The sequence below is a fragment of the Psychrobacter sp. Arc9 genome (genome assembly GCF_041431295.1).
Classification (GTDB): Bacteria; Pseudomonadota; Gammaproteobacteria; order Pseudomonadales; family Moraxellaceae; genus Psychrobacter.
In genome coordinates this window covers 57,672-115,342 of sequence record NZ_JASMRK010000008.1, presented here as the reverse complement: position 1 = coordinate 115,342, position 57,671 = coordinate 57,672, and the positions used below count along the sequence as shown (strand labels likewise).

Sequence of the window (57,671 nt, the reverse complement as noted above, 5' to 3'; positions counted from 1 at the left end):
TGCCGTACAGTCAGGCTCAAATCAAGAGCTACGCAGCTACCTAGATCAACATCGGTTTGATTTCACCACCATAAATGATCAACAAGGCAATATCTTTGCAGATTGGCAAGGACAAGTCACACCATCCTATGTGGTATTAGAGAATGGTAAGATGACACAAGGACTAACAGGGATTCAGCCATTATGGTCATTGAAACTGCGCTTGTGGTTAGCATCTGTTTTTTAGCACTTGAGTCGTACTTTATGTTTCAATAAATCATTATGTAAGGAGATTATAGCTACGTCCGTGCTGAGGATATACAACACAGATAAACAATTGATATTGGACAAAATTGGGCTGACCTCGCACAGCTCTTTTTACCCTACCCTTTTTGTCATATAATAGCTGCCGATCTAAATATTTTTTTGAATTATTTTTACTAGCATATTTTATGTTGCAATCGTCTCGTTACCATTTATTATTGACGTAACTACTTACCGACTAATGAGCGACAATGGGTATTTATTGAAATGATGGTTGATAAACCGACTATGATGAGCAATATACCTACTATTAGTAATTAAGCATTATCAATACCGCGTGACCTTCAGTACTATATTGAACTACATTGAACATCGAGCCTTGTATCCGGTTTTGAACCGACACACAAACCTACCTTTTAAAAAGATACCTTCTATGACTGATAAAAGCACTGACACACCAAGCCAAGATTACAAAGACACGCTGAACCTTGCGGATACGCCATTTGCGATGCGCGCAAACCTTGCCAAGCGCGAGCCAGATTGGTTGGCTGCTTGGGAAGCGGATGACGTGTACGGTAAAATTCGTCAGGCGCGTGCTGGTGCAACCAAATATATTTTGCACGATGGCCCTCCATACGCCAACGGTCAGATTCACTTGGGTCACGCAGTCAATAAAGTACTAAAAGACATTATTGTAAAATCAAAAACCTTGTCAGGATTTGATGCGCCTTATGTCCCTGGTTGGGATTGTCATGGTCTGCCAATCGAACAAAAAGTCGAAGCCAAGGTCGGTAAAGTTGGTCAAAAAGTGTCTGCGACCGAATTCCGTGGTCTATGCCGCGAATATGCGAGTACTCAGATTGAACTGCAAAAAGCAGATTTCAAGCGTTTAGGTGTGTTTGGTGATTGGGACAACCCTTATCTGACCATGAACTTCCATCAAGAAGCCAACATCGTACGTGCGCTTGCCAAAATCTATGACAATGGTCATGTGACTCGCGGTATGAAGCCGGTCAACTGGTGCTTGGACTGTAGCTCTGCCCTAGCAGAAGCAGAAGTAGAATATCAAGACAAAGTCTCTGACGCGATCTATGTCAGTTTTGATGTACTTGGTACAGATAAAGTAGCTGCATTGGCTGAAATAGCGGGCAATATCGCTGCTGTTATTTGGACCACCACGCCATGGACACTACCTGCCAACCAAGCTATCTCAGTACATCCTGAGCATAACTATAGCGTGGTCGCTACTAAAAAAGGCAATCTGTTACTCGCAGCGGATCTTGTCGAAACTGCGTTAAGTGAGCTAAAACTAGAAAATAACGGCATCCTAGCAACTGTATCAGGCAGCGAGCTTGAAGGCCTACATGCCCAGCATCCACTAATTGCAGACCGTCAAGTGCCACTCATTTTGGGCGATCATGTAACTACTGATAGTGGTACTGGTCTGGTACATACTGCACCTGGTCACGGTTTAGACGATTATATCGTTGGTCTAAAATACAACTTACCAGTGGAAAACCCCGTAAGCGGTACGGGCGTTTATTTAGATAGCGCTGCAGTATTTGCAGGCGAGCACATCTATAAAGCCAATCCAAAAATCATTGCTGCACTACATGAAAATGGTCATCTAATCAGCCATACCAAAATTGAGCATAGCTATCCGCATTGCTGGCGTCATAAGTCGCCAATTATTTTCCGTGCTACGCCTCAGTGGTTTATCAACATGGAAACCAAAGGCTTACGTGCTCGCGCGCTTGCTGATATTCCTACAGTCAACTGGACGCCAGCGTGGGGACAAAACCGTATCGAATCAATGATGACGGGTCGTCCTGATTGGTGTATCTCGCGTCAGCGTACGTGGGGCGTGCCGATTACTTTCTTTACGCACAAAGAAACAGGGGAGCTGCATCCAAACACGCTTGAGCTGATGGAAACTGCAGCTCAAAAAATCAATGAAGGCGGCGTAGAAGCGTGGTTCGATGCTAGCTGTGAAGACTTCTTAGGTAGTGAAGCCGCTGACTATGACAAAGCAACGGACACATTGGACGTTTGGTTTGACTCAGGAACGACGCATTTTGCGGTACTGGATCAGCGTGATGAATTGACCAATCCAGCTGATATGTATCTAGAAGGTTCTGACCAACATCGCGGTTGGTTCCAGACGTCACTACTGACCTCAGAAGCCATGTATGAGCGCCCACCGTTTAAGCAAGTATTGACCCATGGTTTTGTGGTCGATGAAAACGGTCGCAAGATGAGTAAGTCACTTGGCAACATCATCACCCCGCAAGAAGAAATCAATAAAACAGGCGCGGACATGCTGCGTTTATGGATTGCATCGAGCGACTATCGTTATGAGATGAGCGCAGGTAAGACGGTCTTTAAAGGTGCGATCGATATGTATCGCCGTATCCGTAATACATTACGTTTCTTGCTTGCCAATACCGATGACTTCAATCCAGCGACTGATAGCATTGATATCAATGAATTGGTTAGCCTTGATAAATTCATCATTGAGCGCGCACAAACCGTACAAGCGCAAATCATTAGCGCTTACGATGCGATGGACTTTCACCAAGTCACGCAACACGTCACGGCGTTTTGCTCGCAAGACTTGGGTAGCTTCTATCTAGATATCATCAAGGATCGCCAATACACCACGCAGGCAGATGGTCAGCCTCGTCGCTCTGCGCAGACGGCTATCTACCATATCACTCATGCGCTGATTCGCTGGATTACACCAATCCTGTCATTCACGGCGCAAGAGGCTTGGGAAGTATTGAATCAACGTGATGCTGATAAGGGCGGCTATGTGTTTACTCAAGAGTGGTATGAGTTCCCAGCGTTTGAGCTAAGCGCTATCAGCAACGATGACTGGCAGCGCATCATGTTCGCAAAAGACATGGTAAACAAACATATCGAGACTGCACGTGGCGAAAAAATCATCAATGCCAACTTGTCTGCCGACGTGAGTCTATATGCTGACGGTGCTATGTATGAGAGCTTAGCCAAGCTTGATGAAGAGCTACGCTTTGTATTGATTACTAGTAACGCTGCACTAAAGCCAATGAGCGAAGCGCCTGCTGATAGCATCGCACAGACAGAAGAAGCGACCGACACTAATACCGAAGAAGCTGTAGATTTAGTAGTCCAAGTAAGCGCGGCTACTGGTACTAAGTGCGTACGCTGCTGGCACATTCGTGATGACATCGGTACAGATAGCGCACACCCTGAACTATGCGCGCGCTGCGTGACCAACGTCAGTGGTGCTGGCGAGGTACGTCATTATGCCTAACCCAACGGATTCACCTGAAAGCCAGCATGACCAGCAGCCGCAGATTGAGATTGACCATTCGCCTAAGCCTGCTCATGCAACCACAGGCAGCTCGACTACGCCTAGAAGTCGCCTGACCAAGTCAACAAATAGGACACCAAAGCTGGTGGCAAATGGCAGTCGTGCTTTTGTATGGTATGTATTGGCATTGGTTGTTGTCATTATCGATCAGTGGACTAAATGGCTGGCAGAAACTAAGCTGACCTTTCATGATCCAGTGCCGGTGATTGAGCCATTTCTCAATTGGACATTGGCTTACAACTATGGCGCAGCTTTTAGCTTTTTGGCAGATGCTGGCGGTTGGCAGAAGTGGTTTTTTTCAGGACTGGCTTTACTCATGTCGCTGTTTCTAATCATTTATCTGATTAAAGCGCCTCGCAAAGCCACGCTGTTATCTTTTGGCCTAGCCTTAGTATTGGGCGGTGCAGTTGGTAATTTAATCGACCGCTTACTACATGGTCATGTGATTGATTTTATCCATGTGCATTATGCTGATGTTTGGCATTATCCGATTTTTAATATCGCGGATATCGGTATATCTATCGGTGTACTATTGATTGTCATTGATATGCTGTTTTTGGAAAAGAAGCGTGAAATGCCACGGTAATAATTCTAAATACTATTATTAATATCGTTCAGCTTATAAATAAAAAGGTGGGTTACGCAGTCGTAATCCACCTTTTTTATTTACTATTTCTGACGATTGAATATGTATGCTAATTTGACCTATCTGCACAATTTCTATTCATGCACCCAAATACCAGCCTCACCGACAAAGTAAGTATGAGTATCTGCTACCTCAATGTTATATACCGTCATAGTAAGAGAACCTTCGCCCTCTTCCCAATCTATAGTATCAGGATCTTTCCATTCGCCTTGGCGGAAGCCAAAGAACTCAGCATGTTCACGTTCGTCTTCAGGTGTTTGTTCTAATAGGCGTTGCTCCCACTCCTCATCATGCTCATATAACTTGTCTGTCACTGCTTGATAAGTGACGCTATTCTGAAGCTCCTCGCCTGTTGTTAAATCAATTAGACTGCCATATTGAGCAGGAACGTCTTCATCGAATTTTGGTACGAAACCAATATTGGATCTATCCGTTCTATAAATTTGTCTTAATGATGTAGTGTCATAGGGATTATTGCCAGACTCAGCCGAATATTTAATCAAGTCTTTGTTAATTAAAATATCTTGAGATTTTACCTCCTTCGCTTGAGTCCACTTTGAGCCTTCAGTCCATAGCGGGTGGTTTTTTGTTATCAATAATCGAGTTGAGGGTTGATCATCGACTAACCTCTGAAGTTCAATTTGTTCCTTCATTGGTAATGAAGAATCAATTGCAATCGATAATTCTAACAAATTCACCAACACGCTTTGAGTAACCATAGTATTCGTTACTGCTTTATAAACTAGCTCACCTAAGCCATCAGCTGCCTTAGACAACACTTTATCGCCAATTTTTAGTTGTTCTATTGGTACTAAACCTTTTTCAGTATGTACTAATGTGCCACCAACGAAGCCTGACGTATTCATAATCACATTATCCATATGTGTGTCTTAGTTCTCATTTATAGCAACTCTGATAATAAATCAGTCACAGTCTCTAAGCCGCCACCTGCTAATAAAAATAGCAACCCTGCCATATTCACAACGACGGTCAAATAATAAGTCACTCGAAACTCAGACTTTTGTGATTTGTGACGTAAATACGTTTGGGCGAGCAATGCTCCTACCCAACCGCCAAGCGCGCTTAGTATATGTAATGTAGACTCAGGCGTACGCCAGTCGCCACTTTGCGCAGCAGCTTTGTCTTTGGCATACATACCATAAGTAATAATCCCTAGCACGACGTACCAGCCGAACACTAGCCAGCTCAATTTATCTGTCGCTGCTAATAAAGCTAAAACACCATAAAAAGCCAGTCCAAGGAACGAGCGTTTCTTTTGGCCCGCTTCAAACTCTGCCTGATGGCTCCGTTTCTGATTGCGCTGACGGATCTGCTGATTTTTTTGTGCCATTTTTTGCTGCACAAACCCAAGCTCTTGTACTTGCGTGGCTCGCTTGCGTCCCTCCGCATCCTGTCCAATGCTAAAGACCACTACCTCACCGATATCAGGACGGCGCTTAGCCTTAAACTCACTCACATGAAAGAAAACAGACTCGCCTGCTTCAGTTTCAATAAAGCCAAACCCTTTATCGTCCTGCCATTTTTTGACAGTGCCTTGTTGTTTATTCACTACCGACACCTCATATCTTTTAGAATTGCCAATTATAGTACACCATCTGCGTTACATTATTGACGCTTACATCTGGTCTTAGATGGCTTATTATTTCTTACACTATAATACTGCAATTAAAAACACTTTAATCAAACTCATTATTTTCTATTCTAGCAACCGATGGCTTTTTATTATGACTCAATCTCAATTTATTAACCCAAACGAAGACACTCGTATCGCTCATGGTAGCCTTGTGAAGTTGCACTTTGAAGTTTCACTAGAGAACGGCACCATCATCGACTCAACCTTTAATCGTGATGCACCTGTGTCTTTGACCATTGGTGATGAGAGCTTGTTACCTGGTTTTGAGCAAGTACTGATGAATCTACGCGCCGGTGATACCCGTACCGCACACCTTGAGCCAGAGCAAGCTTTTGGTGAGTGGAATCCTGAAAACATCCAACATTTTAGCCGTACTCAGTTTGCGCTAGTCGCTGACAATCCAGAAATCGGCATGATGGTTGAGTTCGAAGATAAAGGTAAAAACACGCTGCCCGGTACGATTAGCGCCATCGATGAAGACCAAGTCGAAGTAGACTTTAACCACCCATTGGCAGGACAAGACGTATTATTCAAAGTGAAAATCTTTAAAGTCACACCACCCGGTGTCACTGGTATCAAATTGATGTAAACATCAATAAATACAACTCATCTAAAAATAAATATTGATAAAAAACAGTTAAAAGGGAGACTTATATGCAGTATCAAACGTTACCGCAACTCGATGAAAAAGTATCTAAAATCTGTCTAGGCACGATGACATGGGGACAGCAAAATACAGAAGTTCAAGCACATGAGCAAATGGACATGGCACTCAGTGAAGGTGTGAACTTTTGGGATACTGCCGAGATGTACCCGTCACCGCCAGATAAAGACAAACAAGGTGATACCGAGCGCTTTATGGGCACTTGGTTTAACAAGACCAAACAGCGTGACAAAGTCATTCTCGCTAGTAAAATATCGCCAATGAACTTTTTGCGTGATGGACAAACGCGCTTTAACGCCGAGCATATTAGTAGCGCTATCGATGGTAATTTGGAACGTCTACAAACAGACTATATCGATATCTATCAGCTGCATTGGCCAGAGCGTCAGGCGAATTTTTTTGGTCAGCGCGGCTATGATGAAGAGATGGCAGCACAGTCATTAGACGATTTAACCCCGTTTTTAGAGACCATTCAGGCCTTAAATGATGAGATCAAAAAAGGTCGTATTCGTGCTTATGGTTTATCGAATGATACCGCGTGGGGACTCATGCGTTATCTATGGGAAGCAGATAAAAACGGCCTAATTCCACCACTTACCGTGCAAAACCCATATAGCCTATTGAACCGTTTATACGAAGTCGGTATGGCTGAGATTGCCCATCGTGAAAACGTTGGTCTACTGGCGTATTCTCCGCTTGGTTTTGGTGTATTGTCTGGTAAATATCTTGATGGTAAACGTCCAACTGGTGCGCGTCTGACTATGTATGATCGTTTCGGTCGTTATGTGAATGAGCAAGCCAAATCAGCCACTGAGCAATATGCCAAGATAGCTGCTGATGCAGGTCTGGACATGGCGCAGATGTCATTGGCTTTTGTAAACTCTCGTCACTTTGTCACCAGCAACATCATTGGAGCGACGACGACCGAGCAACTCAAATCAAACATCGATAGTGTCAATGTGGAGCTAACAGCAGATGTATTAGAAGCGATTGAAGCGGTGCATACACAGCAACCTAATCCATCACCATAGTTGGTATTTTATAGAGACTGGATGTTAATAGAGCCTGCTGGATAAATAATATTAAGTTCGCTCTATTAAATCTCCTATAAGAAAGGGCGCAAATCGTTTCGATTTGCGCCCTTTTATTAACTGGCTGAGATTAGCTGCACTAGTTCAACTCTAACTAGCTCAACTCTAAGTAATCAGTCTTCAACTGGTGCGCTAAGGACTCTTGAGTGCAGCTCAGCCAACCCTTCATTCATGCGTGCTTGCAATAAATTGGTCAGCTCGCTTTTGTTACGACCCTCTGGATCTATAGGCGCGAGTGGCAATACATAAGCGGTCACGTTTTTGCTATCGAGCACTTTTTTCATACTTTCTTTCATCGTCAGCTTACCATAGTATGGCAATGCGTCGCTTAGTGTGCCGTCTTTATTGACATAAGCGATGATGATCGGTCTGATAGGCACATCAGCATCTATCGCTGACTGGAGCAATGTCCCATGAATACGCTTGATTTTTTTGCCACTGGTGGTGGTCGCCTCAGGGAAGAAAATAATCGAAAAACCTTTGGCTAAAAAGTCAGCAATCTGTACCGATACTGAGCTTGCATCACCGGAGCCACGCTCGATGAAAAGCGTCCCTGCGGCATGGGCAAGTTTGCCAAACACAGGCCATTCACCGATTTCAGCCTTAGATAAAAAGAACGCTGGGCTCACAGTACCAACGACAGGAATATCCATCCATGACACGTGATTCGATACCCATAAGCCATGGAACTGCTCTACAGGTTCCACTTCTACCACTTTTACCCCAAAAGAGCCTGCCATCTTGCGGCAGAATGTCTGGATATAGCGTGGTAGGGTTTCGCGTGGTGGCTGCTTAAAGGCACCGATACGCTTCGCCGCGCGTATGCCGCCGACCATAGTCGTGGTCATACCAGCAACCTGTCTACCTCGGCTCAACTGTCGTCTGAGTGAAAAGCTTGATTTAGCTTGGCTCATCTTCGCCCTCATGATTAAATAACGGGTGTTTAATAGTCAAAAAACGAGCCCAGTATAACAAAGTTCGCACACTCAGTGATAGCTTGTTCACTCAGTGAGTGCCGACTTTTATACAAACGGGTAATAAAGCAGATTTATAAAAAATTATCCGCAGCAAACGCTGTAACATAAAACCATCGCTAATTATGCTAATACGCTTTAATATCAAGTGATAAGACCATATATAGATAATCATATGAACGCTACGTCAAAGCTTATTGAGCTGATTATAGCGAGACATTTACTTTATTAAATAGGTGATACTCTTTGGATTATTTTGAAAGACATGAAGGTGGCGAACGCGCCATTTTAGTACATTTAGACATCCGCCAAATTCAAGATCCTGATGATCTTAGTGAATTTGAGCTGTTGGCTGATTCAGCAGGAGCCGATCGTTTGGCATTAGTTACTGGATCACGCTCGCGCCCTGACGCCAAATACTTCGTTGGTAGCGGAAAAGCAGAAGAAATCGCAGAACTAGTGCGCGAACACGAAGCAGATATCGTACTGTTTAACCACAGCCTGTCGCCATCACAAGAGCGTAATATCGAAGCGCTAGTGAAGTGCCGCGTGTTGGATCGTACTGGTTTAATTTTGGATATTTTTGCGCAGCGTGCCCGTACCTACGAAGGTAAGCTGCAAGTAGAGCTGGCTCAGCTTAACCATCTATCAACACGTCTGGTACGTGGTTGGACGCATTTGGAACGTCAAAAAGGTGGTATTGGTCTGCGTGGACCTGGTGAGACCCAGCTTGAGACCGATCGTCGTCTACTACAGACGCGAGTCAATCAGCTAAAGAGCAAACTAGAAAAAGTCCGTCAGACCCGTGCGCAAGGTCGTGCCCGTCGCCAAAAATCAGACGTACCGACCATCTCACTGGTCGGCTATACCAATGCGGGCAAATCTACTTTGTTCAACCGTTTGGTCGATGAAAACATCTACGCTGCTGACAAACTATTTGCGACGCTAGACCCTACTCTACGCCGTCTGGACTGGCAGGGAGTTGGTCGTGTCGTCTTGGTCGATACGGTTGGTTTTGTCCGTCATCTGCCGCATGAGCTGGTTGAGTCTTTTCATGCAACCCTAGAAGAAACGCTAGAAGCAGATTTGTTATTGCACGTCATTGACTCCTCTAGCGAAGACATGCACGAGCAGATTCAGGCGGTCAAAGAGGTATTGGCAGAAATCGATAACGATGTACCTGTGCTCAATGTCTACAACAAGATTGATTTGACTGATGAGCCTGCACATATCGGCTATGCTAGCGAAGGTCAGCCAAACCGCGTCTATGTTTCTTCTAGACAGAATCTCGGTATGGAAGAGCTAACGCTTGCCGTACAGCAACTGTTGACAGGTAAACTGACGACGTTTGATTTGACCTTGCCGTATGATGCTGGACAGTTCAAAAACACTCTATATGAATTAGGTGTTATTGAAGAAGAAAGCTATGACGATACGGGTCGTGAATGTCTGACGATTCGTTTGCCAAGTGACCGTCTAAGACAGCTACTGGGTCAAGCTAACTTGAAACCTATCGATGTGTTGCCGCTTGCACAAGCAACACTACTGATGCCGGTACTCGAAGAGTTTGAAAAAGTTGATGACGTTGAAGAGCCGACTATGACAGAGGCTGAGGAAAAAGCATTTGATGAGTTTGATGCATTACACTCAGAAAAAGCTGATTCAGAAAAATAATGATCATTTCTGCAAAATAAGAACTATTGTTAAAGTGAGTCATTTGCGACAGTAGTTGAATGAACGTTTGATTCATACTGTTAGCCCACAGACCCTTATATAGTACGTTAAAATAGAATAGACGATATCCATTGATATCGTCTATTTTTTTTAGATATGACCAGTCACGGTGCATAGGCTTTATTAGTTGCCCCACTCTCTATATAATCGCCTGTTATACATTCAACAAATATTGATAGATAGCGCTAATCTCTCGAAAGTGAATCATTGCTACCATCAGTATGCATAGCATCATTTTTTACGTTGTGTTCTTGGTGTGATCACATACTTTGTTTGGTACACCATCCATTTATATCTGACTTGGCCAGAATTGCTTATGAAGTCTGCTCACTCTCCCCATCTCCCACTATGGCTTGCGTTAATTCTAACGTTGACCATGGTTATCGTTGTCCGAGAAACAGCGGTTGTTCTCTGTCAAATGGCAGGCATCGAAAAAGCGGCCAATATTGTCGGTTTGGTTGCGATGTTTGTTATTTTGATGGCGTGGCGATTGCTCAAGGGATTACCGATCTGGCTCACACAGGCCAGTAATACTTTACTAGTCGATAGTGGGTTTGCCTTCTTACCCGTTTCTGCTGGTGCAGGCTTGTTGCTATTTGCTCTAGGAGATGAGCTATTGGGTGTGATGATAACGATGATCGTTAGTACGCTCATACCGCTGTGGGGACTAGCATTATTGGCCAATCGTTGGCTCAATCACGCTGCAAACACTGATAGTACGACTACCACTGAGCAAAAGGGACAGCCGTGAGCTGCGGAGAAATATTATGACTTTTGACAGCGTGTTTATGGCAACCCTAGCCGCAATATTATTGACATTAGCAGCACACGTAATTGCACGTGTATTGGCACGTAAATTATCATGGCTACCGATGGTCATTACCGCACTTGTCCTAGTACTTGTTTTCCTATTTTTACTGCAGTGGGATTACAACAACTATTACAGCGCGGCAAAACCTGTATTTGATCATCTGTTGGGATATGTGACAGTACTCTTGGCTGTGCCATTGGCGGCGATGAATTTTAAAGGCTTACCAGTCAAAAAACTCACTCTAATTGTCGCTATTGCTAGTGTCGTTGGCGCATTATTGCCTATGTCACTGGCCTATTTATTTTCGCTCAGTCATGAGACCCTATTGGCTTTCGCTACCCGTTCTGTTACGACGCCTATTGGCTTGAGTGTCGCAGATTTAATCAAAGCACCACTGGCAATGGCTAACCTAATTATCATCGTCTCAGGTCTGATAGGTGGTACGGTCGCTCGCTTTTTGTTCCGCGGTATCAATGACGACCGTGCTAAAGGTCTAGCACTGGGGTTAGCGGCTCACGCGTTTGGTACAGTAGAAGCTTGGCAAATCAGTCATACAGCAGGACGTTATGCTGCATTTGGTTTGGCAGTGAACGGGTTGGTTACCGCGGTTTGGGTGCCTATTTTTATCAGTGCTATCGGTATCTAGTCATCACTGAAAGCCTACCTAAACTACTCTTATATTTTTAAAAACCTAACCATTAATAGGCTTATCTACTGTTAATGTCAGATTGAAAATCACCTCGATTATTCAAATGTCATTATTATTTCTTAAAACATTGAGACACTTTATTTGTCTAAATTTATCAACTCAAAAAACCTACTACAAATGGCTCATTAAATCACTTAGAAAAGTTAGCATATTGATTTATCTAAGGTTATTTAATAATAAAAATCTGATTTTACAACTTAGTTTGTCAATCTGATGCGTCAAAAAGTTATTATATGTTATAGTAAGCAACTATTATTTTTTGTATCTATTGCAAGTGGTTCCTTATTGAAAGTAATAATTGCTCAGCTGCTGCTCTCACAGTGGGCTAAATAATTCTGCAAAATCAGTAACCGCTTAAGCGCCTAAATCAACGCATATGTAGGCAAAATAATTTGCTGTTATTCGATAAAAAGTGATTTTACTATGATAAATACGGCTACTTTGATGACTCGCTGCTTATCTCCCCTTTTACTAAGTGCCATTGCTCTTTCGACCTTTTCTGTCGCTGCCAATGCAGGCAACATGTATATCTACAAAGACAAAGGTGGACAAGTGCTGTTGACCAACGTCAATCCTAGTGGAAATTTTGATAAGTTCACGAAAAAAGTAAAAGTAACTTATTATAAAGACTCTAAGATGTATGACGGAAGCAGCGATAGCTATGGTAGCAGTGCCGCTAGCAACAGTGGAAGTCGCAACTCTTACGACAGCTACATTCGTGCGTCCGCTGAGCGCAACGGTGTGGACCCTGCCCTAATGAAAGCGATGATGCATACTGAATCAGCTTTCAATCCAAATGCACGTTCACCAGTAGGCGCACAAGGTCTGATGCAGTTGATGCCAGCAACTGCGCGCCGCTTCAATGTGAGCAACCCTTGGAACCCTGCAGATAATATCGAAGGATCAGCCAAATATATCGCGTGGCTCATGCGCCGCTTCAATAACAATGTCGAACATGCTGTCGCAGGCTACAATGCGGGCGAAGGCAATGTCGATAAATATGGTGGCATCCCTCCATTCAAAGAAACACGTAACTATGTTCAAAGAGTAATGAGCCGTTATCATAGCTTGTATAAGAACGATGCAGGGCTTTTTGGTGCAAGTATCAGTGCTAACAATCAAACCAGTAGCACCAGTACCAATAATGGCTTACAAAATGTCAGTTATGGCACTAGCAGCAATGTGAATAGTGCCAGCTATGCCAACTCAGCCTATGCTGCTTTACGCTAAGCCAGTTATCTAAAAGTCAGACATAAAAAAGCCCATTAACGAATTAATGGGCTTTTTTATGTCTGGATGCTTTATATCGTGATGCTTTATATCTTGATGCATTAAGAGTAATAAAGCCAAACTGTGAGCTACAATCAAGGACTCACAGCCTGATCCAACACTATTTGGTACTTACTTGTTAGCAGCCTGAGTTGCAGCAACTTCAGCAGCGAAGTCTTCTTGCTTCTTCTCGATGCCTTCACCAACTTCTAGACGTTTGAAGCCAAGTACTTTTACGCCTTCAGCTTTTAGGACTTCACCAACTTTTTTGTCGTTGTCCATAACGTATGGCTGACGTAGTAAAGTTACTTCGTCTAGGTACTTACGTAGGCCACCTTCGATCATTTTTTCAACGATGTTGTCAGGCTTGCCAGACTCACGAGCTTTTGCTTCGATAATGTCTTTTTCGCGTGCCAATACATCAGCAGCAACATCTTCGTCATCTACAGCAACAGGGTTGAATGCAGCGATATGCATAGCAAGGTTTTTACCAGTGTCAGCGTCGCCACCTTCAAAAGATACAACTACACCGATACGTAGACCATGACGGTATGCAGCAATGTTAGCACCTTCAAGGGTTTCAACACGGCGAATCTGGATGTTTTCACCGATTTTCTGTACTAGAGATACACGTGCTTCTTCAACAGTCTGACCTTCGCCATAAGACAATTCAGAGATAGCAGCAACGTCAGTTACGTTGTTTTCTAGTGCAAGGTTAGCAACTTTTTCTGCAAATGCAGTGAAGCTGTCATCTTTTGCAACGAAATCAGTCTGGCAGTTAACTTCTAACAAGAATGCTTTGTTCTCGCCTTGAGCGATGATGATAGCGCCGTCAGCTGCGATGTTACCCGCTTTTTTAGCTGCTTTAGCTTGACCAGATTTACGTAGGTTATCAATGGCAACTTCAACATCACCGTTTGATTCTTCTAACGCTTTTTTACATTCCATCATGCCAAGACCAGTACGGTCACGCAATTCTTTTACCATTTTGGCAGATACTTTTACTTCTGTCATAAGAGTCACCTTAGTATAGTTATGTATAGGAGTGCTGTATTTCTAAATGCTGTATTTCTATTCGATATCTTCGTATTACTTAAAATCTAGCAGACAGCTCGTTTTGAACGATTACTAATATAGCCATCAATGATGTCAAATAAATAACATCTCTACAATATAGCGATATGACCAGTAGGAGCGATAATACTCGCCCAATAGCTACTCGCTTATACGCATGGCATTATTAATAAGGCTTTATTCAATAACAAGGCATGACGAGTAAAACTACATCATGCCTATTATGAGCTTATACGCTGTTCAAAACATTATATGGATGCTGATAGATACACTATCAAGACATCCTTACAAAGTTAAACTTTTTAAGTCAGCTACTTATTCTGCTGGAGTTGCAGCAGCTTCTTCTGCAGCTGGCGCTTCTTCAGTTGCAGCAGGTGCTTGCTCAGCTTTACCACCAGCTTGAGTTTGTGCGTATTCTTTACCAGCGATGATAGCATCAGCCATAGAAGTTACGTACAAAGTCACAGCACGGATAGCATCATCGTTAGCTGGGATGATGTAGTCAACGTTGTCTGGGCTAGAGTTAGTATCAACGATACCGATAACTGGGATACCCAAGTTCTTGGCTTCTTTAATAGCGATAGCTTCGTGATCTACGTCTACTACGAAGATAGCGTCAGGTAGGCCGCCCATGTCTTTGATACCACCTAGTGAACGCTCAAGTTTTTCCATATCGCGAGTACGCTCTAGCGCTTCACGCTTAGTTAGCTTAGCGAAAGTACCGTCTTCTGCTTGCTTTTCTAGCTCTTTTAGACGGTTGATTGACTGGCGTAGAGTTTTCCAGTTAGTCAACATACCACCTAACCAGCGATGGTCAACGTATGGCATGCCAGCGCGAGCTGCTTGCTCACGTACGATACCGCTTGCAGCGCGTTTAGTACCAACAAATAATACTTTGTTTTTCTTAGCAGCTAGGCCGTTTACGTAAGTCAACGCTTCGTTGAACGCTTTTACGGTGTGCTCTAAGTTGATGATATGGATTTTGTTACGTGCGCCAAAGATGTATGGACCCATTTTTGGGTTCCAAAAACGTGTTTGGTGACCAAAGTGAGCGCCTGCTTGTAGTAAGTCGCGCATTTCGATTTTGGTTGGATTCTTTGTAGCCATGAGAATATATCCTATTGGTTGGGTTATGCCTCCACATCACAAAAACAGCCTATTTAGCGACACGCATCTGCTACCAGTTAGTTTTCATTAGTAATGCACTAACAGATCACAAATTAATCAAGTCGCCAAACACCCAGCAATTTTTTGCCATGATGTGTGTGTCATTGGTTGGTTTAAAAAAGAAGCTATCGCTAGATTGAAGCAAATGCCCAAATCTAAACTATAAAGTGAATTATAAAAAATAGCTGCGCTGTATTTTATCACATAACGTCTTAGAATCTCCAGCAGTTTATTCGTAGCGTATCAATAAGATAAAAACAAACTATGGCGATAATAAAACAAAAAAAGCGACACATTTGCATCGCTTTTTTCATGATTGTCTTTTTAACAGCTATTTTTCAAGCAGGGTTACCGCCGTCACTCTTTTATAGTTATCACTCGTTTACAGAGTGATTGACTATAACTTATGCAATGCAAATACCAATGACCGCCTTGTAACCACGCCACGTAAATGGTGTGATGTAGCTTTGACGGTCTTTAGGTAAATAAGACACGCTTGGCGCACTCTCTACAATGTGCGGCGGAGAGATAATAAACTCTGAACCAAACTCTGTACGAGCGTTACCTGAGATTGTATTGGCCATTTCACCCAACAAATCTTTCATCATCGTGATTGAAGAGTCAGGCTCGCCCATCACTTTGATGACTTCTCGCAACATCACGCTTGGTGCACTGACATAGACGCAGCCTTCCAAAGGCCCTGATATCTTAATGACACCGCTATAATCAAAGCCAATCGCGCTTTTGTTGTTGTTCAAGTAAGGGGTATCAATTGACACTTCCGAGCCATCGATTTGCGCAAAAAACGCATTGATCGAGCTTAGAAACACACCCAATTTTTCTACTTTAACCATAATATATTAATATCCATCTGTATTACGTAGCAGCATTAGTCTTGCAAGCAAACCACAATCTCGCCTACTTGAGAATGCCAAGTGATGGGGATGATAAAAGAACGCTCATCGTTCGGCAATACAATACTTTGCGGCGCACCTTTGAACACAAATGGTACAGAGATATGAAACTCTGAGCCAAACTCTTTGCGTGCATTGCCTGCGATGGTATTGGCCACTTCCCCAGCCAGATCTACATAGTTCTCTTCACTTTTATCGGTTTCGCCCATGCTGTCTAATATTGAAGACAGCAAGTCACGCGTCGCCGAAAAATACACCACGCCTTTTTGGCCACCAGATATACCAATCACGCCCGTATAATCGTGGACTTTTGGCTGTTTGTTTTCTAGTAAGTAAGGAGTATCAGCAATAAGCTCTTCTCCACCAAACTGGTCAAAATAATTACTAATAATACTTAAAAAAATCTGTAGCTTTTGCTCTTTCATAATGACATCTGCTTTGGTCGATGAATGGTATTAGTCTTGTATCAGCTCATACAAAGACTCTACAAGCTTCTCTTCCGAAAAAGGCTTGCACAAAAATCCGCTAGCACCTAACGACAGTGCTTCAATGCCGGTGGCTTTATCCGATAACGCTGATACCACTAAAATGCGTACTTCAGGATAAATCGCGATGATTTTTTCAATACACTCTAGCCCATCCATTTGTGGCATGGTTAGGTCCATAGTGATCACATCAGGACGATGGACATTGAACTTTTCGATGGCTTGAACACCGCTGGTCGCTGTCGCAACCAACATGAACTTTCCTGAATCGTATGCGCGCTGAATACGGTTTCTAATAATATTTGAATCATCAACAATCATTAACTTATGCATAACTTATCTACTACCTTTAATGAAATGCTTGTCGTCCCTGACAATATAATTACTATTTTGATTAAGCTTTAGGTAAAGTAATGACAAACCGCGTCATCTGACCCAGCTCGCTATTTACGTTAAGTTTGCCATCATACTCTTTTACTTTTGCTTTAATGATATCAAGTCCAACACCGCGACCACCATCTTCATCTGCGTGCTCTTTGGTAGAGAATCCAGAAGAGAACAGCTGTTTGAGCAAGTCACCTTTGCTAAGCTGATTTGCCTCTTCCGTACCGAAACGACCTTCTTCAATCAGCTTATTACGGATGCTGTCGTAGTTGATGCCTTGTCCGTCGTCTTGCACAACCAACATAAAGTTTGAACCGTTGTCCTGTACTTCCAAATCAATGGTCCCAATGTCAGTTTTGCCAGTAGCATGACGCACACTTGGCGACTCGATACCATGGACTACCGCATTACGCAGCAACTGAATACTGATTTCTTTGATTGGCTTTGCAAGATGCGCCGGAATGCTGGTTTGGGTCAGCGTCGTACTTTTTAGCTGTACTCGCTTGCCTTGTCTGGCAGCAATCTCTTTTGTAAACTCATTGTAAAAAGACAATAAATCGTCATCTGCTTCATTGTCTAAGTCGATATCTAGCCCACCATCGAAGTCAGCATTGCTAGCTGCATGGTCTGCTACTGGACTTTGAGTAGCGACTGGTGCTTGTACGGTTGACGACTTAGCTGCTGTCGGTGCTGAGCGGTTGATACGCTCACCCAATGTCGCAATTGTATTCGATAAGCTAAGCAAATCATCCAAATGTACCGCCAATGGTAAGAAGTCATTACCAGACAACTGACCTTGGTTTTGCAATGCATGCAACTTGTCTTCAGCATCAGAAGCAATCTTCGTAAAGCTGTGTAGTTTTAGTGCTGATGCTTCACCTTTTAAGCTATGCATTTCACGATAAATAGCTTTTAATTTACCTTCAAGCTCATATTGTGAGCTACCAGGATTTTTTAAGATATTATTCATCTTCTCGATATGTGCTTGGGTATTACCAATAAACTCATTAATAATCTTTGGATTCACATTCAAGATAGTCGTTAACATCTCAATCTGCATATCGTTTTGCGAACGCTCTTTTTCTAGGCGCTGTTCTAAGTAGACTGCATCTGATACATCGTTCACGTTGACCAAGATACGGGCAATGTCTTTATTGTCATAAACACGTGAGAATTTAAAATCCAAGAAGCGATTATCAAGACTCTTGTCGTCAGATAAGTTATGCAGCATGACCTTGTTTAACGGGTTAAGTGAATCTACCAGCTTTTCTTTAACGCGAGGGTTATAGAGCTGTTCAATGAATTGCTGGGTGGTCTTGAGGTCTTTATCAGAGATACGGCCACGCAAAACATTGGTAAAGTTTTCCCCTGCCAAGCTATCAGAACCGATGATATTGTTCAGCGCTCGAGAATGCTGTTGACCAATATTCAAGTCTTTATCCAGTAGGAAAAGACCTGTATTTACCGTTTCCATAATCTCTTGCGTTTCTTGGCGAGCGGCAAGTGCTTCAGCATCCGTCTCACGTAGACGACGTACAAAGAAGAATACGAAGATTAGGAAGTAGGTAAAGATAGCGGCAACACCAAGCACCTGAATAAGACGAATGGTAGTTGCTTGACGTTGTGCACTATCGAACACGTCTTTTGTCAAATTATCCAAAGAATCGTTAATAAACAAACTTGATGTTTTCGCCTGTTCAACGGCCTGCGTCAATTCATCAGCAGACGTTACCATGATATTATCAGCATCTTTTAGATATGTTTGAATCTTAGGCTCTAGCGCTTTCCATTGCTCATTGGCCGCAGCAATATTGGTTTGTGCTTGACTATCAATTTTTGGCAAGTCATAGCTATTACCTTCTGCATCTGTGATTGTACTGCCTTGCTCAATAGCAGCAATCGAGCTAGTGATTAGCGCAGTATTTTGTTCTAAACGGCTTAGCACTCGTTGTATGTGTGGAGAGTTAGTATCCTCACCATAACTACTGTCTAAATCGAAAAGATCTTTAATTACTGCCTGTGCACTGTTTGCCACTTGGTTAGTTTGGTCAATTAAAGCCGTGTTTCGTTCTAATAAGTTTGAGGTATAAAACGTGAACGCTAGCAAAGCACCGATTAGAGATAAAAATAGTGCAATTGAAATAATCAGACCTTGATAGCGCTTATTGTCGACATTAGGTACGGTTGCCATCTTCAGAATTCCTTAGTTCAATTGCTTAGTATTGGTGTCAGAGTCGCTCTTTTCAGCAGGGTCAGCTTCACCCAACCAGCGCGCCTCAATTTCTTTAAATGTCCCTTTTTCTTTTAGTTTGGCAATACCTTCATTAACCGTTTTGATAAGCTGAGTATTTTCTTTTGCCATGAGCACCACTTGTTGGGCTGAAGGTGCATCTGCAGCTTCATAGGGTACAATTTTCACTTTATGCTCAGGATAGCCTTTGACGATATATTGCAAGACTGGCATATCGTACAAGAAGACATCCGTATTACCTTGAACCAAATCCTGATACGCCAAAAATGCTGTAGATCTCGAAATTAGCTCCACTGAACTACCCATCTCTTTTAGTGTGTCTTCTTCTTTAGAGCCTTCTAACGTACCTGCTTTTAGACCTTTTATATCGTTTAAGCCTTTTATATCGAACTTACCTTCCAAATACATGATAGTAGCTGGGTTGAAAAAGTATGGTGTTGATAGACCATATCTCACTGCCCGATCGTCTTTGTAAGAAATACCAGAAATCGCTAGATCACGCTTTCCTGTTTCGACGCTATCGAACATGTCTTGCCAAGTTTCCTTATAAAACTCGACTTTGAACCCCTGCTCTTCACCAATAGCACGAATTGAATCAACATCAGTGCCCTGCATATTGCCATAGTCATCTTGGAACGAAAAAGGCGGCAAATCACCAGTCATGGCAACTTTCAATGTTGGCGCTGTATCAGGTAGCTTACTCACAAAGCTATCTGTATTTTCCTTTACTGGGGCGCTTGCATTTTCTTGAGTAGCAGAATTACCACAGCCAAATAGGCCCACACTCAATAAAATCGGTAACGCTCGATATAACTGCTTCATAATCTATCCTTGAAACCTAACGTTGTTTTACATTTTAATTAATTGACATTCTAGCAAGGTTAAGCAATGTCTATACATATTAACTTACAGAAAGTTACGCTAGATAGTACTTGCCTAATTTCATGATTGCAATAATTATGTTTGGTCATTATTTAGAGTTAGTTATATATAAAAAATACAGCATATAATTCGGAACAACTTATGTTTACTAAAGTCTGATAACCGTTGCTACTTAAAGTCTCTATAAGACTTGATCCTTAACTGAATAATTATTCAACACAAAAAAAGCACTTATACGCTGTGAACGTATGAGTGCTTCTCAAAATACAGTTAACTTAAAATAGAGATGCTTTTACTCTGCATCGTCCAAATTTAGATTACGATCAATCTTCCAAATCAGGAAAGAACCGAAACTCATTAGTGAGAACAGAGCAATACCGACCTTGAGGACTGGATTGACTGGAAACAGGTTCAATAATAACCCGCCAAAGATACCGACTGAAAACATTAGCGAACCTTGTAGTGCACTTGCCATACCAGCACGGCGTTTCTGAAAAGCGAGCGCAATTGCAGAAGCATTAGGCTGAGTCAGACCCAGTCCTGCGATACAAAAGAAAATACAAGCCAGCACCAGTGGCAACCAAGCATCCGTCCCTAAAAGTAAGCCAGTCACAAATAGCACGCCCGCGGAGATAACCTGCATCATTGCCCCAAATCGCAAAATACTTAGTATTCGAAAGCGGTTGGTAAGCCATTGGTTCAACTGAGTCAAACCGACAAAACCCGCCGCATTCATTCCGAACAACCAAGCGAAATGTGTCGCTGAGACGCCATAAGTATCCATGATTAGCTCTGAAGCGGAGCTGATATAGACAAACATCGCTCCCATTAACAACCCGCCACCAATTGCTGGATAGTTAAAAGTCGGGTCTTTTAATAAATCCCAATATTGACTGAGCACTTCTCTTGCAGGGCGTACGTTGCGATTTTCTTCTGTCAAAGTTTCAAAAAAGAAAAACTTAGTAAGTAGCAAGTTTAGAGCGCCAAATGCAGCTAAGAACCAAAAGATAGAGTGCCAATCAAAAAACTGTAAGAATAGCGCGCCAAGCGATGGTGCCAATATGGGTGCTAAGCCCATCACTAAAATCATGATGGAAAAAGCTTTTGCCGTTTGTTTGGCAGTGAGACGATCTCGAATCGCAGCGCGAGTAACTACTGCACCGACACATGCGCCCAATGCTTGTAAAGTACGGCCTGCAAAAAGCACGTACTCATTGTCAGTGGTCGCACAAAGGATAGAAGCGATAACGTATAACGTCATACCTATATATAAGGGTTTGACACGGCCAACACGATCACTGAAGGGTCCGTAAAATAGTTGCCCAAATACCAAACCTAAAAAGTATGCAGGGACAGAGTTGGCCATAAAGGCCGTTGAAACACCGAAATCATCGGCCATCGATGGTAGCGCTGGCAGATACATATCAATGGATAATGGGCCCACCGCAACCATCAGCCCAAGCATCATAATCCATGCAACAGGCAAATCAGCAGAGCGCACTCGTTCAGAAGCGATAGGTTTGTTTGGAAGGGAGGGTTTTGAAGCAGACATATTTAGACCGTTTTATATAGTGGCTATTATTTTTGATATTTTATTTTTCGACGTTTAATTGCTTGTACAAGTTATTAATTAGGCTCTTCTCGTTTTACTGGCTTATCCAGTAATCAAAATAGATACCTTTAACAACAATAGTGCATCTTTACCCACATCGGTGCAAGCAGACAATGCTATATCGTGCTATCTGCTTGCATTTCAATGGCTATAAGATAATGGCGAAACAACCGTTAACAATTAAAAATCGTCAAAATAATTTATCAAAATATGTCTGGTTTTCTTAGGTAGCAATTTCTTTTATTAGAATGAATCAAACGAAAATAACACTAGAAAATTTACTGATAGCAAAAATTTAGCGGAATTGACGTTTGCCAAATAAGGTGCTGGCCTGCTTTGCTTTTCTAAGAGCAAGCTTACGATTGCGACCAAGCATCATTTTAAGCTGCCATGCTTTTTCTTTATATAAAGTCTTAGCAGGTTGATCGTACATCGCATTTATCACGCGTTTGCTTGCTAGAACCGCATCAGGAGAGCGCTCTGCAAACTCGGCAGCAAGCTTTTGTGCCTGTTCAAGAGGTGCTTCACTACAATGGCTAATCAAGCCTAATTCTTTGCCTTCATTAGCATCGATGATACGAGCGCTCATGGCGAGCTCTTTTAAAGTGTCTTCTCTTAGAACTCCAAATGCCGATTGGGTCAGTCCCATATCTGGCACTAACCCCCATTTAGCTTCCATAATAGATAGTTGACAGTCAGGATGGCTGATACGTATGTCACAAGCCAACGCCAACTGCAACCCAGCGCCGATACAATACCCTTCCAATACTGCTATGACAGGTACTGGTAGATCACGCCATACCAAGCACACCCGTTGGAACGCACTTTGCCATGGCTTAATCAACTCCCAAAGCGCAAATGCTGTATTCTTTGGATGATTTAAGTCCCCTAAGTCGATCCCTGCACAAAACGTCCCCTCTGCCCCATTTAGAATGACCGCGCGTATGGTTCTGTCTTTGCTAATACGACCTGCCAGCTTAATCAGCTCATTGATTACCTGAAAACTCATGGCATTTTTTTTATGTGGACGATTTAAGGTAACCGTCAGTATGTTGTCTGTAATACTAACTTGTAAGGTCTCATACTGGTAACTTGCAATCGCGTTCATAACAATCCTTATTAATGAATAAAATAAATATGGTGCTGATATTCACAATATTAGCAGGCTTGTCTTTGTTGTACCGTAGTAATAACTGACTGCCACGATACTATAGTCAGTTTCATATACAGCACACACAGTTTGTCTAGCTGATAGCGATAAGCAAATCTAACGAGGCTACCTATCGCTCTCTGGACCTAAATGATTCTGACCTTATTACCTCATCTTCAACTTATATCATTTTCCACGTCATGTCATTTTCGCTTAAGCGATGATAATTAAGCTGCGGATAAGAAGATAAATCCACCTTTTGCAAGTTGTCTAGCGCCGTTAATAATGCCTCATAATATGGCTCAATCATTGCAAATTGCACAGGTGTCGTATGCTGTACATTCAGCAAGCACTTATCTTCCAAATCTTGGCTAGCCTGACGCAATTGTGGTACACCTGTATATCGACTCCCACCCAATATACGATGGGCAATTTGTGCCAACATATTGCGGTCATGCGCTTCCCATGCCTGAATGAGTGCCTGCTTTTCATCATTGATAGTATCGATCATCATGATAATAAGCTTGGCCGCCAATTCAGGTTTATTCGCTGAACGAGTGAGCGCATCTTGCCAATCTAAAATGTTTGAGGTATCGCTTTTGCTTATATTATTTTGGCTAAGGTCATTGTTGATTTGCTCGTGTAGAGTCGAATTAGCGTTAGTTGCACTATCATGAGAGCTTTGGTCTTGAGAGCTTCTATCTGGAGAGTTGTCGATAGATTTTGTTGTTAATTGTAGTAGTGGTGACTGACCTTGTTTTTGTAGACGTAAGCTCTCATAGCGCGGTTGAATATCACGCGCAGTATCTCGTCTATAGCCTTCACGAGGCTGACTATCGCGTAGATAGTCATCACGGATTTTTTTCAGGGATAGTGGACGGGTAATTTTCGGCTCGCTACTGACAGAAGTACTATTACGATCTACCCCGTCTCCTCTTATTATTGGATAAGTAGCGGTTAATGTATCTGAAGACATATCTGAACTGGCTTGAGTCTCTTGCCCATTTACATTGTTGGAGAGCAAGTCGTTCGATAAATCATTGTCATTGATTGAGTAACCACGCAACGAGTCAATAGCAGTTAGCTCAGCTTCTGATGAGTCGATACTCTGTACATTAGCACCTTGTACATTAGCACCTTGTAAATTATCACTCTGCAAATCAGAATGCTGTAAGCCAAAGCTTTGCAAATCTGTATCGGGCAATGCGGTCAATTGTGGTGTGGTACTCTTACGACCAAGCCATTTCTGTAGCACTTGCAATAACTGAGGTTGGCTAATCGGTTTGCCGACATAGTCATTGATACCGCTGGCTATAAGTTTGTCTCGTTCATCTGCTAACCCGTGAGCTGTCAGAGCGATAATAGGAATGCGGCTGTCCACATTTTCGATATTTCGAATCTGCTTAGCCGCCTCATGACCTGACATACGCGGCATTTGAATATCCATAAATATCAAATCAATATTATCTCTGTCTTGAGTAGCCGCCTTATCGTCAGCGCTCGTGTCCTCATGATAGAACGCGCTGTTTGTTTTCTTATTTATCTCATCACGTGTTTCTGCTTTAGAAAGTTGCGTTTTATTCGATAGGCTTTGCTTATCGCTCTTGGCAGTTTTGATGTTTTTGGTTTGCTGTTTACTGATAATCTCGATAGCATCAAACCCACTGCTCGCCGTGACTACCTGAATACCCAGCTCGCTTAATAGAGCATCAAGCACTAGTAAATTGGGCAAATGGTCATCAACTGCCAGTACCGTGACACCTTTCCAGCGTGGTTCTTGCAGGCTTTGCGGTTTACTACGGCTTTGCGTATCGAGCATCGCATATAGCTGTCTTTTGTCTAATGGCTCATACAGTATGTTGGCATGATAGCGGTTGAGTAGCGCTTGATCGGCAGCTACTTGGTAGCCAAATACAGCAAGCTTGCCTTGATAATGCAGACGAATTTGTTTGAGAAGCGCCATCATATCGTCTTGCGTGTCATCATCAACGATGACCCAATCCCAATAATTACCATGCTCTTTTAATGACTCCAGCACACCCGGTAATGAGTTGGCTTGAGTTAGCTTAATTGGCAAATACTGCAAGCTAGCCTTGAGCACTTGTATTGAAGCAGTATGATTGATCCAAACCAGTACATTAAATTCATCGGTCTCGCTTGCCAGTGGCGCTAATACTGGTAATTCAATCGTTTGACCAGTGGCTGCCTCTAGCACATCGACATGGGCCGGCATGCGAAACCAAAACGTCGCACCTTGGTTGGCAATATTTTCTTGAGCATTATCATAAAACCCAATATCACCGCCCATCAAGCGTGTTAACTGTTTGGAGATAACCAGACCCAACCCTGTACCGCCATACTGACGTGTGATTGATGGGTCACCTTGGCTAAAGCTTTGGAACAGCATTTTTTGATCTGCCAGAGAAATGCCTTTTCCGCTATCTTGCACGCTAATCATCAGATAATTATCACGGTGGTCATCTAAGCTCACACGCACCACCACATCACCACTATCCGTGAACTTAATGGCATTACCAACGATATTGGTCAGTACTTGCTTAAGACGTAACGCATCGCCATTGATACGCATCGGCACATCATTGTAAAACAGCACTGCCATGCGCAAACCCTTCTCCGCAGAAACAGGAGATAGCATATCGACCACATCATAAATAGTGTCATAGAGATCGAACTCATGACGATCCAATACCAGCTTGCCTGCCTCAATTTTAGAAAAATCTAAGACATCATTTACCAAAGCGAGCAAGTGTGCTGAGGACTTACGTATGGTCTGTACATACAAGTCCTGCTCAGGATTAAGCTCACCGTGACGTGCCAGCAAGTTAATAAAGCCATCGATACTATTCAATGGTGTACGCAGTTCATGACTGATATTGGCTAAAAATGCAGACTTGGCTTGACTGGTTGAAATTGCCGCATCGCGCGCATTTCGAATAGAAATGTTTTGCATCTCCATCTCATCAAATGCCAAACGTAAATCATCTTCCGTTTGCTCTGCATGGTCTTTGAGCTCTTGAAAGCTTCTATGTAGGCGGCGCAATGTTCTGACTAGATCTTGCTGTAATAAATTCAGCTCACCATCTGACTCAACGGGTACAGGTTGGTATAAATTATCGACATGGGTACGCTGCAACTGCAACCGCAGCTCATAAATGGGGGCAATCCAACGTTTCGAATAGATATTTAAGCTCAGTAGTAGAATCAAGATAGTAAACAAGCCAGTAATCACTAACGCCATCGCAATACGGTAGCGTGCAATATAAAGCGGCTCATTATCCATATCCACGAGCAACCACAATGTCTGCCCTTCAAACTCTCCCAATACACTGCCATACGCTGTGCCTACAGGCGTTGGGCGTTGTGATAAAAAGCTTGCGGAATCACTGATTAGCGGCCATTCTTCATTGAGACCATAGCCGACTGTTGCTAATATTTGATTTCCTTCATTAATAATGGCAATGCGCTGTACATGCTGCTCGGATTGCATACGTCCAAGCTTATCTTGGATACCCTCTAGCGTCGTCATTGCCGCTTGCTGGGTCCTCTCAGCACTACTCCCTACTTGCTGGCGCTCTTGTTCTAGCAGCTCAGGAATCAGTTCAGCTATGACTGGTGTATAACGAATAAGTACCGCTTCGGCCAATACTTCTTGCTCCGAGTCGCTTGCACGCATGGTTTCGTGAAATACCAAAATGCCGCCTACTGCTGCCAACACACAGATAGGCAAAAACACCAGTATGATCAGCTGACCATAAGCACTACTGGTATCGAAACGTTTTTTATATGCCATGCTAGGTCTACTCTCTACTAAGGTTCTTGCCGTGAATTTTCGTAATAATGTCAGTATTTGTGATACTTGCAGCGCATCATCTCAGAGCATCTGGGTAAGGCGCTATTTTTAATGAAGCCACTAATTGTTAATAAAGTAATTGGTTCTGATAAGACAATTGATATACAGCTCAAGATTATCTTAACAGGATTCTATAAGTTCTGGTTAGGCATTCCATGTGATGAATAACGTTATAATTAGAGTGCCAACCACTCTGTGTTAAAGAGAATATGGCTTTAAGCAATGGTCCTACTTTTGCAACCTTCAACGTAACATTGATATTGACCTGATACAGTGACTATTAATCCTTGATGCGATAAGCGCAGCTGAAAACAAAATGATATAATAAAGCCACTTTTTATTTACCACAATATATCGCTCATAGTCATAACATATGAGAGCGCACTCTAATGCCTTTCGTTTTTAGCTCGCTTATCACTGTAAACCTATAACCCAAGCGACTGTCTAAAATTATGATCAAACAATAAAAACAGCGCTTCCATCAAAAATAAGTCATTAAAAACATATTTAAAAAATAGAAAAGGATAATTTATGTCCACTACGGCCATGTCAAATGCTAACTTTATCACTCAAATCACTACCCTCGCTGATTGCGTTGGTCAAACGCCGCTGGTAAAACTGCAACGTCTGCCTGAGCAAGAGCAAATTGCCAATGGTGCCACAGTACTAGCTAAGCTTGAAGGTAATAATCCAGCGGGCTCTGTAAAAGACCGTCCTGCTTTTAATATGATTTATCAAGCAGAACAGCGCGGTGATATCAAGCCTGGCGATATGTTGATTGAAGCCACTAGCGGCAATACTGGTATTGCATTGGCCATGGTCGCTGCGATGCGTGGCTACCCGATAACGTTGCTGATGCCGACCAACTCTACCCAAGAGCGTAAAGATGCCATGATTGCTTATGGCGCAACGCTGATTGAAGTAGACGAAGGTATGGAAGCTGCGCGTGATTTGGCATTGCAGATGCAAGCAGATGGCAAAGGGGTGGTATTGGATCAGTTTAATAATCCTGATAATAGCCAAGCACATTACCTGGCTACAGGCCCGGAGCTATGGGCACAGACAGAAGGTAAAATTACGCATTTTATAAGTTCAATGGGCACGACAGGTACGATTACCGGTGTGTCGCGCTATTTAAAAGAGCAAAATCCAGACGTCAAAATCATCGGCTTACAGCCTGACGAAGAAGCTTCGATTGCTGGTATTCGCCGTTGGCCGGCAGCTTATATGCCAGGTATTTTTGATGCAGATTTGATTGACGAAGTGATGGATATCGATCAGCGTATTGCCGAAGTATATATGCGTAAATTGGCTAAAACTGAAGGTATTTTCGCTGGGGTATCTTCGGGCGCAGCTGCATGGGCAGCGACTCAAGTGGCAAAAGCAAATCCTAATGCTGTTATTGCCTTTATTGTCTGCGATCGTGGCGATCGTTATTTATCAACGGGTTTATATAACGTTGACGATAGCAATACGGACAATGACGCAGAAGTTAATTAATGCATAAGAAATACCATTTAGTATCGTTAATTTAAAAGAAGTGCAAAGCGGCCAAGTGCAGATATAAACGTAATACTTCAAGCAAGGTCAGTGTTGTTATTCTTTTATAATGAATTAACTATAAGCTCATAAATAGTCAGGATTATCTATGTCACAAGCGCTACCATCCGACCCTATATTGGTTTTTGATATCGAGACTGTCGCCGATGTCGATGCAGCACGCCGTATCTATCCGCAATTGGCCGATCTCAACGATGCAGATGCCTTAAGCGCGCTGACAGCCATACGTACACAAGAGGCAGGGCACGACTTTATGCGCCTGCCACTACAGCGTATTGTCTGTATCTCAGCTCTGTACATCAAGGATGGTAAGTTATCGCTATTTTCTTTGACTGCCGATAAATTTAGTGAAAAAGAAATCCTAGCCAAGTTCTTTAGAGCATTTAATGACATTGAGACATTGCCGCAACTTATTAGTTGGAATGGCTCGGGCTTTGACATACCTGTACTGATATATCGTGCTATGCAATATGATTTGTCAGCACCATGGCTGTTCGAAGAAGGCGAGCGTATTAAAAACATGCGCTTTGATAACTATGTTAATCGCTTTCATACGCGTCATCTGGACTTGATGGATCGGTTTAGCCAGTATGGTGCTAGTCGCCGAGAAGCCATGGATGTCGTCGCAAGTCTGTACGGATTACCCGGTAAAACTGACGTAGATGGTAGCATGGTCGGCGCGCTTGTTAGTAGCGGTGACTGGCAGACCCTATCTATATACTGTGAGTCTGATGTCATGAATACTTGGCTTATTTATTTACGCTGGTTACGTCTAACAGGACAGTTGTCTTCACAAGATTTTGATGCCTGGCAGCAGCAGAGCTATGACTATCTGGCAAAGTATACCCAAGCTGACGGTAGTCCGCGACATCAAGAATTTATCGCTGACTGGTCATCTGCACCTGAATTATAGAATTCGCATTATTAGTAGTTCTTTATTCCCCTCTTCTAGTTATTTATTATTAAGGCAGGTTTATGCAACCCACCGATTCAAAAACATTTACAGCATCTAATATGGCAGAGCAGAGCAGTAACGCTCAAACAAACGACACCCAAACGATTGTCATTCCGCCGAGTAAGAAAAAATCAAAGCCATCATCAAAGACACGTCGTCGCCTAAAAGACGCAGAGCCAATTCCATTCAATATAGATGGCTTATCACATGATGGTCGCGGTGTTGCTGTGTATGGTAATGGTTTTGACGTTGCTGAAGGTCATGCTGAAGACAAGCATGGTAAAAAAATCTTTGTTAGCTTTGCTCTACCCGGTGAAAGCGCCTTAGTAAAAATAACCAACAGCCGTGCTAGCTTTGAAGAAGGCGATGCCATTAGTATAACTGCCAACCCAAACCCTGAACGTGCTGTACCACCCTGCCCGCATTTCGGTACCTGCGGCGGTTGTAACTTGCAACATTGGCAACCAAATGGTCAAATAAACTTTAAGCAGTCGGTACTGGCTGAAATGCTAATGCATCAAGCCAACGCGGAACCTGAAAATTGGCTCCCTCCTGTGGTCGGTGATCGTCTTGGTTATCGTACCAAAGCACGTTTGGGCGTACGCTATGTCGTTAAAAAAGAAACCGCGCTTGTCGGCTTCCGCGAGCGTTCAAGTAATTTCTTAGCAGAGCTAAATGAGTGTCATATCCTAGATCCACGTATTGGTTTTGAGATTGAAAACCTAAAAACGCTTATTAGCACCTTAGAGAGCCGTGACAAGATTGCTCAGCTTGAGCTTGCAATGGGTGAGCAACTGCCAGAACTACCTGATGGCAATCAGCCAGTTGCGCTCATCGTACGTAACTTAGAACCGTTGTCAGATGCCGATATAGACAAACTAAAAGTCTTTTTCGCGGCGCGTAATTGGCAGCTATATTTGCAGTCGAAAGGCGTTGATAGCATCCAACGTATTGCGTTGACAGACGCTGATGATTTGAGCGAGCAATTTGGGCGTTTATATTATCAATTGCCAGAGTATGATCTGACTTTTGAATTTATCCCTACAGACTTTACTCAAGTAAATCTATCGGTGAACCGTCAGATGACCAAGCTTGCCTGTGACTTATTGGACTTAAAAGCAGGCGAACGCGTACTAGACTTATTCAGTGGTTTGGGCAATTTTAGCTTACCATTAGCGCGCCTCGTTGGCGAGACAGGCTCAGTAGTCGGTGTCGAAGGCAGTGAGGCCATGACCGAACGTGCTGCTGACAATGCCCGTCGCAACGGTATCAACAATACTGAGTTTTATAGTCAAGATTTGACTCAAGACTGTACTGATAAGCCATGGGCCAACCAAGGCTTTGACGCACTATTGATTGATCCGCCGCGCTCTGGTGCTTGGGAAATTATGCAATATTTGCCAAAATTTAATGCTGAGCGCATTGTTTATGTGTCTTGTAATCCAGCTACTCTTGCTCGTGATACAAAAGCATTGTTAGAACAAGGCTATCGTCTGACTCATGCTGGCGTGATGGATATGTTCTGCCATACGGGTCATGTTGAATCTATCGCTCGCTTTGAAAAAGTAGCGGTTTAACATTATTAATCTTTAAAAACGATTAATGGCTGAAAATGACTGATAGTTGAACCTGATTAAAGAGACAATTAAGCGTTATTACAATTATCTAAGTTAACTCAAAGCTTTGATAAGTTTGTGCTAATAAATATCCATTATTTAGCGTAATTGACCACAGCCGTACAGAGGCTCGCTTGATTTGTCACTTTAAAATGAGATAATAGTAAACAATCTTCCTATGTTTTTGATGATGTTTCCAATCGCTACATAGCAAGCATTTGCACTCATAGCTTTATATATTTTACGCGCATTTTATAGCTGCTAAAAATAAAATTTTTAGCAGTTGTATTGGTTTATAGCTGACACTTTATGGATCGTTAATTCAGAGTGTGTGCATAGTAGATGAGGTTATAATCAATTCAAAATAGCTAAGAGGAGTCGGCTATGGTAAAAATTCGTGAAGGATTACCGCTGGTGGATGGACAGACCACTCAGGCCGATAGTGCAACACTTGCGGCACAACTGGTGGCGAGCCAACGCTCTCACCAGTCAGCCAATAGCTATGCCCAAATTCCCCTCGACATCAAATACCAGTTGGCAACCCACAAGCTACATACTACTTTTGATCGCTCAGCTGCACACACTTATCATTTGCATGACCCTCATACTGAAGACGAGTATTTGGATGATACCAATGCGCTATCAAACAAAGAGCTTGAGGCGGTCGGCTTAGACCAGGCCAATATCGACGTACCGACTTGGTTAGATAATGTGGCCAAGCGTATTGGACAAGAGTCAGTACCCAACCTAAGTGCAGCTTGCGAATTTATTCGCAGTCATATGAATACCAGTGAATCTGAGCGTTCAGGTGCTTATGTGACCGGTATTGGTATGACTGATATCTTGACCTATCTTTATCAAGATGAAGACGCATTGGTCGCGGCCATGCTGTATCGCAGTGCGCGCAAATCAATCATTAGTCTCGCTGAAGTTGAAAAAAACTTTGGTCCAGATATTTTTACGCTTGTTAAAGACACCCTTGCAATGGGTAAGCTGTCGGAGATTATTGAGAGTAACAAGCGCTTAGAAGATCATTTCGTCAATAATCAGCGTGATCAGCTATCAAATATTTATAGCATGCTCATCTCTGTCACCAACGACGTGCGCGTGGTACTTATAAAACTGGCTGAACGTACGTTCGCCATGCGTGAATTGACTTTTTCTAGGCCAGAGCGTCAAACGCGTGTCGCACGTGAAGTCATGACTATTTATGCGCCATTAGCCCATCGTTTAGGTATTGCACAGCTAAAATGGGAGCTCGAAGATTTAGCTTTCCGTTATCTTGCGCCTGACCGCTATAAAGAAATTGCTAAGCTGCTGTCAGAAAAACGTAGCGAACGTGAGTCCTATATTCAGCGCGTACAAGACAAGCTAAATGAATCATTAGCAGATGCCAGTATCGAAGGCGAAGTATCTGGGCGCGTCAAACATATCTACTCTATTTATCGAAAAATGAAGCTCAAAGGCTTATCGTTCGATCAGCTTTATGACATTCGCGCCTTACGTGTGTTGGTCAATAGCCCTTCTGACTGTTATCACGTTTTAGGCCTAGTACATGGCTTATGGCGTTATATTCCTGAGCAGTTTGATGACTATATTACTAACCCTAAGTCCAATGGCTATCGCTCGCTACATACGGCTGTAATTGCAGAAAATAAATCACTTGAAGTCCAAATTCGTACTCATGAGATGCACTTTGAGGCCGAGCTTGGCATGTGTGCGCACGTTAACTACAAAGAAGGTCTAAAGAATAAGAAAGACAATTATCTGAATCAAAGAATCAGCTCACTACGCCAATTATTATCTATCAACAATGAGACACGTAATCAACCACGCTCAGCTGTGGTAGCGGGCGAAGAGATAGGCGATATCGAGTTTGATGAAGAAGAGCAACTCGTTGATTTTGATGAGCTAGAACGTATTTATATCTTTAGTCGGGATGGTGATATTACCGAACTACCAAAAGGCGCGACCGTTCTTGATTTTGCCTACTATGTGCATACTCAAGTTGGCAACCGCGCGCAGGCAGCCCGCGTCAATCAGCGCTATGTGCCACTGACCTATCAGTTGAAAACAGGCGAGCAAGTTGAGATTATCACCAAGGCATCGCGTGAGCCCAATCGCGATTGGTTGGTAGCATCGCTAGGTTATATTCATACCAATCGGGCCCGTTCAAAACTGCGCCAGTGGTTTAACAAGCAAGACCGTGATAAGAATATTGAAATAGGTCGCCAAATGCTTAGCAAAGAGCTTGAGCGCCTATCTGTTCATCCTAATAGTATTGATCTGAACGACTATATTCAGCATTTTCATGTCAATACGACCGACGATATTATTGTAGGGCTGGTGACAGGTGATATTGGCCTTAATCAGTTAACCAGTCATATCTCTCGTCAGCTACACCTTGAACCTGAGATACCACCAGAGAGCTTTGTACCTCATGTAGATAACAGAGATACAGGTAAGCTCGATGCGTATAAAATCCATATCGATGGTTTGGATAATATCGAAATCAATTTGGCAGGTTGTTGTCATCCTGTGCATGGCGAACCGATAGCTGGCTACATCACTTTATCGCGTGGCGTTAGCGTGCATAATCGAGGCTGCCCAGAGTACTTACGTCTGGTCGAGCGTGATCCTGAGCGCAAGATAGAAGCCGCTTGGCAAGTACAGATTGGTCGTTATCAGCCTGTTGATATTCATGTCGAAGCATATGACAGACGCGGTTTGCTACGTGATTTGACACAGATAATTGATAAAGAAAACGTCAATATTCGCCAAGTTCAAACGTTAAGTAATGACGACAATATTGCTTTTTTAAAGTTCCATATTGAAGTCTCAGGCTTAGCACATCTATCTAAGTTGCTCGCAAAATTAGAGCAGCAACATGGTATTTTGCACGCACGCCGTGCAGTCGTGTAAATAAAACCTTAAGCCAGTCGTTGTTTATTCCACAATAGAGTTGTCAAAAAATACTATGCCTGAATTACCTGAAGTAGAAACCACTAAAGCCAGTCTTGCTCCATTGATGGGGCAACAGGTCGTTGATGTTAAAGTATTTCAACCAAAGCTGCGATGGATGATGCCAGACAACTTGGACGAGCTGGTTAATTATACATTAGAGAGTGTTGAGCGCCGAGCAAAGTATCTGATTCTTAATTTTCTGCCAGTAGCTGCACAGAATAACGCTCCCATGTCAGCCAGCAAAGTTGAACCACGTCAGCTTCTTATTCACTTAGGAATGTCAGGTAGCTTACAACAGCACAGCTATGGTACTGATAAGCGTAAACATGACCATCTGGTCGTCGTTTTTAATGATACTGCTAATAAAAAGTCTCAGCTACACTATTATGATCCAAGACGCTTTGGTTCAGTACTATGGCATAAAGATTACGGCAATAAACTACTAGACCATCTAGGTCCTGAGCCGCTTTCAAAAGATTTTACCGCAGACTATTTGTACAGTTTAATCCAACGTATAGATTTATCTAGCCAAGATGGCAATGGGGCATTGTCAGATAGTACTAAAACGAATAAGCGACTAAAACCCATCTCCCGAGCGATTAAATCTGTCATCATGGAACAAGAAGTCGTGGTCGGTGTTGGCAATATCTATGCGACTGAAAGTCTGTACTTGTCCGGCATCCACCCTGCTACACCAGCCAATCAAATTTCGCACGAACAGATTGTCATTTTAGTGAATCATATTAAAGAAATTTTAAAGAAAGCGATAAAACTGGGCGGTTCGACACTACGAGATTTCACAGTAGCAAGCGGTCAGACTGGTTACTTTCAACAAACTCTAAATGTGTATGGCAGACAAGGAGAAAGCTGTCTACATTGCAGTATGACACTAGAAAACATCAAGCTTACTGGTAGAGCCAGTGTTTATTGTCCAAATTGTCAGCCGTTAAAATAGCTAATAACTGATATCCGCTTACTTGTGCTGCGTTTAGATTAAATGAAGACAATATTTGAACAGAGTATTTACTCTAAAAGAATTAAATATTGCCAAAGCTATAACTAGATTGTTCTCATTTTTGTTGCTTATTAGCGCACATCTTGCTTTAATAGTGCTAGCGCTTACATAAATAGTGCGTATCATTTATTTTTCTGTAATATTTAGATTAACTATTGTTGCCGCAAGATTCCTGTGTGAAGATAGCAGCAGCCATTAATCATACTACTATGAGTTTCAGGATATCGTTATGACTGTTAAAGCAAAAACTCAACGCACAGTTAAGCAGAGAATTTTTACTGTATTGGCAACTCTAGGATTGGTAGCTGCAACTATCAAGCCTACTTTTGCAGCTATAGAAATTGATGAAACTGATTTTGGGCCTTCATACGAGACGATGGTAGTTGATACGATTGTTGGTAAACCACTGCAACTCGTGAATGCGGTAGCTGGTACGGCAGCTTATATCGTAAGCCTACCTTTCTCACTTATTGGTGGTAATGCAGACCAAGCACAGCAGAAGCTATTTGTTGAACCTTGGGATGCTATGGGACGTTGTTTAGGCTGTACAGTTGCAGAAGACAACTATTACAAATCTCAAGTCGTTGATAATAACGTAGTACGTATCGTTGTCGATCAACCATCAGAAATTTTGATCAATACCAATGACTATGTAGTGGTCACTCCGTAACCATTTGCTTTTAGTAGGCACATCAAATAGTTTACAAGAATGACTGTGACTATTTCATAGCAAAAAGGCTAACGAGAGTTAGCCTTTTTTATTGTCAACGATTTGATAATTTATTTCGTAATACTGGTATTACTTAATTTGGCACTGATTTCACGCAGCAACTTCACTTCTTCTGATGGCTCTTCTATTGCTTCTTCTATAACTTCCTCTACTTCTTCAGCACGGCGCATTTTATTGACACCTCTAACCATCATAAAGATGATGAAAGCTAAGATTAGGAAGTTAATAAGTACGGTAATAAAACTACCGTAAGCCAATACAGGAACACCTGCTTCTTTAAGCGCGTCATAGGTCATCGCAATACCATCAGGTGCATCGCCTAAAACTAAGAACATATTCTCAAAATTAATCTCGCCGCCAAAGATAAAAGCGACAATCGGCATAATAATATCATCTACCAGAGATTTTGTGATGGTAGCAAAAGCCCCGCCAATGATGACACCGACTGCCAAATCCATCACATTACCCTTAACAGCAAACTCTTTAAACTCTGAAACCATACTCATTGTTTTTTCCTCAAAATTTATCTATAAACCAATAGATATTTATATAATTAGTGTCACATTTAGCTTTCATGTTAATAATTGAATACATTAATGCCACTATTCATTCTGTCCCTATTTTTCCAAGATTACAACACAAAAAAAGCAGTATAAAGTGAACCACTAATAGCTCACCTTATACTGCTCATTTTTGAATCACTTAGTGCCAGCAAAACTACTGACACTAAGTGTTTGCGTCAAACATTAATATAATGAATTACTCAGTAACTCACTTATTTATATTAAGCACCTTTCTTACCACGGCCATGACGCTTACGCTCACTTTCAGTCAAGTAGCGCTTACGAATACGTACCGCTTTTGGCGTTACTTCGACTAGCTCATCATCTTGAATAAATTCAAGCGCTTGCTCAAGAGTGAATTTCACTGCTGGCGTCAATGTCAATGCTTCGTCAGTACCACTAGCACGTACGTTAGTTAACTGTTTAGCAGTCGTCGGGTTAACAGTCATATCATCGTTACGAGAGTTAAGACCAACAATCATACCTTCATAAACTTCAAGCTGTGGCTCAGCAAACAATTTACCACGTTTCTGTAGGTTAAACAGAGCAAAACCTAGGCAAGTACCATTTGCCATAGAAACCAATACGCCGTTAGAACGACCACCAACATCACCGATCTTCTGTGGACCGTAATGTGAGAAGCTCGACGTCATGATACCACTACCTGAAGTCAGGGTTAGGAACTCAGAACGGAAACCGATCAAGCCACGCGCTGGTATGGTCGCCTCGATACGCATACGGCCTTTACCGTCCAGCTCCATGTTAGTCATCTCGCCTTTGCGTAGACCAACTTGCTCCATGATAGAACCTTGATGCTCTTCTTCGATATCGAAGACAACGTTTTCATACGGCTCTTGTAGCTTACCATCAACTTCTTTAACGATAACTTCTGGACCAGAAACACCTAGCTCAAAACCTTCACGGCGCATGTTTTCGATAAGTACTGATAAATGAAGCTCACCACGGCCTGATACTTTGAATTTATCCGGAGACTCAGTGTCTTCTACACGCAATGCTACGTTATGAATCAACTCACGCTCAAGACGCTCACGAATGTTACGTGAAGTCACAAACTTACCTTCACGACCAGCAAATGGTGAATTGTTTACTTGGAAGTTCATAGATACTGTAGGTTGATCTACCGTTAGTGCTGGTAGTGCTTCAACGTTGTTAGGATCACAAATAGTATCAGAGATGTTTAGCGCATCGATACCTGTGATACAAACGATATCACCTGCTTGTGCATCTTCAACGTCAATACGATCAAGACCATGGTAACCCATGATTTTTAGGATACGGCCGTTACGCGTTTTGCCATGCTTATCAATGACAGTCACTGGCGTGTTAAGTTTAACTTTACCACGCTGAATACGGCCAATACCGATAACACCAACAAAGCTGTTGTAGTCAAGGCTTGAAATTTGCATACGGAATGGAGCGTCAGCATCAACCTGTGGAGGCTGAACAACGTCAACGATAGTTTTGAACAATGGCGTCATGTCATCAGCTAAATCATCTGCTTCTAGACCTGCGATACCATTCAATGCCGAAGCATAAACAACTGGGAAATCAAGCTGCTCATCGTTTGCACCTAGGTTGTCAAACAAATCAAAGATTTGATCCATTACCCAGTCAGGACGTGAGCCAGGACGATCGATTTTGTTAATAACAACGATCGGCTTTAGACCTTGTTCGAATGCTTTTTGCGTCACAAAACGAGTCTGAGGCATTGGGCCATCAACAGCGTCAACAACCAAAAGTACGCAATCAACCATAGACATTACACGCTCAACTTCACCACCGAAATCGGCGTGACCTGGGGTGTCAACAATGTTGATACGGTATTCAGTTTCTGAAGTTTTATCTGTCCAGCGGATAGCTGTGTTTTTAGCCAAAATGGTAATACCACGTTCTTGCTCAATATCACCTGAGTCCATTGCACGCTCAGCAATGTTTGCACGGTCGCCAAAAGTACCAGACTGATGTAATAACTTATCAACCAAAGTTGTCTTACCGTGGTCAACGTGGGCAATAATTGCAATGTTACGCAGGTGTTTGATATCGTTCGCCATATAAAATGCTCGTTTCGTCTTAAAAAAATGCAGTAGCAGTAAGCGCTGCTGAATAAACTTTCATCATCAATCAGATAGATATTGAATCTAAGATGACGCAGAAAAGAATGCTATCAAATAAAAAAGTTCAATACAATCAAATATCTATACTGACGAATTCATCATACAGATTGCTATGCTAATGTACATACTGTTAATTTACAGAATGTTTGGGTGGGTAGTATAACATTATTGATTCATAAATTTATGTAATAACTCACTTTTCTCAATACATAAATAAAAAAAAGCCACCCATTGGGTGGCTTTTTTTGTAACTGTATATTTAACTATACGGTTATTTTGCTAATACTTATTGAACAACCATATCTTTAGTTTGTTCAACAGTCATTGTTTTGTCACCAGTGATGATGGCATAAACACGACGGTTCATAGCACGACCTTCTTCAGTGTCGTTTGAAGCGATTGGGTTGTTGTAACCATAGCCTACAGTTGATAGACGGTTTGGAGCGATACCGAATTCGTTAGTTAGCATAGATTTAACAGCAACGGCACGAGCTTCAGATAGACGTTGGTTATAACGTGCTGAAGGACCAGTCTTAGAAGCATGACCTTCTACACGAGCGGTAGAGTTAGGATACTCACGCATCTTCTCTGCTACTTTAGCGATTTCTGGCTTGTACTGGTTTTTGATAGCTGACTTGTCGTTATCAAAGAATACACGTAGTTCCATTTTCAGTTCGTCAGTAATGTCTACTGGTACTGGGCAACCGCGCTCATCAACTACAACGTTCATTGGAGTGCCTGGGCATGCATCGATGCTATCAGGTACGCCATCACCGTCAGAGTCAAGATCAGCTTCAACAACAACTACTGGAGTGTTGTCAACTACTGGCTCTTGCATAGGTGGTACTGCTACTGTAGGTGCTAAATGGCCACCTAGTACTACTTCTAGACCGGCCAAAGCCATGCCTTCCCACCAGTTGTTGTCAAAGTTATGAATCGCACGAGCTTCACCACGTAGGCTTAGCGCGTCATTGATGCGATACATAGCACCTAGACCTAGGTTACCGATAGTGTCTTTAGAGTTTGATACTTCAGTACCAGCAGCAACTACTTCACCGTTAGAATTAGTATACTGTTCTTGGTTCTCTACTTTGATTTTAGACTGACCAGCACCTATTAGTACGTATGGCTTAAGTGCGCTATCAGTATAACCAGTGAATTCTTCAGTACCGATCAAGAAGTTACCAGAAATCATTTCTTGTTCGATATCAAAACGGTTAGCGCCAGACTTCGCTGAATCTTCAGAAGCTTCACCGTTTGCATCAGATACGCCATATTCTACTTGGAACTGAGTAGAAGGAGTAAGTTCGATACCTAGTGCTGCACCAGTGTATAAACTACTTTCTTTGGCTACGCCACCGTTGTCGTTACCGGCACGATCTGTATTGTTTTGCAGGTTCTTACCAGTAGTAAGAACTTCACGCTGTTTGTCAGAGGTATCACTGAATTCTTCAGTCATGTGATAACCAAGTAACAATGGGCTGATAGTAACGCCAGCATTAGCTGCCATCGGTGCAGCCGCTACAGCAACAAGGGCTAGAGCTATTTTATTCAATTTCATGGACTTCCTCCAAAGGATAATTTTAGTGATGCATTAAGCAAAACCGATTCTCAAGACGTACTAAGATAGACATCTCTTACGCATTTTAAGTTACAAAGCAAAACCAATTAAGGAGTAGCTTAGCGATTATTAATTCAGTTTACAACTTTTTTCGTTAACGAGCTACACATTATTACACGATAATGTTGTAACTAAAACACAATAAATAGTCTAAGTTACCCAGAACTAACACACCTTACGCTTCTTATCTTTTACACATAAGTTTGCGATAGATGAATAGTCTATTGATAGCTATTTTCTTGAAGCATTTTATTACAATTAGAATTTTTTCTCTATTGCTAATGTCGTTCTTTCACTAATTGAAACATTTTTTGACAGTCGCTATATATTACATATATATTGTAAAAAACCAATATTCTTCTGGAAATCAAGTAATTAGGTGTTGTATGTGTTTTATATACAGTAGAATAAGAGAAAGTTTAAAGAATTTGGACAATTGGTCTGCTTAAAAGATAGTCAATACAAGGATGTGTGAGACGTTGTTTTCTACTTGAATGACAAATAGCTATAGGATGTAGCGCATTATGAACTTATTTAGTAAGGTACTGGCCCATTATAAGAGAATAGTCATTTTTACCTTTTGTTTGCCTATTTGCAGAAAAGGCAGGTATGGAATTGATAAGCTTGTAGCTATTGTATCTAGGTTATTCAATAAACTACTGAAGTTAGTCAGTTATAGGAAACTATCCCTTCAGAACAATAATATTCTCAGTGCTAAGCAATCAAACGGCTTTACTCTCGTTGAGCTAACTGTGACGACAATGGTATTAGGAATTATCGCAGCTATTGCAGCGCCAAGTATCTTAACGCACTTAGCACGAATGGAAGCCCAACGGGTCAAGCATCAGTTAGAGAACACTTTATCCTTAGCAAAGGCCGAAAGTTATATAAGTCGACAGGATGTCTTGGTTTGTTTATCGAATGATGCACAGCAATGTCATAGGAACAGCGATAAAACGCTTCTGCTATTCGTAGATAAAAATAACAATAAGCATTTTGATTCTCAAGTAGATACCTTATTAACACAGCAATCCTTAAACCTAAGATATAGTACAGTGAAGTTACGAGTTGGCGGTAGGCGTCACTATACTAAATTTTGGGGTGATAGTGGCAGACCGCGAGGACACTTCGGCCATATAAAATACTGCCCTACCTCTTCTTATAACAAGTCAATGTACCAAATCTCTTTTAACCAATCTGGCATCGTCAAACACAAACTTAATGCAGACCACCCTACGAAATGTAGCGGTTAATAAATACCATATATGTAAACCTATTTATACATGGCCTCTTTCATCATTGTTACAGCGCTTTCTAGTCCTACAAATACGGCATCTGCAATAAGTGCATGACCGATATTTAATTCATATATACCATCAATCTTTGCAATGGCATTCACATTGTCACACGTTAGACCATGACCCGCGTTAATAAGCAATTTATCGTCTAGGCTCTGTGCTGTAGCTACTGCATGTTCGATTCTTTTAAGTTCAGCCAACTGTACGTCAGTATCATTTGCTAATCCTGCTTCGGCATAAGCACCCGTATGCAACTCTACCGCGTCTGCACCACACTCTATCGCGGCTGCAATCTGCTTGTCATCAGGATCAATAAACAAAGAAACTTTAATATTAGAGGCTTGTAGTTTATGAACATACTCTTTTAGAGACGTGACTTGCCCTGCAACATCAAGACCACCTTCTGTCGTTAACTCTGCACGCTTTTCAGGTACTAGACATACCCAAAAAGGTTTAACTTCGCAGGCTATTGCAAGCATCTCATCAGTTGCGGCCATCTCTAGATTCATTCTCGTCGACAACTGACCTGCCATTTCATAAACATCTGCATCTTGTATATGACGACGATCTTCGCGTAAATGTATAGTGATACCGTCTGCCCCTGCCTTTTCGCACAATAATGCAGCAGCCAAAGGACTTGGATAACTCACACCGCGCGCTTGACGCAATGTTGCCACGTGATCAATATTCACGCCTAACAAAGGTTTTTTTGAATTGTTTTCAGATGAGGTAGATACAGAGATACTCATAAAAATCCTTTGGACAATTAAGCCTAACTTATATAGTTGATACTACGATGATATTTGAGAATGCAGTTATTGATAACGCTGCTGCTGCTGCCATAACAGACGGCTTTGTAGCGGCTGATAATCAAGCAAATGATCAATAAGATGTCGATGTAGTTTGGACCAATGGCTCAGCGTTTGCTCAGTAATACCTAAGCGTGCCATTTCTATGATATCTGCACCCTTAAAGACGGTCTGTCCAGACTCACTGGCTAAATGCTCAGATTCTTCATTATGTACCAATACAGGGAGCAAACCCACATCCGGTAAAAAGCGGTAAGTACAATCAGACTCGATGGGGTTTTCAACATTGTCATGCGTTAACGTTAAAGTGAATCCTAATTCGGTAAATAGATACTGCTCAAACTGACGTAGACAGAGACGAAGCTCGTTATTACTTAGAGGTTGTTTGAGTTGTTGTAGACTGATTTGATAATGCTGCCATAATACAGGCATTGGGTCTTCAGTAGGTAACAACCGCCACAGAATCTCGTTTATATATAGTGCGGCATACTGATGTTGACCGCTGATATTGGCGTAAGGTACGGCTTCTAAGACAGCAGGTTTACTATCTTTTTTAACACCGTCTTTTTGAACACTGTCAGCTTGAGTCGTATCTTGCGAGGCAATATTAATTTGACTGAAAGTTTTTAGGTCGCGTTTGCCAGTAGCAAAAAGCTGTAACGGCATAAATAGTGGCGCGCCTTTTTTCCCAACACCATGTATCACACCGTGTTGTTGAGAAAAAAGATAATACAAAGCGCGCTTTTCTTGATAAGGACGCTGATGCAATAAATACCCGACGAGCGCTTCATTACGCATTTTTTATTACCTAAATAGCTAAAAGGCAGGCAGTGCTTTTGAAGCGTTTGTTTTTAACCGCTATCAATAGCCCAAACTGGTCAACGCACGTTCGTCATCAGACCAACCACGTTTCACTTTGACCCACAAAGTTAACATGATTTTTTTACCGAACAACTGCTCCATATCTTTACGAGCATCCATACCAACTTGTTTGATACGCTGACCTTTGTCACCGATAACGATGGCTTTTTGACCACCACGTTCAACATAGATAGTCGCATCGATGAAAGTACAAGCTTTGCGTGGACGCCCTGTTTTTGGATCAGTATGTGCAGGTTCGTCTTTAAACTCATCAATCTGTACGGTTAAATCATATGGTACTTCATCGCCTGCACTACGCATGATTTTTTCGCGAATAATTTCACTGGCTAAAAATCGCTCAGAGCGATCAGTGATTTGCTCTGTATCATAAATAGGAGCAGCCACTGGTAAATGTGAGGCAATCACTTCTTGCAAACGATCTAAGTTTTGATTTTTTAGTGCAGATACAGGAACGATATCAGCAAAATCGAAACTATCGTTGAAAGTTTCGATAAGTGGTAGCACGCTGCCTTTATCTTTTAGAGTATCTGACTTATTGATAACCAATACGACTGTTAGATTGGTCTCACCGAGCTTTTGCAAGGTCAATAAATCATCGTCACGCCATTGATCTGAATCAACAACAAACAGTACTAAATCTACATCTACTAACGCCGATACCGCCGCTTTATTCATACGTTCGTTAATAGCACGTACTTCGTTACGGTGAATACCTGGTGTATCAACAAACACCGCTTGCATTTCATGGTTTGACAAAATGCCATGAATACGATGACGGGTGGTTTGTGGTTTGCGTGAAGTAATAGACAGCTTTTGACCTAATAAGTGATTCATCAAAGTTGACTTGCCCACATTTGGTCGTCCAACAATGGCCACATAACCTGCTCTAAAATCATCAGCCATCCGAGTATTGCCACTTGGCGCAAAAAATTCTTCAATAGCCATATCATTGTCTAATGCAATATCTTCTGCATCAATACTATCAGTCTCTTCGGTAACTTCGATATTGTTTTGGCTTAAATCGATATCTGTGTTTTCACCCAAACTTTGGGTGCTGTCTTCATTGTTTGATGGCAAATCAGTATGATTGCTCATAAGTTAATCCTATAGGGTTTGTGTCTAGCCGAACAGTCGTTGATGCTAAATTTATTTAGTCACCATTAAAAACGAGCTAGAAACATTTAAAGTTTTAAAATAAATAATATGTGAGGTAGTTTTAATGTATGTTTGCCAAGTTACAACCAATCTAAGCTAATACTCTGCATCTAAAAATGCATTAAATAGACATCGGCTATACACGTTTTTTGGCAGATCCTGGCAATTTATGTAATTGGTTAATCATAAGCTCTGCTGCTTTTTGTTCAGCGATACGGCGGCTCTCACCAGATTCAGTAATATCAGGGCAGTTATTGATATTGACATGACAACGTACAACGAAAATTTGATGCGGTGCATTACCACGCGTTTCCATGAGCTCGTAATTAGGTAAGTCAAACTGTTTAGATTGTAGCCATTCTTGCAGCCGACTCTTGGCGTCCTTCAATGCTTTTTGGTCATTAACATTATCAATCAGATCACCATACCAAGAGAGAACACATTTGCGAGTAATATCCATATCTTGACTGTCTAAATAAATAGCACCGATCAGAGATTCTACGGCATCGGCCAGTATGGAAGCACGATTGCGACCGCCACCTTTGCGCTCACCTACTCCTAATATAAGATGGTTAGACAGCTCTAAGTTTTGAGCGATAATTACCAACGACTCTTGGCGCACCAATGTCGCACGCATACGCGTTAAGCGCCCTTCATTTTGACTAGGATAACGATGATATAAAGCTTCACCCACAATCATCCCTAACAGTGCATCACCTAAAAACTCTAGGCGCTCATAGTTTTTTTTGCTATCAAATGAGCGATGCGTTAATGCAAGTTTAGGAAGGCTCAAGTCATTGAACTCGTAGCCTAACTTACGCGTTAATACTGCTAACCGCTGAATAAATTCTGAGCTAACAACAAGCGTGTCAACAGACGTACTATTTTTTTGGGAAGTAGGAACCGCTTGGGAATGGTGCGAAGTTGGTTTCATGCGTGGTTTGTGGTTATCCCTTCTGCTTGACAGATTTAGTTTAATAATATTATTTGATATATTTTATGAATATAATGAAGGTGCTATGTCGTACTATTGCGACTTACTCTGCTATCGTCATCTCGATGTTACCTTCGAAACGATTCACGATATCGACATTGCTAAAAAAGTTATTAGTTACTGCATATTCTTTATAGATAGCCAATTGACCTGTTTTTTTATCAGTAAAGGTAAATACTTCTTCTGCCTTGGTATCATAGTCAGCATTGATAGATAACTGTTTGTTGACACGTTCAACAAATTGTTTGGCTGTCTCTTTATTATTATTGGCTTCTTTTAACTGTGCACTTAATACTTTGGTCAATTGATAGTCACCAATCTGAGCCGGTACGATGGCTACTGTCAACTTAGTCGCAATACCCAAAAGTATAATAATAAGAACAACATTTGTCACACTGGCGCCGCGCTGCATAGCCAAACCAGATAATTGCTGCATTATGATATCCTTCTAAAGATAAACGACTATTTCGAATAAGTGTATAAATAATAAATAGCTATTAATTATTTAGCAACGATATTAGCATAAAACTATTATCAACCAATCAATCTCTAGACAATCTCATAATCTTAATTGATAGTACCATTACGTTCAAAGGTCGGTAGATTAAGACCAGGTGGTTTATGCATCCAGATATAAACAGCCTTACCTGCTAGGTTTTCATCAGGAACGAAGCCCCAAAATCTACCGTCTGCGCTGCGATCGCGGTTATCACCCATCACAAAATACTGATCTTCTGGCACATCAATACGCCACTCAGTACCTTCTGACTCCACCACTTCTGGTGATTGTTGCTGCAAAAATGGCGCGTATTGTGAACTGTTCATACCGTCTAAATAGCGCACGAGATGCTTGTTGTCACCTTGTACTTCTTCAAAATATTGTGCCACATCTTCTTCTTGCTGACCCATTGCAGAAGCACTCTCCTCAGTCAGTACTTGCCCTGGACCAACCTGACCTGGTAAGTATAGCTGTGAGGTCAGTTCAGCATTTGCCGCGAAATCTACAGACTTAGTCTCAACAGGTACATCATTGATAGATAACGTGCCTTGGCTATAGCTTACGGTGTCACCAGGCAAACCGATAACGCGTTTAATATAATAAATGCTCGGGTTCTCAGGATAGCGAAACACTGCCACATCACCATGCTCAGGTTCACCAGTATCCAGCACCTTATTATAGGTTAACGGCAGGCGCACGCCATATGCATACTTATTGACAGCAATAAAGTCACCCGTATATAGCGTCGGCACCATAGACGATGATGGGATATTAAATGGCTCAATTAAAAATGAGCGTACTATCAATACCACTGCTAACACAGGAAAAAAGTCATAAGCCCAGCGGACCAGTAAGCCTTCCTGACCTCGACCACGAGTTTTGCGCTGTTTGAGCGCTAGCTTATCTAACAGCCAAACAATTCCTAGGACTATAGTTAACGGCACTAAAATTAAATTAAAATCAAAATCCATACCAAATTGCCTATTAACGAGCGGCTTATCTAACACCTTTACGATAAGACTCACTACATTTGACTGTTATCTACAATGACTATCTTAGGTTACGTTTAGCGATTAGCTATCAACTTGCAACACAGCTAAGAAGGCTTCTTGTGGAATTTCCACATTACCTACTTGCTTCATACGTTTTTTACCAGCTTTTTGCTTAGACAGTAGCTTTTTCTTACGTGACACATCGCCACCATAGCATTTTGCTAATACGTCTTTACGCATGGCTTTTACCGTACTACGACCAATGATTTGGCTACCGATAGCCGCTTGAATGGCGACATCAAACATTTGACGTGGAATCAACTCTTTCATCTTAGTAACTAGAGCATTACCACGATAACGTGATTGGGTTTCGTGCACGATCATCGCTAAGGCATCAACTTTATCGCCATTGATTAGTACATCAACTCTCACCAACTTATCGGCTTGATAACGTTCAAAATTATAGTCTAGCGATGCAAAACCACGTGAGACTGACTTTAGGCGATCAAAGAAATCCATGACCACTTCGCCCATTGGGATATCAAATATAAGCTGTACTTGTCGACCCATAAAACGCATATCAACCTGAACGCCACGACGCTCAATACATAGCGTCATTACATTGCCTAAGAATTCTTGCGGTACTAAAATCTGACAGCGGGCAATTGGCTCACGGAACTCTTCAATATTGTTTGGCTCAGGTAGATGTGAGGGGTTATCTACATAGATTACATCACCGTTCTTTTTCTCAATTTCATAGATAACTGACGGCGCTGTAGTAATCAAATCCAGATCATATTCACGCTCTAGACGCTCTTGGATAATCTCCATGTGCAGCATACCCAAGAAGCCACAGCGGAAACCAAAGCCAAGCGCATCCGACGTATCTGGCTCAAAAAACAGCGAAGCATCGTTAATTTGCAGTTTTTGCAAAGCTTCACGGAATTTTTCAAAATCACTCGAATCTACTGGGAACATACCAGAATAGACTTGTGGCGTGACTTGTTTAAAGCCTGGGATACGATCCACATCAGGGGTCTTAGCATGAGTGATAGTATCGCCTACTGGCGCTCCGGCAATATCCTTAATACCCGCAATAACAAAGCCGACTTCCCCTGCTTCTAAAACACCCGTATCTACAGGCTTAGGGGTAAAGACACCAATCGAGCCAACCAAATGTGCCTCTTGAGTCGATTTGATATATAACTTGTCACCTTTACGTATAGTACCTTCACGCACCCGTACCAATGAGACCACGCCCAAATAATTATCGAACCAAGAGTCAATAATTAGTGCTTGGAGTGGCGCTTCACGATCACCAGTTGGTGCTGGAATAAACTCCACCAATGCTTCTAGCAGCTTATCAACACCAAGACCAGATTTGGCTGATACACGCGGTGCGTCAACGGCATCGATACCGATAATATCTTCAATTTCTTGAATGACGCGCTCAGGCTCAACTTGCGGCAAATCAATCTTATTTAACACCGCCATGACTTCTAAGCCTTGATCAACGGCTGTATAGCAATTGGCCACTGACTGCGCTTCTACGCCTTGAGCGGCATCAACAACCAATAGCGCACCTTCACAAGCTGCTAATGAACGCGACACTTCATATGAAAAATCAACGTGACCAGGAGTATCAATAAAGTTAAGCTGATAGCGCTCACCATTTGGATGATCATAAAACAGAGTTACTGACTGTGCTTTAATAGTGATACCGCGCTCACGCTCGATATCCATTGAGTCGAGTACCTGCGCCTGCATCTCGCGATCTTGCAAGGCACCGCACATTTGAATAAAACGATCGGCAAGGGTCGACTTACCATGATCAATGTGGGCAATGATTGAAAAGTTACGAATATTGGCTAATGCAGTCACAAAGCGCCTACTAAATTAAGGGTGATAGAATAATAAAACTAAAAAATAAATACTGTCAGATGCAATTGATAATGTGCTTGTATTTCTTTGAAGGTTAACCGTTATAACAAGCCAATTGGGCTTATACCACCGTCTAAAACCTATAGCAAAGCACATTAACTCTTATGTGCAGACATAAAAGAGTATTCTAGCAGTTTTCCACTGCAAAGTAAGGCGATTTTGTTAGAAGAGATGTGACTTGCAGATGAAATGACAAGCTAAAAAAGGATAACGCAACAATCGTTACACTTGTTGAACTTCGTTTCTTTATATAGATACTATTATAATTACTATGACTTCTTAGAAACAAAAGCGAATAAATGACTAGGGTAAATTGGTTTTAGACATATCTACGTCTGTAGTTTCACTGCCATTTTGGTACAGATACTTATACATCCATGGCGATCTGCCATAAAAAGCACCATTTATTTGAGTTTGCTCTATCAAGTACTCACGAAATCTCAAATAAAATTCATTATCTGGGCCCTTAGGCTGCTGCCAAAAATCATCAAGCGGCTTTTGATCTGTTAGCTTAGGAATATCGTAAATTGCACGACCCATAACCTTAGTAGGTTTCTTATGATAAACCGACTGCAAGCCTGTCGTACTGTTAATAGTCACCATGCCAATACTATATTTCACCAAAGTTGGCAGGTGCATATCACAACCATAGAAAACACGATGAGACACTTGATAGCGCTCAGCTAGGCTAGCTACCAGCTCCCGATAGTCTCTATGACCACGATCCAATGGATGATGCTTAAACACAAGTAACTGTTTTTGCTTAGCAAATTTTGCAAAGCTTGCGATAGACTCATCAATGAACTGTACCACATCACGATAATCACTATGATGGGTAATCTGTGAGTCATTATGCACTTGCAAACTAATCAAAAAGTAATTGTTACTTTCTTGCTTGATCAGTCTATTTTGCAATTGTTTATCTGGCAAATATCCTCGTAGCTTCCGCCACGGTGCTTTTAACCAAGCGATGGCCTCTTGCCAAGCGGTCATACCACGATAATGCGAATAATGTGGATAACGACTTTTATAAAGCCAAGCAATGATGTAATAGACGATGGCCGCGATACTTAAGCGATAAAATCGATTATGTGTGTATAAAGGCTGATCATTGGCTTTCTTAAGTGCTTTAATCTCAGCAGTGTTTAGACGTGAATAGCCATTAATCCCATGCTCTTGTAAGGTAATGTAATCAGGACGCAAGTACCCTTCTTCAAAGACAAAAAATGAAATACCTAGCTTCTCACTGATACACGCTGCTTGAGTATGATGCGGTCGACAATCGCCAAAGCATACAATCGCATCAATGGCATTTTCTTTAATGAACGCCTGCAACCAAGAGGAAAATTGCGCTAATGTATTGGTATATTCGTAGGTATTGTCGTGATGATAAAAAAAGGCATCGCCTGCATTAAAATTGATTTTACTTACTTTAATATCTTGAGTTTGCAAGAATGACGAAAAGCGATTAAAAAACCCACCCATTTTCCCTTGTAGTAGCAAGACATGTCGATGAGTAAGCAAGTGAGACATCGAAGCTGCCATAATACAGGGCTACCATTAAATGAGAAAATAAGAAATAAAAATGAGAAAGGTCGTGCAACCGTGTGAAAACACATAGCGTAAAAGTGATTATACCGAAAAAGCATCTATTTGTCGCAATGCAATTATACGGTGCTACTCTAATAAATTAACGAGACATTTTACGCAATTTCTGTTGCCACTGGTGACGCTGCTGCATAAAACGTGTGGTCGCGTGACGTTTAAACTTTGTAGATAAAGACGAGTTCACAGTCTTAGCTGAACTATTTGAAGTACTAGCCATTTCAGATTGCGATTCTTCACTATTCGCAAGCAGATGCGAGTCTTTGAGAGGGTATAAATAATCGATCACCTGTTCTACTTGTGCTAATCCATAGCCATCAGGCAGACGATACAACGGGTAACATATAAGCGCGCCATATATTAGCTGCTCAAGAGTCAAAGGTATATCTCGTTGACGCCTTTTTAGATAGGTATATTTCGGTAGCGACTGCCCGTCAATATCTGTGGTCAACCCCCAACCTGCATAAAATGGTAAACCATAGCAGGTGACGTCCAATCCACGCAGCAACGCTTCAAAACCAGTCAGTGAGCTGATCGTATGAACCTCATCCACCCATTCTAAACAATCAGGCATGGCAGTATCGTAGGCAACCGCTTGAACTTGTTGTAGATGAGTTTCTGATACTTTACCTGCTCGCAGTCCTGCCTCAACATCAGGATGCGGCTTATAAATCAAATAAGCGTCTGGGTTATCTTGTCGTACACGTTCGATCAAACCACTGTTTGTCTTTATTGTGGAACCGCAGTACTGTACTGACAAATCGTCCTCTACCTGACCGATAATAAGAACGCGTCGTCTCCCAGATATTTTGGCATCCTGCATCCACGAATTATTTTGGATGCTAGAAACATCTATACCAGCCCCAACATTGTATTTACTTACCCGCTGATTCAGCAGTTTATCTTGCAGTTTTTTTACGCGAAGACGCTGTTCAGAACTCAGTGGCTGACAATTTTGCAGCAATGTTTCTAAGTCTGAAGGCTGGGTCGCATCGTAATAAATACCTTGTTTGTCTATGACAACAGACAGTGGTGCGAGTAAAGTAGCACCTAAACCATTTGATCGGATAAACCCATCTTCCATACAATAAATAGCTGGCATGTCCGAGCTTTGTTCAGCAAGTTTACTCTGTAGCTTCTTCTGTACTTGCTGACGTTTGGCCAAACCCCATACCAATAAAGGCTGGCTGAAATTGACACGGAAATGGTCTGGATGTAGAAGATTTTTTAGACGCGGTTTTGGTTTAACGAATAATGTCGTACGCGGTAGGTCTATAAAGGCTTTGACAAATGGCAGCTTCCAACGACTAAATTCATATATCGTCAAATCGCCTTCAAGACGCGCTTGCCACCACCGATTGGTCACCAACCACTCAATGGCTGTATCGATATCACAAGCTTGTTTCGTTACTGGATCTACATAACGACTGTAATCAATATAAGCACTATAAAATAATGTTTCTAATGACGTTTCAAGCGTTTTATGTGAAGTTGCAGGAAACACTGCTAAGTTTGACGTATCTCTATTATTGAGGATTATCTTAGCTGATGCTAAACGACGCTTCTGAACTGATTTAAGTAGATTTCTAGGTGCATTAGTGTCATCGGTCAGCCCCCAGCCACTGTACCAGCTAACTCCAAAGCAATACACTTTTTTTCCTAGCATCAATGCTTCAAAGCCCATATGTGAGCTGACGGTATAGACCTCACTTACTTGTTTGAGCAGTTCAATAGGATTGAGAAACTCTGTCAATAACCTAACGTTTTTAGGCAGTTTTAAGTTGGATAAATAGCCTGATTTTGACGCAGGATGAGCCTTTATCCAAATATGGGCGTTAGGATGGTTGTGGCATGCAAATTTTAGCATCTTCTTAAATTGACGTTTATTCGCACCAGCGCCTTTAACAGAGGCATCACCTGCTACTTGGTCAATCAATAGGACATGGAATTGTGAAGCGCTTTCTTTTTCGTTAATATTTTCTTCATTAATCAATTTATCCAACGACGGACAATCGATTATAGAATTATATTTACTCAGTTTTTCTTCGCATATACGTGCCATCAGATGACGAGCACGTGCCTCGCCTGCTGCGCGATCATTGCTAGTACTCTTGGTACGCTCAACAATCAGCTGCTCAAGGCGCGAGTGATGCGCCATATCAAAGTAGATGCCAATATCATCGACAACCACGCTCAAACCATGGCGACTACTAATACCTGAATCCAATGAACGCAAAAATCCATCTTCAATACTTAAGGTATTTACGTCCTGACGGGTGGCAGCTTTATCAGCTCGTTGGAAGCTTTTCTTGTGCCCCCATCCAATAAATGCCTCAGGTTGTGGTTTTTTCTTGCGATTTACTACACTTTGCTGCAAACCTGACCACGGATACCAGCGCTGAATATCAGCTTGCAACACTTGCGAGAGTAGCAAGTTATTGCGGCACATACCTTTACCAATCACTGCCAGTTGCTTTGGTGATTGGTACTGTGACGAAGGCGAAAGTAGCGCATGATCAGAGGTAGACATAGTAGATACCTTGACTTCATTCGCTACTTCTTTTGCCATATCTTTAATACCTTTATTCGTTAATTTTGGTTAAATCTATTCAGCCGACATCGTTACATCATGAATAGTTAACCGTTATAGGTCTAGAACTACCTTGGCAGCAATTGCTAACTGATAAACAATCTGTGATAGACCGCGAGCAATCTCCACACGCTTAGTTTTAACTTTCGGTAATACCATAATCTCGTCACCCTGCTGGATACGATACGCAGTATTGACCACTTGGCTCGCTCCATTTTGATGAATAATTAAGATATCTTTTGTATCAGCATTATCAGAGAAACCACCAGAATTAGCCACATAATCGCCAACGGTGTAGTCTGGATTAAAGGTAAGTGCGCCTTGTGCTCGTACTTGACCATTGACTGTAATGACTGACGTTTGTGCTGGTATCTCAATGATGTCGCCTTGTTGCAGAATAATATCCTGCCACGAATTTGGCACAACAACGATTTGACCGTCCGTCTGAACATTGCGAGCTTTAGCGACGAACTGCTTAACCAATGCTGCATCATCTTGACGCAATGCGGCTTCTTCACGAGTCGTTGACTGAGTGGCAAGTGTCAATTCTTCTAGACGATCGAGTGACTCGTTAATCATGCGTTTTTGTTGCTCAGCAACAGATTCACGATAGATGGTTAGATGCGTTAATTTTGCCAGCGGACTTGGCTGTAATTGTGGCACGATATCTTTTAGACGCGCGCCATATGGCACAACCATTGCGCCATTACCAGTATGTGCACCTTTTACCTGCACCGCGATGGTACCTGCGTAACGATCTGACGTTACTACCATTTGATCGCCGTTATAGACGGGAACATTTTGGGCTTCACTTAATGAGTAGTATTCTGCCGTTTGTGCACGTCCTGCACTGCGAGTGATACTGATATTAGTAGCATTGGCTGCCGGATTAGACACTTGTAACACATCACCAATAGTCAGATCATTCACATCAAACTCAAAGGTATATTCGTTTTGAACTTGACCGCTTACCACAAATGTCTTTTTCTGTGGTGCCACAGTGATGACATCACCATCACGGAATGAAAATGCCTGTAATTTACCTGCTAGCAAAAAGTCATATAAATTGACTTGCTGTAGCATTTGACCGTTACGCTTAATTTGAATGTCGATATAACTACCACGTGTTGGGTCAACGCCGCCTGCTCTATCTAAATAAGACAATACCGAGTCTGCTGCTAGACCACCGTAATAGCCTGGCTGCTTAACAAAACCTGTGACGAACACCTTAACGGGTTGCGCCTGCTCTAATGAAGCATAAACCCCTACATTCGAGCGGTAAATACGGCTGACGGCACTTTTTACCACATTCTGTAAGCTACCATTTTGCACACCAGAGACACGTACTGGCCCAACGTTCGGTAAGAAAATATTACCCTGTGGATCGACGGTCATGGTAGCAGCGTACTGATAAGCGCCCCACATTCTTACTTGGACGTTATCACCAGGGTTAATCACATAACTATCATTAAAGGTAGAGCCTGAAGTCGTCGAAAATGCTCCACGGAACAATTGCTCACCGAACATCATATCTTGAGTTTTGATATCTTGATAAGGACGCGTTGTATTGATAACTGACTGGCTTGGTAAGCTTGCTGCGTTAACCGCTTCTTGAGTCGTTGCTTGCCCTGGCACTGCCCCAGAAAATGCTTGGGTAGAAACGTTAATATTGCTCTGGTTCTGAGATTGGCTCATGTTATTGTTGCTTGTGCCAAAGCCTGAACCTGATATTTGATCTGCATAACTGCTTGCAGCTGTTGCAGACATACTAGTCGCCGCCATTGCCAAGCTTGTCGCTATCACGATAGAACGTGGTTTCATATTCATGAGTTATATTCCTTTCCTGATCTATCGATCATTACTGATATCTGGTTTTTCAAGATTAGCTACGGTGATCACGGACAACTGCCATTACCAAACGCACAAATCCGTATAGCATTAAGAGCAACGCAAGCGATGTCCAAATGAGATATGCTTGGCGCGGATATGTTGCATCTTCAGCTTCATAGGGCGTTGAGATCACAATCAAGTTTTTCATTTTCTTGAATGCTTCTAGTCTTGATTTCTCAAGCGATGACAACGACAACTTATACAACTCGGTAGCAAAATCCACATCTGCCTTGATGGTCTCAAACTGTACCGCTTGACGGTTTAATTTGGTTGTATTTGGCGAGGTCAACTTGGTTTGTTCTTGAGTGATTTGCTCTTCAACAGCCTTTATCTGGCTTCTTAGTGAAACCACTTGCGGCGCATCTGGATTTAGATAACTGAGTAACTGACGCTCTTCGGTACGCAACGAACTTAATTGCGCTTGCAAGCTGCCAATCAACTGATTGACGATTTGCGCATTGGCTTGTGGGTCATAGATTTCGTTTTCATTCTGATAGTTTAATAACTGCTCTTTGGCATCATTTAAACGCTCTTCTGATTCGTCTAACTGGGTCTCTGCAAACGCCAATTGATCACGAGCCACTTCTTGTGAAATACGGTTCACAAAACGCTCAGATTCTCCTAAGATAGCTTTGTTCAGCTCGAAAGCATATTTTGAGTCAAAACCTTCTGTTGATACTGAAAGCACATAGCTCTGCTCGTCAAGATCAATGTGAACCCGTTTTTTGAAGTATTCAAGTAAATCTTCCTGAGTCGCATCAGGATCGATTTCATAAATAGGGTCTGAACCATCAACATAGTAAGCGTCTCGGAACTTAAACTTACTATCGAGTCGCTTCACCATATCATTCGACAAAATATACTCTGTCAAATAAGTCGCGTCTTCTTTACTGGTACTATTTACGCCCAATAGAGCTGATAGTCCGCCACCAGATGGTACGCTCGAATCACTGACTTGCTTCACTACCACGTCAGCAGTCGAAACGAAACGCGGATGCGCCAGTGTCATTACATAGTATATAACGAGCAACCAAGGAAGGATGACCAAGCCGATAAACAGCGAGAAGTTAATTATCTTACTTTTTTGCTTTGTGGATATGCTTTTCATAAACCTCAATCGCTTCTGTTGTATCGTCAAACACGTGTGCTGTTTGATCCATTAGTACAATACCAATATCGCAGTTTCGTTTGATATCACCAATATTGTGCGACACTATTAAAAATCCTGCTTGTGCGCGGCGGGCCGCTAAAATCTCTTCACTACGCTTACGGAATGCTGCATCACCAACGGCACCTGCTTCATCGAGCATATAGTAATCAAAATCAAAGGCCAAGCTTAAACCGAACGTTAAGCGCGCCTTCATTCCTGATGAATAGCTTTTTACTGGCATATCAAAATAACTACCGATATCAGCAAACTCTTCGACAAAACGAATTTTTTCATCAATATAAGGGCCGCTTGAATATAAACGACAAACAAAACGGACGTTTTGACGACCTGTCAAACTACCTTGAAAACCACCTGCCACCCCAACAGGCCAAGAAATAGTCGAGTCGGTAATAATCTCTCCATGATCTGGCTCATCAAGTCCACATATGATACGTAGCAATGTTGACTTACCAGCACCATTACGACCAAGCAAGCCTACACTTTGTTTATCACCAATAGTCAGATTTAGATCTTTGAACAAGTAATGACGGCCTTTCTTTGTCATAAATGACTTAGAAATATTCTTTATCTCAATCATTTACTCACCTTTCTTAATATTAGTGCTCATAATTATTGATATCACCTTAACGAGAACGAATCATGTCACGTTCAGCATACTTATAGAGTAAAAGTCCCAAAAAGTTTACAACGAACATCCATTCTAAAAAATACCAAATATCAATATGATATGCTGGATAATTGGGTGCGAAGGCGTGTCTAATCAGCTCAATATTATGAATAAAAGGGTTATAAAGTAAATAACTAAAATATGGTTCAGGAATAATATGAATCGGGTAAATGATACCGGATGTGAAATACAGTATGGTAAACAATATAGTAATTACTTTACTGATTTCGCCACCATAATAGCCAACAACCATCATAATCAGAGCAACACCAAAGCTAAATATAAATAGCGTTATCCAGCAAAACAGTACAATGTGCAGGTTTTCCAAATTGGCATAGATATCAAAAAAAGCCAATCCTAAAAGTAGTAATATCGATGTAAAGAAATAAATCACCAGCTCTAGAAATGAGCGTGCGATGATCACATCAATATGCTTAATTGACCGATACATCAACAAACCTTTATTAGCCTCAACAGCTCCTAAAGCTCTCGTTGCTATCTTCTGAAACATCCGAAAAGGAACCATTCCAGCAACTAGGAATAAGGAAAAATCCATACCTGGAACTAGACGCTCTCTAATAGCCCCGAATATAACTAAGAAAATCAGAACCTGAAAGAGGACTTCAAGCGGTGCCCAAAGGTAGCCTAAACGATATCCACCAAAGCGAGTCTGTAACTCACGCATGAGCAATGCATGAAAGGCTGCGCCCATGACTTTAAGGCCACTGCGATGCTTGATAGGACGATAAGGAGGTAGTTGGACAGACATGGCGTTACAGGACTTTACCGAAAACAGCCCCTATGATAAGTAAGCGCGACATAAGTTACAAGAATTAATCTGTATATAGACAGATAAACCTATGATTTAGTAAGAAATCTGTAAGTAAATCACACCTAAAATGCTATGTATCAACAGCTTCTAGTTTATAAAAACATTTATTTTGGGCAAAAAAAAACCAATCTCGATAGATTGGTTTTTTAGTACTGCTATATATGGTGGCGATGAAGAGACTTGAACTCTTGACCTCACGATTATGAGTCATGCGCTCTAACCAGCTGAGCTACATCGCCGTTTTAGG

The 57,671-nt window shown here is 42.0% G+C and carries 45 protein-coding genes and 1 tRNA gene (1 of these 46 only partly in view); 16 read left to right on the top strand and 30 right to left on the bottom strand.

The features are described from left to right. From QO187_RS06515 to lspA, 3 genes are all read left to right on the top strand, one after another. On the top strand, positions 1-226 hold the final stretch of the coding sequence (locus QO187_RS06515) for a protein disulfide oxidoreductase (RefSeq protein WP_102094612.1). It extends 314 nt beyond the left edge of the window; 226 of the gene's 540 nt are visible here — the last part of the coding sequence; its start codon lies beyond the left edge, outside the window; its stop codon occupies positions 224-226. Between the two features lie 450 nt (positions 227-676). Next, on the top strand, positions 677-3,538 hold the full coding sequence (gene ileS, locus QO187_RS06510) for an isoleucine--tRNA ligase (RefSeq protein WP_102094611.1): 2,862 nt from the start codon (positions 677-679) through the stop codon (positions 3,536-3,538). After that, on the top strand, positions 3,531-4,184 hold the full coding sequence (gene lspA / locus QO187_RS06505; RefSeq protein ID WP_102094610.1) for a signal peptidase II: 654 nt from the start codon (positions 3,531-3,533) through the stop codon (positions 4,182-4,184). The genes ileS and lspA overlap by 8 nt, the downstream gene beginning before the upstream one ends. Before the next feature lie 134 nt (positions 4,185-4,318). Here the strand turns inward: lspA and QO187_RS06500 are convergent, their stop codons facing one another. Together QO187_RS06500 and QO187_RS06495 are read right to left on the bottom strand one after the other, a co-directional pair. Beyond that, entirely contained in the window at positions 4,319-5,125 is an 807-nt protein-coding gene (locus tag QO187_RS06500) for a Hint domain-containing protein (protein WP_227543694.1), read from the bottom strand. A 20-nt stretch (positions 5,126-5,145) separates the two neighbouring features. Continuing rightward, complete coding sequence (locus QO187_RS06495; RefSeq protein WP_228153237.1) at positions 5,146-5,814, bottom strand: DUF1294 domain-containing protein; 669 nt, start codon at positions 5,812-5,814, stop codon at positions 5,146-5,148. 175 nt (positions 5,815-5,989) lie between these two features. Between QO187_RS06495 and QO187_RS06490 the strand changes: the two genes are divergently transcribed. Both QO187_RS06490 and QO187_RS06485 read left to right on the top strand, forming a co-directional pair. Beyond that, positions 5,990-6,487 carry a peptidylprolyl isomerase gene (locus tag QO187_RS06490; RefSeq protein ID WP_057758447.1) on the top strand — a complete coding sequence of 166 codons (498 nt, stop codon included), beginning with the start codon at positions 5,990-5,992 and terminating at the stop codon, positions 6,485-6,487. Positions 6,488-6,552: 65 nt separating this feature from the next. After that, on the top strand, positions 6,553-7,593 hold the full coding sequence (locus QO187_RS06485) for an aldo/keto reductase (RefSeq protein ID WP_102094608.1): 1,041 nt from the start codon (positions 6,553-6,555) through the stop codon (positions 7,591-7,593). 173 nt (positions 7,594-7,766) lie between these two features. On the opposite strand, the gene QO187_RS06480 is transcribed toward QO187_RS06485, so the two are convergent. Further along, positions 7,767-8,567, bottom strand: coding sequence for a 1-acyl-sn-glycerol-3-phosphate acyltransferase (locus tag QO187_RS06480; RefSeq protein WP_102094607.1), 801 nt, complete (start codon positions 8,565-8,567; stop codon positions 7,767-7,769). 306 nt (positions 8,568-8,873) lie between these two features. Between QO187_RS06480 and hflX the strand changes: the two genes are divergently transcribed. The 4 genes from hflX (at position 8,874) to QO187_RS06460 (ending at position 13,111) form a co-directional block, all read left to right on the top strand. Further along, complete coding sequence (gene hflX, locus QO187_RS06475) at positions 8,874-10,301, top strand: ribosome rescue GTPase HflX (protein ID WP_102094606.1); 1,428 nt, start codon at positions 8,874-8,876, stop codon at positions 10,299-10,301. Between the two features lie 376 nt (positions 10,302-10,677). Beyond that, the gene (locus QO187_RS06470) at positions 10,678-11,112 is read left to right on the top strand and encodes a CidA/LrgA family protein (protein WP_102094605.1); all 435 of its coding nucleotides are present in this window, start codon (positions 10,678-10,680) and stop codon (positions 11,110-11,112) included. Between the two features lie 16 nt (positions 11,113-11,128). Beyond that, positions 11,129-11,818: an LrgB family protein gene (locus QO187_RS06465; RefSeq protein ID WP_102094604.1), complete on the top strand. Its 690-nt coding sequence runs from the start codon at positions 11,129-11,131 to the stop codon at positions 11,816-11,818. A 486-nt stretch (positions 11,819-12,304) separates the two neighbouring features. Next, on the top strand, positions 12,305-13,111 hold the full coding sequence (locus QO187_RS06460) for a lytic transglycosylase domain-containing protein (RefSeq protein ID WP_102094603.1): 807 nt from the start codon (positions 12,305-12,307) through the stop codon (positions 13,109-13,111). Between the two features lie 171 nt (positions 13,112-13,282). Here the strand turns inward: QO187_RS06460 and tsf are convergent, their stop codons facing one another. The 10 genes from tsf to QO187_RS06410 all read right to left on the bottom strand — a co-directional run bounded on the left by tsf (position 13,283) and on the right by QO187_RS06410 (position 26,880). Further along, positions 13,283-14,164: a translation elongation factor Ts gene (gene tsf / locus QO187_RS06455; protein ID WP_057758434.1), complete on the bottom strand. Its 882-nt coding sequence runs from the start codon at positions 14,162-14,164 to the stop codon at positions 13,283-13,285. Positions 14,165-14,539: 375 nt separating this feature from the next. Then, a complete protein-coding gene (gene rpsB, locus QO187_RS06450; RefSeq protein WP_057758431.1) occupies positions 14,540-15,331 on the bottom strand; it encodes a 30S ribosomal protein S2 in 792 nt (263 codons plus the stop codon). A gap of 464 nt (positions 15,332-15,795) precedes the next feature. Then, on the bottom strand, positions 15,796-16,245 hold the full coding sequence (locus QO187_RS06445; RefSeq protein ID WP_057758429.1) for a chemotaxis protein CheX: 450 nt from the start codon (positions 16,243-16,245) through the stop codon (positions 15,796-15,798). A 35-nt stretch (positions 16,246-16,280) separates the two neighbouring features. Further along, the gene (locus QO187_RS06440) at positions 16,281-16,730 is read right to left on the bottom strand and encodes a chemotaxis protein CheX (RefSeq protein ID WP_057758427.1); all 450 of its coding nucleotides are present in this window, start codon (positions 16,728-16,730) and stop codon (positions 16,281-16,283) included. 30 nt (positions 16,731-16,760) lie between these two features. Further along, positions 16,761-17,123 carry a response regulator gene (locus tag QO187_RS06435; protein WP_102094602.1) on the bottom strand — a complete coding sequence of 121 codons (363 nt, stop codon included), beginning with the start codon at positions 17,121-17,123 and terminating at the stop codon, positions 16,761-16,763. A 61-nt stretch (positions 17,124-17,184) separates the two neighbouring features. After that, positions 17,185-19,365, bottom strand: a complete 2,181-nt coding sequence (locus tag QO187_RS06430) for an ATP-binding protein (RefSeq protein WP_102094601.1) — start codon at positions 19,363-19,365, stop codon at positions 17,185-17,187. A 12-nt stretch (positions 19,366-19,377) separates the two neighbouring features. After that, complete coding sequence (locus tag QO187_RS06425; RefSeq protein ID WP_102094600.1) at positions 19,378-20,247, bottom strand: transporter substrate-binding domain-containing protein; 870 nt, start codon at positions 20,245-20,247, stop codon at positions 19,378-19,380. A gap of 352 nt (positions 20,248-20,599) precedes the next feature. Then, positions 20,600-21,859 carry a multidrug effflux MFS transporter gene (locus QO187_RS06420; RefSeq protein ID WP_101204230.1) on the bottom strand — a complete coding sequence of 420 codons (1,260 nt, stop codon included), beginning with the start codon at positions 21,857-21,859 and terminating at the stop codon, positions 20,600-20,602. 355 nt (positions 21,860-22,214) lie between these two features. Further along, a complete protein-coding gene (locus tag QO187_RS06415; protein WP_102094599.1) occupies positions 22,215-23,027 on the bottom strand; it encodes a crotonase/enoyl-CoA hydratase family protein in 813 nt (270 codons plus the stop codon). 223 nt (positions 23,028-23,250) lie between these two features. Beyond that, positions 23,251-26,880 (bottom strand): ATP-binding protein, encoded by a 3,630-nt coding sequence (locus QO187_RS06410; RefSeq protein ID WP_102094598.1) that lies wholly within the window; start codon positions 26,878-26,880, stop codon positions 23,251-23,253. 591 nt (positions 26,881-27,471) lie between these two features. Between QO187_RS06410 and cysM the strand changes: the two genes are divergently transcribed. The 6 genes from cysM (at position 27,472) to QO187_RS06380 (ending at position 35,720) form a co-directional block, all read left to right on the top strand. Then, positions 27,472-28,440, top strand: a complete 969-nt coding sequence (gene cysM / locus QO187_RS06405; RefSeq protein WP_102094597.1) for a cysteine synthase CysM — start codon at positions 27,472-27,474, stop codon at positions 28,438-28,440. Between the two features lie 148 nt (positions 28,441-28,588). Beyond that, positions 28,589-29,413: a 3'-5' exonuclease gene (locus QO187_RS06400; RefSeq protein ID WP_102094596.1), complete on the top strand. Its 825-nt coding sequence runs from the start codon at positions 28,589-28,591 to the stop codon at positions 29,411-29,413. Between the two features lie 62 nt (positions 29,414-29,475). Continuing rightward, positions 29,476-31,032: a 23S rRNA (uracil(1939)-C(5))-methyltransferase RlmD gene (gene rlmD, locus QO187_RS06395; RefSeq protein ID WP_185156657.1), complete on the top strand. Its 1,557-nt coding sequence runs from the start codon at positions 29,476-29,478 to the stop codon at positions 31,030-31,032. 423 nt (positions 31,033-31,455) lie between these two features. Further along, positions 31,456-33,993, top strand: coding sequence for a bifunctional (p)ppGpp synthetase/guanosine-3',5'-bis(diphosphate) 3'-pyrophosphohydrolase (locus tag QO187_RS06390; protein ID WP_102094595.1), 2,538 nt, complete (start codon positions 31,456-31,458; stop codon positions 33,991-33,993). Positions 33,994-34,048: 55 nt separating this feature from the next. Beyond that, entirely contained in the window at positions 34,049-34,990 is a 942-nt protein-coding gene (gene mutM / locus QO187_RS06385) for a bifunctional DNA-formamidopyrimidine glycosylase/DNA-(apurinic or apyrimidinic site) lyase (protein WP_102094594.1), read from the top strand. Positions 34,991-35,279: 289 nt separating this feature from the next. After that, the gene (locus QO187_RS06380) at positions 35,280-35,720 is read left to right on the top strand and encodes a hypothetical protein (protein WP_102094593.1); all 441 of its coding nucleotides are present in this window, start codon (positions 35,280-35,282) and stop codon (positions 35,718-35,720) included. A gap of 110 nt (positions 35,721-35,830) precedes the next feature. On the opposite strand, the gene mscL is transcribed toward QO187_RS06380, so the two are convergent. The 3 genes from mscL to QO187_RS06365 form a co-directional block, all read right to left on the bottom strand. Continuing rightward, on the bottom strand, positions 35,831-36,286 hold the full coding sequence (mscL, locus tag QO187_RS06375; protein ID WP_102094592.1) for a large conductance mechanosensitive channel protein MscL: 456 nt from the start codon (positions 36,284-36,286) through the stop codon (positions 35,831-35,833). Positions 36,287-36,564: 278 nt separating this feature from the next. Beyond that, complete coding sequence (gene typA / locus QO187_RS06370) at positions 36,565-38,415, bottom strand: translational GTPase TypA (protein WP_057758402.1); 1,851 nt, start codon at positions 38,413-38,415, stop codon at positions 36,565-36,567. A gap of 349 nt (positions 38,416-38,764) precedes the next feature. Next, entirely contained in the window at positions 38,765-40,039 is a 1,275-nt protein-coding gene (locus QO187_RS06365; protein ID WP_102094591.1) for an OmpA family protein, read from the bottom strand. A gap of 584 nt (positions 40,040-40,623) precedes the next feature. Here QO187_RS06365 and QO187_RS06360 point away from each other — a divergent pair. After that, on the top strand, positions 40,624-41,352 hold the full coding sequence (locus tag QO187_RS06360) for a prepilin-type N-terminal cleavage/methylation domain-containing protein (RefSeq protein WP_102094590.1): 729 nt from the start codon (positions 40,624-40,626) through the stop codon (positions 41,350-41,352). Positions 41,353-41,372: 20 nt separating this feature from the next. Here the strand turns inward: QO187_RS06360 and QO187_RS06355 are convergent, their stop codons facing one another. The 14 genes from QO187_RS06355 to QO187_RS06290 all read right to left on the bottom strand — a co-directional run bounded on the left by QO187_RS06355 (position 41,373) and on the right by QO187_RS06290 (position 57,663). Beyond that, positions 41,373-42,146, bottom strand: coding sequence for a pyridoxine 5'-phosphate synthase (locus QO187_RS06355; protein WP_102094589.1), 774 nt, complete (start codon positions 42,144-42,146; stop codon positions 41,373-41,375). Between the two features lie 66 nt (positions 42,147-42,212). After that, positions 42,213-43,004 carry a DNA repair protein RecO gene (locus QO187_RS06350; protein ID WP_102094588.1) on the bottom strand — a complete coding sequence of 264 codons (792 nt, stop codon included), beginning with the start codon at positions 43,002-43,004 and terminating at the stop codon, positions 42,213-42,215. A gap of 63 nt (positions 43,005-43,067) precedes the next feature. Beyond that, on the bottom strand, positions 43,068-44,033 hold the full coding sequence (era, locus tag QO187_RS06345) for a GTPase Era (protein WP_227526679.1): 966 nt from the start codon (positions 44,031-44,033) through the stop codon (positions 43,068-43,070). Between the two features lie 346 nt (positions 44,034-44,379). Then, positions 44,380-45,177 carry a ribonuclease III gene (gene rnc / locus QO187_RS06340; protein ID WP_057758394.1) on the bottom strand — a complete coding sequence of 266 codons (798 nt, stop codon included), beginning with the start codon at positions 45,175-45,177 and terminating at the stop codon, positions 44,380-44,382. A 103-nt stretch (positions 45,178-45,280) separates the two neighbouring features. Further along, positions 45,281-45,673 (bottom strand): DUF4845 domain-containing protein, encoded by a 393-nt coding sequence (locus QO187_RS06335; RefSeq protein WP_228153236.1) that lies wholly within the window; start codon positions 45,671-45,673, stop codon positions 45,281-45,283. Between the two features lie 131 nt (positions 45,674-45,804). Further along, positions 45,805-46,707 (bottom strand): signal peptidase I, encoded by a 903-nt coding sequence (lepB, locus tag QO187_RS06330; RefSeq protein WP_102094585.1) that lies wholly within the window; start codon positions 46,705-46,707, stop codon positions 45,805-45,807. A gap of 102 nt (positions 46,708-46,809) precedes the next feature. Further along, on the bottom strand, positions 46,810-48,609 hold the full coding sequence (lepA, locus tag QO187_RS06325) for a translation elongation factor 4 (RefSeq protein WP_101204270.1): 1,800 nt from the start codon (positions 48,607-48,609) through the stop codon (positions 46,810-46,812). Between the two features lie 363 nt (positions 48,610-48,972). After that, the gene (locus QO187_RS06320) at positions 48,973-50,214 is read right to left on the bottom strand and encodes a capsule biosynthesis protein (RefSeq protein WP_371547790.1); all 1,242 of its coding nucleotides are present in this window, start codon (positions 50,212-50,214) and stop codon (positions 48,973-48,975) included. Positions 50,215-50,359: 145 nt separating this feature from the next. Beyond that, positions 50,360-52,843 (bottom strand): capsular polysaccharide biosynthesis protein, encoded by a 2,484-nt coding sequence (locus QO187_RS06315; RefSeq protein ID WP_228153235.1) that lies wholly within the window; start codon positions 52,841-52,843, stop codon positions 50,360-50,362. A gap of 75 nt (positions 52,844-52,918) precedes the next feature. Further along, positions 52,919-54,691 carry a polysaccharide biosynthesis/export family protein gene (locus tag QO187_RS06310; protein ID WP_102094584.1) on the bottom strand — a complete coding sequence of 591 codons (1,773 nt, stop codon included), beginning with the start codon at positions 54,689-54,691 and terminating at the stop codon, positions 52,919-52,921. A gap of 55 nt (positions 54,692-54,746) precedes the next feature. Continuing rightward, positions 54,747-55,862 (bottom strand): capsule biosynthesis protein, encoded by a 1,116-nt coding sequence (locus tag QO187_RS06305; protein ID WP_102094583.1) that lies wholly within the window; start codon positions 55,860-55,862, stop codon positions 54,747-54,749. Continuing rightward, a complete protein-coding gene (locus QO187_RS06300) occupies positions 55,831-56,502 on the bottom strand; it encodes an ABC transporter ATP-binding protein (RefSeq protein WP_101204273.1) in 672 nt (223 codons plus the stop codon). Before QO187_RS06300 ends, QO187_RS06305 begins: the two co-directional genes overlap by 32 nt. 46 nt (positions 56,503-56,548) lie before the next feature. Further along, a complete protein-coding gene (locus tag QO187_RS06295; RefSeq protein WP_102094582.1) occupies positions 56,549-57,361 on the bottom strand; it encodes an ABC transporter permease in 813 nt (270 codons plus the stop codon). Positions 57,362-57,586: 225 nt separating this feature from the next. Further along, positions 57,587-57,663 (bottom strand) — tRNA-Met (locus tag QO187_RS06290). Positions 57,664-57,671: the final 8 nt, after the last annotated feature.

Bases quoted from the DNA above. Each gene is read 5' to 3' on its own strand.
- mscL (WP_102094592.1), bottom strand. From the start codon at position 36,286: ATGAGTATGGTTTCAGAGTTTAAAGAGTTTGCTGTTAAGGGTAATGTG.
- QO187_RS06435 (WP_102094602.1), bottom strand. From the start codon at position 17,123: ATGCATAAGTTAATGATTGTTGATGATTCAAATATTATTAGAAACCGT.
- QO187_RS06430 (WP_102094601.1), bottom strand. From the start codon at position 19,365: ATGGCAACCGTACCTAATGTCGACAATAAGCGCTATCAAGGTCTGATT.
- QO187_RS06355 (WP_102094589.1), bottom strand. From the start codon at position 42,146: ATGAGTATCTCTGTATCTACCTCATCTGAAAACAATTCAAAAAAACCT.
- QO187_RS06320 (WP_371547790.1), bottom strand. From the start codon at position 50,214: ATGGCAGCTTCGATGTCTCACTTGCTTACTCATCGACATGTCTTGCTA.
- QO187_RS06425 (WP_102094600.1), bottom strand. From the start codon at position 20,247: ATGAAGCAGTTATATCGAGCGTTACCGATTTTATTGAGTGTGGGCCTA.
- QO187_RS06500 (WP_227543694.1), bottom strand. From the start codon at position 5,125: ATGGATAATGTGATTATGAATACGTCAGGCTTCGTTGGTGGCACATTA.
- QO187_RS06310 (WP_102094584.1), bottom strand. From the start codon at position 54,691: ATGAATATGAAACCACGTTCTATCGTGATAGCGACAAGCTTGGCAATG.
- QO187_RS06485 (WP_102094608.1), top strand. From the start codon at position 6,553: ATGCAGTATCAAACGTTACCGCAACTCGATGAAAAAGTATCTAAAATC.
- mutM (WP_102094594.1), top strand. From the start codon at position 34,049: ATGCCTGAATTACCTGAAGTAGAAACCACTAAAGCCAGTCTTGCTCCA.
- QO187_RS06420 (WP_101204230.1), bottom strand. From the start codon at position 21,859: ATGTCTGCTTCAAAACCCTCCCTTCCAAACAAACCTATCGCTTCTGAA.
- QO187_RS06365 (WP_102094591.1), bottom strand. From the start codon at position 40,039: ATGAAATTGAATAAAATAGCTCTAGCCCTTGTTGCTGTAGCGGCTGCA.
- QO187_RS06360 (WP_102094590.1), top strand. From the start codon at position 40,624: ATGAACTTATTTAGTAAGGTACTGGCCCATTATAAGAGAATAGTCATT.
- QO187_RS06400 (WP_102094596.1), top strand. From the start codon at position 28,589: ATGTCACAAGCGCTACCATCCGACCCTATATTGGTTTTTGATATCGAG.
- QO187_RS06295 (WP_102094582.1), bottom strand. From the start codon at position 57,361: ATGTCTGTCCAACTACCTCCTTATCGTCCTATCAAGCATCGCAGTGGC.
- QO187_RS06380 (WP_102094593.1), top strand. From the start codon at position 35,280: ATGACTGTTAAAGCAAAAACTCAACGCACAGTTAAGCAGAGAATTTTT.
- QO187_RS06410 (WP_102094598.1), bottom strand. From the start codon at position 26,880: ATGGCATATAAAAAACGTTTCGATACCAGTAGTGCTTATGGTCAGCTG.
- QO187_RS06465 (WP_102094604.1), top strand. From the start codon at position 11,129: ATGACTTTTGACAGCGTGTTTATGGCAACCCTAGCCGCAATATTATTG.
- QO187_RS06300 (WP_101204273.1), bottom strand. From the start codon at position 56,502: ATGATTGAGATAAAGAATATTTCTAAGTCATTTATGACAAAGAAAGGC.
- ileS (WP_102094611.1), top strand. From the start codon at position 677: ATGACTGATAAAAGCACTGACACACCAAGCCAAGATTACAAAGACACG.
- QO187_RS06490 (WP_057758447.1), top strand. From the start codon at position 5,990: ATGACTCAATCTCAATTTATTAACCCAAACGAAGACACTCGTATCGCT.
- era (WP_227526679.1), bottom strand. From the start codon at position 44,033: ATGGCTATTGAAGAATTTTTTGCGCCAAGTGGCAATACTCGGATGGCT.
- QO187_RS06480 (WP_102094607.1), bottom strand. From the start codon at position 8,567: ATGAGCCAAGCTAAATCAAGCTTTTCACTCAGACGACAGTTGAGCCGA.
- QO187_RS06335 (WP_228153236.1), bottom strand. From the start codon at position 45,673: ATGCAGCAATTATCTGGTTTGGCTATGCAGCGCGGCGCCAGTGTGACA.
- QO187_RS06390 (WP_102094595.1), top strand. From the start codon at position 31,456: ATGGTAAAAATTCGTGAAGGATTACCGCTGGTGGATGGACAGACCACT.
- QO187_RS06440 (WP_057758427.1), bottom strand. From the start codon at position 16,730: ATGAAAGAGCAAAAGCTACAGATTTTTTTAAGTATTATTAGTAATTAT.
- rpsB (WP_057758431.1), bottom strand. From the start codon at position 15,331: ATGGCTACAAAGAATCCAACCAAAATCGAAATGCGCGACTTACTACAA.
- QO187_RS06460 (WP_102094603.1), top strand. From the start codon at position 12,305: ATGATAAATACGGCTACTTTGATGACTCGCTGCTTATCTCCCCTTTTA.
- QO187_RS06315 (WP_228153235.1), bottom strand. From the start codon at position 52,843: ATGGCAAAAGAAGTAGCGAATGAAGTCAAGGTATCTACTATGTCTACC.
- rnc (WP_057758394.1), bottom strand. From the start codon at position 45,177: ATGAAACCAACTTCGCACCATTCCCAAGCGGTTCCTACTTCCCAAAAA.
- lepB (WP_102094585.1), bottom strand. From the start codon at position 46,707: ATGGATTTTGATTTTAATTTAATTTTAGTGCCGTTAACTATAGTCCTA.
- typA (WP_057758402.1), bottom strand. From the start codon at position 38,415: ATGGCGAACGATATCAAACACCTGCGTAACATTGCAATTATTGCCCAC.
- QO187_RS06305 (WP_102094583.1), bottom strand. From the start codon at position 55,862: ATGAAAAGCATATCCACAAAGCAAAAAAGTAAGATAATTAACTTCTCG.
- QO187_RS06470 (WP_102094605.1), top strand. From the start codon at position 10,678: ATGAAGTCTGCTCACTCTCCCCATCTCCCACTATGGCTTGCGTTAATT.
- QO187_RS06445 (WP_057758429.1), bottom strand. From the start codon at position 16,245: ATGGTTAAAGTAGAAAAATTGGGTGTGTTTCTAAGCTCGATCAATGCG.
- tsf (WP_057758434.1), bottom strand. From the start codon at position 14,164: ATGACAGAAGTAAAAGTATCTGCCAAAATGGTAAAAGAATTGCGTGAC.
- rlmD (WP_185156657.1), top strand. From the start codon at position 29,476: ATGCAACCCACCGATTCAAAAACATTTACAGCATCTAATATGGCAGAG.
- QO187_RS06415 (WP_102094599.1), bottom strand. From the start codon at position 23,027: ATGAACGCGATTGCAAGTTACCAGTATGAGACCTTACAAGTTAGTATT.
- QO187_RS06350 (WP_102094588.1), bottom strand. From the start codon at position 43,004: ATGCGTAATGAAGCGCTCGTCGGGTATTTATTGCATCAGCGTCCTTAT.
- lspA (WP_102094610.1), top strand. From the start codon at position 3,531: ATGCCTAACCCAACGGATTCACCTGAAAGCCAGCATGACCAGCAGCCG.
- cysM (WP_102094597.1), top strand. From the start codon at position 27,472: ATGTCCACTACGGCCATGTCAAATGCTAACTTTATCACTCAAATCACT.